This window comes from Bacillus sp. 22-7 (assembly GCF_010628845.1).
GTDB lineage: Bacteria > Bacillota > Bacilli > Bacillales > Cytobacillaceae > Cytobacillus > Cytobacillus firmus_B.
In genome coordinates, this window is record NZ_NJQY01000031.1 from 36,654 (window position 1) to 94,324 (window position 57,671).

At 43.5% G+C, this 57,671-nt stretch carries 53 protein-coding genes and 3 riboswitches; of the genes, 33 read left to right on the top strand and 20 right to left on the bottom strand.

The window, feature by feature from the left end:
• Positions 1 to 158 precede the first annotated feature (158 nt).
• The 4 genes from CE058_RS20210 (at position 159) to CE058_RS20225 (ending at position 8,847) form a co-directional block, all read left to right on the top strand.
• A complete protein-coding gene (locus CE058_RS20210; protein WP_163144839.1) occupies positions 159 to 1,361 on the top strand; it encodes an MFS transporter in 1,203 nt (400 codons plus the stop codon).
• 625 nt (positions 1,362 to 1,986) lie between these two features.
• A complete protein-coding gene (locus CE058_RS20215; RefSeq protein WP_163144840.1) occupies positions 1,987 to 4,734 on the top strand; it encodes a dynamin family protein in 2,748 nt (915 codons plus the stop codon).
• Positions 4,735 to 5,156: 422 nt separating this feature from the next.
• Entirely contained in the window at positions 5,157 to 7,952 is a 2,796-nt protein-coding gene (locus tag CE058_RS20220; protein WP_163144841.1) for an ATP-binding protein, read from the top strand.
• A gap of 67 nt (positions 7,953 to 8,019) precedes the next feature.
• The gene (locus CE058_RS20225) at positions 8,020 to 8,847 is read left to right on the top strand and encodes a CheR family methyltransferase (protein ID WP_204260560.1); all 828 of its coding nucleotides are present in this window, start codon (positions 8,020 to 8,022) and stop codon (positions 8,845 to 8,847) included.
• 70 nt (positions 8,848 to 8,917) lie between these two features.
• Here CE058_RS20225 and CE058_RS20230 read toward each other — a convergent pair whose 3' ends face one another.
• A complete protein-coding gene (locus tag CE058_RS20230; RefSeq protein ID WP_163144843.1) occupies positions 8,918 to 10,060 on the bottom strand; it encodes a PP2C family protein-serine/threonine phosphatase in 1,143 nt (380 codons plus the stop codon).
• Between the two features lie 335 nt (positions 10,061 to 10,395).
• Here CE058_RS20230 and CE058_RS20235 point away from each other — a divergent pair, with 335 nt between their 5' ends.
• The 5 genes from CE058_RS20235 (at position 10,396) to CE058_RS20255 (ending at position 15,527) form a co-directional block, all read left to right on the top strand.
• On the top strand, positions 10,396 to 11,760 hold the full coding sequence (locus CE058_RS20235) for an aspartate kinase (protein WP_163144844.1): 1,365 nt from the start codon (positions 10,396 to 10,398) through the stop codon (positions 11,758 to 11,760).
• A gap of 188 nt (positions 11,761 to 11,948) precedes the next feature.
• Entirely contained in the window at positions 11,949 to 12,587 is a 639-nt protein-coding gene (locus CE058_RS20240) for a glycosyltransferase (protein WP_163144845.1), read from the top strand.
• A 133-nt stretch (positions 12,588 to 12,720) separates the two neighbouring features.
• A complete protein-coding gene (locus CE058_RS20245; protein ID WP_163144846.1) occupies positions 12,721 to 13,908 on the top strand; it encodes an MFS transporter in 1,188 nt (395 codons plus the stop codon).
• Between the two features lie 167 nt (positions 13,909 to 14,075).
• Positions 14,076 to 14,176: riboswitch (glycine riboswitch) on the top strand.
• Between the two features lie 138 nt (positions 14,177 to 14,314).
• Positions 14,315 to 15,181 carry a formyltetrahydrofolate deformylase gene (gene purU, locus CE058_RS20250; protein WP_163144847.1) on the top strand — a complete coding sequence of 289 codons (867 nt, stop codon included), beginning with the start codon at positions 14,315 to 14,317 and terminating at the stop codon, positions 15,179 to 15,181.
• Positions 15,182 to 15,404: 223 nt separating this feature from the next.
• Positions 15,405 to 15,527 (top strand): FbpB family small basic protein, encoded by a 123-nt coding sequence (locus CE058_RS20255; protein ID WP_163144848.1) that lies wholly within the window; start codon positions 15,405 to 15,407, stop codon positions 15,525 to 15,527.
• A 238-nt stretch (positions 15,528 to 15,765) separates the two neighbouring features.
• Here the strand turns inward: CE058_RS20255 and CE058_RS20260 are convergent, their stop codons facing one another.
• Entirely contained in the window at positions 15,766 to 16,083 is a 318-nt protein-coding gene (locus CE058_RS20260; protein ID WP_163144849.1) for a hypothetical protein, read from the bottom strand.
• A 313-nt stretch (positions 16,084 to 16,396) separates the two neighbouring features.
• On the opposite strand from CE058_RS20260, the gene CE058_RS20265 reads away from it, so the two are divergent.
• From CE058_RS20265 to CE058_RS20285, 5 genes are all read left to right on the top strand, one after another.
• On the top strand, positions 16,397 to 18,151 hold the full coding sequence (locus CE058_RS20265; RefSeq protein ID WP_163144850.1) for an alkaline phosphatase D family protein: 1,755 nt from the start codon (positions 16,397 to 16,399) through the stop codon (positions 18,149 to 18,151).
• 15 nt (positions 18,152 to 18,166) lie between these two features.
• On the top strand, positions 18,167 to 18,373 hold the full coding sequence (locus CE058_RS20270) for a twin-arginine translocase TatA/TatE family subunit (RefSeq protein ID WP_061792687.1): 207 nt from the start codon (positions 18,167 to 18,169) through the stop codon (positions 18,371 to 18,373).
• Between the two features lie 173 nt (positions 18,374 to 18,546).
• Positions 18,547 to 19,542, top strand: coding sequence for a hypothetical protein (locus CE058_RS20275; protein ID WP_163144851.1), 996 nt, complete (start codon positions 18,547 to 18,549; stop codon positions 19,540 to 19,542).
• A 318-nt stretch (positions 19,543 to 19,860) separates the two neighbouring features.
• Positions 19,861 to 19,986, top strand: a complete 126-nt coding sequence (locus CE058_RS20280) for an FbpB family small basic protein (RefSeq protein ID WP_163144852.1) — start codon at positions 19,861 to 19,863, stop codon at positions 19,984 to 19,986.
• A gap of 14 nt (positions 19,987 to 20,000) precedes the next feature.
• Complete coding sequence (locus CE058_RS20285; protein WP_163144853.1) at positions 20,001 to 20,783, top strand: TerC family protein; 783 nt, start codon at positions 20,001 to 20,003, stop codon at positions 20,781 to 20,783.
• Between the two features lie 70 nt (positions 20,784 to 20,853).
• Here the strand turns inward: CE058_RS20285 and CE058_RS20290 are convergent, their stop codons facing one another.
• Entirely contained in the window at positions 20,854 to 21,381 is a 528-nt protein-coding gene (locus CE058_RS20290; protein WP_227889040.1) for a GNAT family N-acetyltransferase, read from the bottom strand.
• Between the two features lie 143 nt (positions 21,382 to 21,524).
• Between CE058_RS20290 and CE058_RS20295 the strand changes: the two genes are divergently transcribed.
• Positions 21,525 to 21,662: a hypothetical protein gene (locus CE058_RS20295; RefSeq protein WP_163144854.1), complete on the top strand. Its 138-nt coding sequence runs from the start codon at positions 21,525 to 21,527 to the stop codon at positions 21,660 to 21,662.
• A 131-nt stretch (positions 21,663 to 21,793) separates the two neighbouring features.
• Positions 21,794 to 22,642, top strand: a complete 849-nt coding sequence (locus CE058_RS20300; RefSeq protein ID WP_163144855.1) for a TVP38/TMEM64 family protein — start codon at positions 21,794 to 21,796, stop codon at positions 22,640 to 22,642.
• A 57-nt stretch (positions 22,643 to 22,699) separates the two neighbouring features.
• Here the strand turns inward: CE058_RS20300 and CE058_RS20305 are convergent, their stop codons facing one another.
• Positions 22,700 to 23,071 carry a PaaI family thioesterase gene (locus CE058_RS20305; protein ID WP_163144856.1) on the bottom strand — a complete coding sequence of 124 codons (372 nt, stop codon included), beginning with the start codon at positions 23,069 to 23,071 and terminating at the stop codon, positions 22,700 to 22,702.
• Positions 23,072 to 23,505: 434 nt separating this feature from the next.
• Between CE058_RS20305 and CE058_RS20310 the strand changes: the two genes are divergently transcribed.
• The 4 genes from CE058_RS20310 (at position 23,506) to tenA (ending at position 26,903) form a co-directional block, all read left to right on the top strand.
• Entirely contained in the window at positions 23,506 to 24,615 is a 1,110-nt protein-coding gene (locus CE058_RS20310; protein WP_163144857.1) for an alpha-hydroxy-acid oxidizing protein, read from the top strand.
• A gap of 104 nt (positions 24,616 to 24,719) precedes the next feature.
• Entirely contained in the window at positions 24,720 to 25,103 is a 384-nt protein-coding gene (locus tag CE058_RS20315; protein WP_163144858.1) for a DUF302 domain-containing protein, read from the top strand.
• Positions 25,104 to 25,172: 69 nt separating this feature from the next.
• Positions 25,173 to 25,288: riboswitch (TPP riboswitch) on the top strand.
• Positions 25,289 to 25,402: 114 nt separating this feature from the next.
• The gene (gene thiW / locus CE058_RS20320) at positions 25,403 to 25,891 is read left to right on the top strand and encodes an energy coupling factor transporter S component ThiW (protein ID WP_163144859.1); all 489 of its coding nucleotides are present in this window, start codon (positions 25,403 to 25,405) and stop codon (positions 25,889 to 25,891) included.
• Positions 25,892 to 26,051: 160 nt separating this feature from the next.
• A riboswitch (TPP riboswitch) is annotated at positions 26,052 to 26,153 on the top strand.
• Positions 26,154 to 26,213: 60 nt separating this feature from the next.
• A complete protein-coding gene (tenA, locus tag CE058_RS20325; RefSeq protein ID WP_163144860.1) occupies positions 26,214 to 26,903 on the top strand; it encodes a thiaminase II in 690 nt (229 codons plus the stop codon).
• Between the two features lie 120 nt (positions 26,904 to 27,023).
• Here the strand turns inward: tenA and CE058_RS20330 are convergent, their stop codons facing one another.
• A complete protein-coding gene (locus CE058_RS20330) occupies positions 27,024 to 27,731 on the bottom strand; it encodes a DUF1287 domain-containing protein (RefSeq protein WP_163144861.1) in 708 nt (235 codons plus the stop codon).
• A gap of 103 nt (positions 27,732 to 27,834) precedes the next feature.
• On the opposite strand from CE058_RS20330, the gene CE058_RS20335 reads away from it, so the two are divergent.
• Together CE058_RS20335 and CE058_RS20340 are read left to right on the top strand one after the other, a co-directional pair.
• Positions 27,835 to 28,668 carry a TIM barrel protein gene (locus CE058_RS20335; protein WP_163144862.1) on the top strand — a complete coding sequence of 278 codons (834 nt, stop codon included), beginning with the start codon at positions 27,835 to 27,837 and terminating at the stop codon, positions 28,666 to 28,668.
• Positions 28,669 to 28,790: 122 nt separating this feature from the next.
• A complete protein-coding gene (locus tag CE058_RS20340; RefSeq protein WP_163144863.1) occupies positions 28,791 to 29,627 on the top strand; it encodes a DUF6843 domain-containing protein in 837 nt (278 codons plus the stop codon).
• A gap of 57 nt (positions 29,628 to 29,684) precedes the next feature.
• Here CE058_RS20340 and CE058_RS20345 read toward each other — a convergent pair whose 3' ends face one another.
• From CE058_RS20345 to CE058_RS20380, 8 genes are all read right to left on the bottom strand, one after another.
• Positions 29,685 to 30,830 carry an MGDG synthase family glycosyltransferase gene (locus tag CE058_RS20345; protein WP_163144864.1) on the bottom strand — a complete coding sequence of 382 codons (1,146 nt, stop codon included), beginning with the start codon at positions 30,828 to 30,830 and terminating at the stop codon, positions 29,685 to 29,687.
• A 16-nt stretch (positions 30,831 to 30,846) separates the two neighbouring features.
• The gene (locus tag CE058_RS20350) at positions 30,847 to 31,434 is read right to left on the bottom strand and encodes a DedA family protein (RefSeq protein WP_163144865.1); all 588 of its coding nucleotides are present in this window, start codon (positions 31,432 to 31,434) and stop codon (positions 30,847 to 30,849) included.
• Positions 31,431 to 32,132, bottom strand: coding sequence for a polysaccharide deacetylase family protein (locus tag CE058_RS20355; RefSeq protein WP_163144866.1), 702 nt, complete (start codon positions 32,130 to 32,132; stop codon positions 31,431 to 31,433). The genes CE058_RS20350 and CE058_RS20355 overlap by 4 nt, the downstream gene beginning before the upstream one ends.
• 255 nt (positions 32,133 to 32,387) lie before the next feature.
• Entirely contained in the window at positions 32,388 to 33,209 is an 822-nt protein-coding gene (locus CE058_RS20360) for a manganese catalase (protein WP_163144867.1), read from the bottom strand.
• Between the two features lie 121 nt (positions 33,210 to 33,330).
• On the bottom strand, positions 33,331 to 34,338 hold the full coding sequence (locus CE058_RS20365; protein ID WP_163144868.1) for a FecCD family ABC transporter permease: 1,008 nt from the start codon (positions 34,336 to 34,338) through the stop codon (positions 33,331 to 33,333).
• Positions 34,335 to 35,345, bottom strand: a complete 1,011-nt coding sequence (locus CE058_RS20370) for a FecCD family ABC transporter permease (protein WP_163144869.1) — start codon at positions 35,343 to 35,345, stop codon at positions 34,335 to 34,337. The genes CE058_RS20365 and CE058_RS20370 overlap by 4 nt, the downstream gene beginning before the upstream one ends.
• Before the next feature lie 99 nt (positions 35,346 to 35,444).
• Complete coding sequence (locus CE058_RS20375) at positions 35,445 to 36,371, bottom strand: iron-hydroxamate ABC transporter substrate-binding protein (RefSeq protein ID WP_163144870.1); 927 nt, start codon at positions 36,369 to 36,371, stop codon at positions 35,445 to 35,447.
• Complete coding sequence (locus CE058_RS20380; RefSeq protein WP_163144871.1) at positions 36,322 to 37,167, bottom strand: ABC transporter ATP-binding protein; 846 nt, start codon at positions 37,165 to 37,167, stop codon at positions 36,322 to 36,324. The genes CE058_RS20375 and CE058_RS20380 overlap by 50 nt, the downstream gene beginning before the upstream one ends.
• Before the next feature lie 215 nt (positions 37,168 to 37,382).
• Between CE058_RS20380 and CE058_RS20385 the strand changes: the two genes are divergently transcribed.
• Positions 37,383 to 38,432 (top strand): NAD(P)/FAD-dependent oxidoreductase, encoded by a 1,050-nt coding sequence (locus CE058_RS20385; RefSeq protein ID WP_163144872.1) that lies wholly within the window; start codon positions 37,383 to 37,385, stop codon positions 38,430 to 38,432.
• Between the two features lie 177 nt (positions 38,433 to 38,609).
• Here CE058_RS20385 and CE058_RS20390 read toward each other — a convergent pair whose 3' ends face one another.
• Positions 38,610 to 39,824, bottom strand: a complete 1,215-nt coding sequence (locus CE058_RS20390; protein WP_163144873.1) for an MFS transporter — start codon at positions 39,822 to 39,824, stop codon at positions 38,610 to 38,612.
• Between the two features lie 144 nt (positions 39,825 to 39,968).
• On the opposite strand from CE058_RS20390, the gene CE058_RS20395 reads away from it, so the two are divergent.
• Positions 39,969 to 40,304 (top strand): antibiotic biosynthesis monooxygenase family protein, encoded by a 336-nt coding sequence (locus CE058_RS20395; RefSeq protein ID WP_163144874.1) that lies wholly within the window; start codon positions 39,969 to 39,971, stop codon positions 40,302 to 40,304.
• 51 nt (positions 40,305 to 40,355) lie between these two features.
• Here the strand turns inward: CE058_RS20395 and CE058_RS20400 are convergent, their stop codons facing one another.
• Together CE058_RS20400 and CE058_RS20405 are read right to left on the bottom strand one after the other, a co-directional pair.
• Positions 40,356 to 41,387 (bottom strand): FecCD family ABC transporter permease, encoded by a 1,032-nt coding sequence (locus CE058_RS20400; protein ID WP_163144875.1) that lies wholly within the window; start codon positions 41,385 to 41,387, stop codon positions 40,356 to 40,358.
• A complete protein-coding gene (locus CE058_RS20405) occupies positions 41,387 to 42,421 on the bottom strand; it encodes a FecCD family ABC transporter permease (protein ID WP_163144876.1) in 1,035 nt (344 codons plus the stop codon). Before CE058_RS20405 ends, CE058_RS20400 begins: the two co-directional genes overlap by 1 nt.
• Before the next feature lie 136 nt (positions 42,422 to 42,557).
• On the opposite strand from CE058_RS20405, the gene CE058_RS20410 reads away from it, so the two are divergent.
• The 8 genes from CE058_RS20410 (at position 42,558) to CE058_RS20445 (ending at position 52,206) form a co-directional block, all read left to right on the top strand.
• Positions 42,558 to 44,099 carry an AraC family transcriptional regulator gene (locus tag CE058_RS20410; RefSeq protein ID WP_227889037.1) on the top strand — a complete coding sequence of 514 codons (1,542 nt, stop codon included), beginning with the start codon at positions 42,558 to 42,560 and terminating at the stop codon, positions 44,097 to 44,099.
• A gap of 166 nt (positions 44,100 to 44,265) precedes the next feature.
• Positions 44,266 to 45,213, top strand: a complete 948-nt coding sequence (locus tag CE058_RS20415; RefSeq protein ID WP_061793031.1) for an ABC transporter substrate-binding protein — start codon at positions 44,266 to 44,268, stop codon at positions 45,211 to 45,213.
• Between the two features lie 148 nt (positions 45,214 to 45,361).
• Positions 45,362 to 47,188, top strand: a complete 1,827-nt coding sequence (locus CE058_RS20420; RefSeq protein ID WP_163144877.1) for an IucA/IucC family protein — start codon at positions 45,362 to 45,364, stop codon at positions 47,186 to 47,188.
• Positions 47,160 to 48,875 carry an IucA/IucC family protein gene (locus tag CE058_RS20425; protein WP_163144878.1) on the top strand — a complete coding sequence of 572 codons (1,716 nt, stop codon included), beginning with the start codon at positions 47,160 to 47,162 and terminating at the stop codon, positions 48,873 to 48,875. Before CE058_RS20420 ends, CE058_RS20425 begins: the two co-directional genes overlap by 29 nt.
• Positions 48,876 to 48,894: 19 nt before the next feature.
• Entirely contained in the window at positions 48,895 to 50,130 is a 1,236-nt protein-coding gene (locus tag CE058_RS20430; protein WP_163144879.1) for an AMP-binding protein, read from the top strand.
• Entirely contained in the window at positions 50,127 to 50,402 is a 276-nt protein-coding gene (gene asbD, locus CE058_RS20435; protein WP_163144880.1) for a petrobactin biosynthesis protein AsbD, read from the top strand. The genes CE058_RS20430 and asbD overlap by 4 nt, the downstream gene beginning before the upstream one ends.
• Positions 50,399 to 51,382 carry a DUF6005 family protein gene (locus CE058_RS20440; RefSeq protein ID WP_163144881.1) on the top strand — a complete coding sequence of 328 codons (984 nt, stop codon included), beginning with the start codon at positions 50,399 to 50,401 and terminating at the stop codon, positions 51,380 to 51,382. Before asbD ends, CE058_RS20440 begins: the two co-directional genes overlap by 4 nt.
• Positions 51,379 to 52,206, top strand: coding sequence for a sugar phosphate isomerase/epimerase family protein (locus CE058_RS20445; protein ID WP_163144882.1), 828 nt, complete (start codon positions 51,379 to 51,381; stop codon positions 52,204 to 52,206). The genes CE058_RS20440 and CE058_RS20445 overlap by 4 nt, the downstream gene beginning before the upstream one ends.
• Positions 52,207 to 52,317: 111 nt before the next feature.
• On the opposite strand, the gene CE058_RS20450 is transcribed toward CE058_RS20445, so the two are convergent.
• Both CE058_RS20450 and CE058_RS20455 read right to left on the bottom strand, forming a co-directional pair.
• Positions 52,318 to 52,542 carry a hypothetical protein gene (locus tag CE058_RS20450; RefSeq protein ID WP_163144883.1) on the bottom strand — a complete coding sequence of 75 codons (225 nt, stop codon included), beginning with the start codon at positions 52,540 to 52,542 and terminating at the stop codon, positions 52,318 to 52,320.
• 165 nt (positions 52,543 to 52,707) lie between these two features.
• Positions 52,708 to 54,441 carry an ABC transporter ATP-binding protein gene (locus CE058_RS20455; RefSeq protein WP_163144884.1) on the bottom strand — a complete coding sequence of 578 codons (1,734 nt, stop codon included), beginning with the start codon at positions 54,439 to 54,441 and terminating at the stop codon, positions 52,708 to 52,710.
• A gap of 125 nt (positions 54,442 to 54,566) precedes the next feature.
• Here CE058_RS20455 and CE058_RS20460 point away from each other — a divergent pair, with 125 nt between their 5' ends.
• A complete protein-coding gene (locus CE058_RS20460) occupies positions 54,567 to 55,184 on the top strand; it encodes a DUF3298 and DUF4163 domain-containing protein (protein ID WP_163144885.1) in 618 nt (205 codons plus the stop codon).
• Between the two features lie 345 nt (positions 55,185 to 55,529).
• On the opposite strand, the gene ahpF is transcribed toward CE058_RS20460, so the two are convergent.
• Positions 55,530 to 57,059: an alkyl hydroperoxide reductase subunit F gene (gene ahpF / locus CE058_RS20465; protein ID WP_163144886.1), complete on the bottom strand. Its 1,530-nt coding sequence runs from the start codon at positions 57,057 to 57,059 to the stop codon at positions 55,530 to 55,532.
• Between the two features lie 14 nt (positions 57,060 to 57,073).
• Positions 57,074 to 57,637, bottom strand: a complete 564-nt coding sequence (ahpC, locus tag CE058_RS20470) for an alkyl hydroperoxide reductase subunit C (RefSeq protein ID WP_009335870.1) — start codon at positions 57,635 to 57,637, stop codon at positions 57,074 to 57,076.
• Between the last annotated feature and the right edge of the window lie 34 nt (positions 57,638 to 57,671).

Below are 57,671 nucleotides of genomic sequence, written 5' to 3' on the forward strand. Positions count from 1 at the left end.
GGCCCGAAAAGAAGAACAAAGACTAAGAACGCCACGTCCTGTGGCAACGTCTTTGTGACCCACTTCCTGTGGGCCTCAACTAACAATCAGTGTGGGATAAGGAAAACCCCACTGATTGAAGTTTCACTTTATCATTTTCTTTAATAGATGAAAGGGGGATGCACTTGGAAAAGGCTGCAAAAGAGACTTTATGGACAAAGTCTTTCATTATGCTGATGGTTGGGAATTTGTTTGTTTTTATGTCGTTTCAGATGCTGATTCCAACATTGCCTCCATATATAAAGTCCATTGGGGCGACTGGTCTTGAAATTGGGCTGGTAACGGCACTGTTTTCGATTGGAGCCGTTTTGAGCAGGCCTTTCATCGGATTCATGCTGGAATATAAAGCAAGAAAGCAGCTGGTATTGATTGGGGCAGCAGCGCTTTTGGCAATAACCATTATTTATCCGCTTTCAAGCGTGGTGATGATTTTTCTGTTGTTCCGATTCATTCATGGCCTTGCATGGGGCTGGTCAACTACTGTGAATGGGACAGCGGCTGTAGACGTAGTGCCTAATTCCAGGCTCGGAGAGGGAATGGGTTACTATGGCCTGAGCGTTACGATTGGAATGATCATTGCTCCAAGTCTTGGAATCTATCTATATCAGATTACTTCCTTTACAAATCTTATTTTTATCTCAAGCGTACTAGGGGTGATTGCCATTGTGCTCCTGGCCATTGTCCGCTATGAAACGCCTGAGGCTGTTATGAAAACAAGGAAAGAAGATCTTAAATTCTCTTATCTGGGCTCTTTAGTTGAAAAATCCAGCTGGTTTCCTGCGTTCATCACAATACTTGTGACCTTTGGATATGGCTCCATCGTAACGTTCATCGTTATTTTTGGCGAAGAGCGGGGCATTGATCAGATATTCCTTTTCTACCTGTTTAATGCGATTATGGCATCGTTATCAAGGCCGGTTGCCGGAAAGTGGTTTGACCAGCGGGGGCCGATGGGGCTCGTGCTGCTGTGCACGTTCCTGACTTTCATAGGAATGTGGGTACTTTCCTTCGCTCATTCGAATTTGTTTATTATCATTAGCGGAATCTTGTTTGGAATTGGTTTTGGCTCATTGATTCCTACTCTGCAGTCCTGGACGTTATCAATGACACCATCCAACCGGCGCGGTGTGGCAAATGGAATGTTCTTCTCCTCCATCGACCTTGGCATTGGACTAAGCGGGCTTGTATTTGGGGTGCTTGCACAGTTTGTGGAAACGGCGGCGCTCTTCCAAATATCAAGTGTGTTCCTGATTCTGGGCATGGCTGTTACAGTCATCTATGGGAAACGGCGCCGGGCCGCCCGGCCGCAGCAAGCCTCATAATGAAGAATGAAAACTGGCAGGCAGGAATATATATTTCTGTCTGCCAGTTTTTATTTTGATTTGAGGTGGTATTAATAGAGAGAAGGTGATTCTAACTATTAAAAATATTACACAGGAATACAGCAATGTTTCAAAAATGATAGATAAATGAAATTTTTTGCAGAAAAATTTTTGCTACAATATAAGGATAAAGGATGAAAATTGGCGTATTATGCGTTTTTTTAAAAGATAAGAAGGTAAATCCTGAAGTTAGATTACTGTCTAGCTCCAGGCGCCATCGGCTCGAGGTCATAAGCTTGTCTTGTTTCCGCTCCTAGGGACTCGAGGTCATAAGCCGCTCCCTTCCAGAAGGAAAAAACACCTTCTTACAGGGACCGTCTTATGCTAGTCGTCCCTGGGCAGTCGCCTCAACATTTCTTTCAATCCGTCCAAAAGGTTAAAGAACAACCTTTCAGCCGGCTCGTCTTATGCTTGTCGCCGATAGGCGGGCGCCTTCCGCTTTTCTTATAAAGTATGCTGATAAAGCCCTATGAAATTAGGAAATCAGCATGCTGGATCAATAAAATTCTTTTAAAAGACGCCGCCTTTAGGCGGACTTTTAAAAATAGCACTGCGGGGGATCAAGATGACTTTAGAGAAGAAGCTAATCAGCAAAACCTTTTATAAGACCTTCATGGAATCTAATGAAAATGTGCATCCGATCAGGGTTTTGGGTGAACTGTATGTGGCTGAGCAGCAGAACGAGGTGCCTGATTTAACTAATATCCGCTTCGCCCAGGGTGAAGTCTATTTCCTTAACAAGGATTATGAAGCGGCCATTTTTAAATGGGAAAGCATTCCGAATGAATTGGGGCCGTGGGCTCAGAAAAATATGGCTGATGCCTATTTTGAATTAGATCTGCTTTCAAATGCAGAGGACTTTTATAAATCGATTGAAACAGATTCAGAGGTGTTAAAGACCGAAGTGCTTCTCCAGCTGTTTTCACTTTACATACAGCGAGGCAAGCTTGAATTGGCTGTTGAATCCATTAAAGAGGCGGTCCGGCTAAATCCGGATTATCCGGATGTGACCGATCTTGGACGAGGGTTCTTTGAAGAACACAGTGATTGGGGAAATGCAGTGGAGCTGGCTGTCAATGAAGCAATTAGGACGGAATCACTATCCTGGTTTGAAGTTCTTCATTCGTATGTGGAACAGGGGCGGACAGCAAAAATGGAGCCGAACTATTTCAGTGAGGCGCTTTCGGTGTTATACCGTGCAGATCAGGCTCACTTTGAAGGTTTATCAGCGGCTCTGTGGGTCAGCTACAAGAAATCTGACCTGTATTTCTCATGGCTGAAAGAATATAATCATCTTCTCCTGAATATGGAGCCGGGACGCTCACATACATGGAGCGTGCTTTCGGAGCTTTACAAAGAAACTTATCTTGAATTGATCAGCGGCAAGCAATTAATCCGGGATTTATCCCATCTGATTCCAAATCACATAACGAATTGGGTAAAGATAGCTGCCCCTTCTCATTATCTTGTTTCGGCATCGGCAGTGCTGGCATGGAGTGAAATATTTCCATCCAATATTGATTCTTCTGCTGTCACTGAAGCAGAAAGCCTTGTGAACCGTTCTGTACGTTATCAGGAAGGTCTGGAGGAAAGCTTTAAGCTTTTCGAAAATATCATGAAATGGGCAAAGGAAAAAGGTGTCCTGATGGGTGAGCGATTTGAATGGATGGTCCGTGAGCTCCTTGATTTGGATTCCGGCCACTTGCTGATTGCCGGTGCAGCATCAAATGGAAAATCATCTTTTGTGAACACTCTTCTCGGTGAAGAGCTGATGGGGGATTCAACCTCTGCTTCAGTGCTGTTCAAGGATAGTGATGAAGCGGAAATCCATGCTATTACGGACGAGGAGGTCAGAAGCATTTCTGATCTTGAGGATTTTAGGCAAAGTGCGGAGAAAAGCCAGCAGACGCTCATACGCTGCAAGATGCCATTCAACTTTTTACAGAATAATAGACTCGCTGTCATAGATACGCCGGGTCTTGCGGGGCAGAGCAAGTTCAGAAATGGTGTGTTCCAATACCTCCATTTCGCTGACAGCATGCTATTTGTCCTGAATGCGGATTCCCCTTTGACAGATAAAGAGCTGGATCTTGCTGTAAAAATGCGAGAGCAGGCTCCGGAACTGCCTATTCATTTCCTTCTCAGTAAAATGGATCGGATTCCGGACAGCCAGGATGCCATTGAGCTTCTTGACGAAACTCAGTCCCGTGTTCATACCTATTTCCCGAATGCAAAGGTGTTTGCTTTCTCCGCCTATTATGAAAGCGAAAGCCAGCTCAATGATTTAGCCGTCTTTATCAAGTCGATGATCGATGGACAGAACCGGAAAGAAGAGCGTACAGCAAAGGTTCTTTACTATATAAAAAAATCCGTCAAATTCCTGCTTGAAAAACGTGTTGAGATGGAAAACAGCTTGATTGATACGATTAAATGGAATGAAGAGATGGTGACAAAACTAAAGGGTGCCAAGAATCAGCTGATGGATATGGAAGAAGAGAAGGTCCGGACGATTAAAAGATCGTACAGCAAGATTAAAGATGAAATGAGAGCGGATCTTGAGAAGCAGATTCCGGAACTGCTTCGGAATTGTTCAGAAATGGTGACAGAAGACAGTGATTTTGGAAAAATCCATACTGAGCTTAATGATGAAATGAATAATCGGGTACATCAATATATTGAAGATACGGTTTTGCCGGAGTTTCATGTTTCCATACAGAATTGGATTGCGGAAAGTGAAGGAGAGTTCAGAAGCAGCCAGGCATATTTGGATGAAATCAGCCAAGGCTTCAATGAGCTATACGGCGAGGAGAAAATCGCGCTGGACTGCGATTTCAGAGTCCTGGATGACTGGCGACGCGACGCTGACCGGATGACGCGCGGGAGTGTTCAGCTTGAAAAGGCCAATATTCTAAACCGCTTTTCACCATCGCAGTTCCTGCTCAAGAGTGCAGGAAAACTGCTTGGGGCGATTCAGCAGAATAAAACCATGCTCCATAATAAATATAAACAGTTCATTGAGCATGAAGACTATAGCGAAATCGCAGAATTCATCACCGATAAATTCATGCAGCAATTCGAACTCTTCGAGAAATCGCTTGAGCGGGATATTAAGATGTTCTTCAAAAATCCGTTTGACGTATTGAATCATACAGTTGAAGAGACATATACGAACATTGCGGAAAATAAAGAAGCATTAAGCGATATGCGCAAAAATCCAGAGATTTACCAGGATCCTCTTACACTATTTGACCTGAAGCTCCGCCAGTTTGAATGGATGACTTCAGCAGGGGACAGAGTTAAGGAATATCGTTAAACATTGGGAAGGAGTAATCCTTCCTCTTTTTTATGTTCTTATGTTTTTCACTGAGTTGATTAGAGCGGAAGGTGCGAGATCCTCGAAAAATACTATCGCATTTTCTTCGTGCGTTGTTTATTAAAGGAAGCTTATTCAAAGTCCTGCGGGAGTAGCGGGACAGGACAGGTGAGACCCCGCAGACGCACAGCGTCGAGGAGGCTCACCGCCCGCACCGCGGGTTTGCTGAGTGCCTGCAGCGGAAATCAACGGGCTGAATACTTAGGCTAAAAACAATAATTTATATAAAAAAGGCGAAATACAGGTTTGACCTCTAACATATAAGGGTAAAGAAGCTGGTCTATTAAAACCTTAATCTCATAAAGCATGAACATGCAAAGAAAAATGATGAAGAAAAATCGGGGGAAAGAAGGAGAGAACAGGTGAGCTTTAAAAGAAAGCAAATGATGGGATTGGGCTTAACCGTATTTTTTTTGTTTATTCTAATGTTTGTCATTCTGTCTATGGTAAACGGAATGAAAGCAAACATGCTGGAAATTGTGGAGGATCGATACTATAAGGTAAATCAGGCTACAGAGATCAGACAGCTATTTTACCAGACAGACCAGCAGCTGCTAAGTGTGCTCACCGATAAAGACTCAAGCGATTTAGCCATGACGGCTGAATTGGTGAAAGCCAACCATGAGGGGATACAAACCCGAATATTTAATTTAGAACAAGAATTAAATAGACAAAAATCCAAATTGCTTTTAAAAGAAGTGGAGCAGGCATATGAATCATATGCCCAGATGCAAAACAGCTTCATTGGATTAATGAGTAATGGTGATATGGACTCTTTGGAAGCGCTATATAGAAGTGAGAGAGAAAACCGAAACGCACTGCTGAACAAGCTGGCTGAATTTAAAGAGTATCAGGAATCCCTTATGGCGGAATCGCTGAATGGTGCAAATGACACGTACAGCCAGTTAGTATCTACTTTGGTTGCTGCGGTTGCAATAGCAATTGTTTTAATCGTTGGAGTGACGGTTTGGGTGATCAGAAGCACAGGCAGAACCATCAGTTTAATTACAAAAGGGATTAAGGATATTGATTATCAGGATCTTTCTTCCATTTCAAGGCTGAATGTCGAATCCAATGACGAAATCGGCAATATTGCGAAAGCCTTTAATTCTATGGCTGATTCCCTTGAGAATTATTACGTGAAAGAACAGCGCTATTCGGCTGAAATCAGTGAGCAAAACTGGATCCAAAGCCAGTCTGCTGCATTAGTAAGCATCTATAGCCAGCATGTGACTATAGCCAATTTGGCAGATGATTTTATATCAAGGCTGGCACCTGCCGCCGGAGCTGATCTTGGAGTCATTTATGTGAAAGATGACAACGGAAGCAAACCTGTATTTAAGAAGCAGGCTGCGTATGCAGATGGAGCGGATGATGCAGGAAGAGACTTTTTCTATGAGGGGGAAGGTTTAGCAGGGCAAACTGTCAGGGATAAGAAAACAATCTTCCTCGAGGATGTTCCTGAGGATTACAAAGTCTTATCAACTGGTTTGGGAGATGTCAGGCCGAAAAGCATCATGATGGCTCCCGTTATGCTAAAGGACGAGGTAGTGGCAGTATTGGAACTGGCGAGTTTGAGGCCGTTCACTGAAGCTCAGATCAAACTATTGGAAAAAGTAATAGAAACATTAGGAATAGCCATTACGAATATTTCCGGAAGAATGGAGATTGAACGCTTACTGGCCGAATCCCAGGCACAGACAGAGGAACTCCAGGCACAGGCTGAAGAGCTGCAATCCCAGTCTGAGGAGCTGCAGGCGCAATCTGAAGAAATGCAGAGTCAATCCGAAGAGCTGCGTATGATTAATGAGCAGCTTGAAGAGCGCTCAAGAGATGCTGAAATGAAATCCGAAGAACTTCAGGCTGCCAAGGAAGAACTGGAGGAAAAAGCAAAACAGCTGGGTTTAAGCTCAAAATACAAATCAGAGTTCCTGGCAAATATGTCCCACGAGCTGCGCACGCCTCTTAACAGCATCCTGCTTTTATCAGAAATGCTGGCAGAAGACCCGGATCAAATCCTTACTGAGGAGCAGAAAGAGTTTTCCAAGGTTATACATACATCTGGACAGGATTTGCTTGCCCTCATTAACGATATTCTCGACCTTTCAAAAGTAGAGGTAGGGAAATTGGAAATCAGCTTTGAGGAAGTCAATATGGGAGAAATGTCGCAGCGTCTGAAACAGCATTTTACACAGGTGGCAAGGCATAAAAATCTTGAATTTACTGTAAGCTCTTCGGAAGAAGTTCCTTCTGTATTCAATACCGATGAGCAGCGTCTGCAGCAAATTGTGAAAAACCTCCTTTCAAATGCATTTAAGTTTACGGAAGAAGGTTCAGTAGCAGTCACGTTTGAAAAAGCTTCAAAAGGCGATTTCTTTGGCTTGCCGTTATCCAGCTATACAAATGACTGGCTGAAAATAACAGTGCTCGACACAGGTATTGGCATTCCGTCCGAGAAGCAGGAGCTGATTTTTGAAGCCTTCCAGCAGGCTGATGGCGCCACAATGAGGAAATATGGCGGAACGGGCCTGGGATTGTCCATCTCCAAGGAATTTGCCCAGCTGCTCGGCGGTATCTGCAAAGTGGAGAGTGAAGAAGGAAAAGGAAGCCGGTTTACACTCGTTATCCCGAATCTTCCAAACGGAATGCCTGAAATAGAGGCCGGTTCGCTGGCTTTCGAAGAAGCTGCTGTAACCGTTGATCCTGTTACACAAGTGTCTGAGGCAACTGAAGCACAAGATGCTAAAGAAGATACGGAAGCAGAGCATCAGCAGACAGGAACGGAGCTTAAAGACAAAACAGTCATTGTCGTAGATGATGACCACAGAAATATTTATGCACTGAAAAATGCTTTGAAAAAAGAAGGCATGAATGTCCTTACAGCAGAAAACGGGATGCAGTGCCTCGATTTGATAATGGGTACAGAACAGATCGATATTGTTCTGATGGATATTATGATGCCGCTTATGGATGGTTATGAAACCATGAAGAGGCTTCGCGGGCTGGACAGACACCAGGATGTTCCAATCATTGCCCTTACTGCCAAGGCAATGAAAGGCGATAGGGAAAAATGCATGGAAGCGGGTGCAACGGATTATATCAGCAAGCCTTTAAAACTGGACCAGCTGCTGTCTGTTATGAGAGTATGGCTTTCATAGTTGGCAAAGAGGAGTCCGGACAACATCCGGACACCGTCAACATCATTTTATTCTCGAAAGTTGAGGAATGAAGGAATTGAAAAAGGAAGAATTAGAAATAGAATTGCTTTTAAAGGCTATATACAGTTTATCCGGATATGATTTCCGGCAATATATGCGCTCGTCAATTGCCAGGAGAATTCAAGCTCGTCTTAGCAGGGATCGGCTGCCCAGCATAACAAGCCTCACAGAAAAGGTTATACATGAAGAGGGGTACCTGCAAAAGGTACTGAGCGATTTTTCAATCAATGTGACAGAAATGTTCCGGGACCCTTCTTTTTTTAAGGCTTTCCGGAATGAGGTTGTCCCGATGCTCAGAGAATTGCCGGAGATCAGAATTTGGCATGCAGGCTGTTCGACTGGGGAAGAAGCTTACTCCATGTCTATTTTGATGGAAGAAGAGGGGCTGGGAGAGCGAACGAAGATTTATGCCACAGACATCAATGAAAAGGTGCTTAAAAAAGCAGAGAGCGGAATAATCCCGCTGCAAAAAATGCAGCTCTATACAAAGAACTACATTATGGCAGGCGGAAAAAAATCCTTTTCTGAATACTATACAACCGATTGTGAAGCGGCTTATTTGAATGCATCCCTGCTTGATCGAATGGTTTTTGCTCAGCATAATCTGGTGACTGATGGCTCCTTTAATGAGTTTCATGTGATTATGTGCCGCAATGTGATGATCTATTTTAATACAGACCTGCAAAGCCACGTTTTTAATCTTTTTAATGAAAGCCTCAGCATGGGAGGGTTTCTGGGGCTTGGCAGCAAGGAAGCGCTGCGGATGGAATACCCTGTATTCGAAGAAATCAGCCTGCAGGAAAAGATATTCAGGAAGGTTTCTCATGTAAAATAAAAACAGAGTGCGGTCCCTGTTTTGGAGGGACTGCACTCTGTTTTTATGTAAGAAATATTATGTATTCATCCTAATCTGCCTGAATAAGAACAATACACATATCATCATCAGCGCTTGCCTGCTGCTGCTTAGTCAGTATCATATCGATTGGCTCTGCTGTTCTGGCTGCATTCCAGTGAAAGGATGCGAAGTGCTGAAGATACTCACATGGATTAAGATTATTCTGCTCTACCGCTTCTTCCACCCCGTCTGTAAACAAGAGCAGCTGAATGGACTCTGTATAGGGAATAGTTTCTTTTTGTATCGTAATATCTTCGAAAAAACCCACTGCACACATATTGCTTGATAAGCTGAACATTTCATCTTTGTCTACAAGTGCATATCCGGCTGGATGTCCGGCGTTTACATACTCGATTGTTTTGTCTTTTTTATTAAGAACGAGGTAAATAGCTGTAAAATAATATGGAATTCGCTGATTGCGCTGGTTTAGGGAATTCATCCACCGATTTAGTTCGTTCATGACGTATTCAGGATCACTGCATGTTCTGATGGCATCTCTGAGAACAGAAGAGATAAACATGCATACAAGGGAAGCTGAAATTCCGTGGCCCATCATATCCAGCTGTATGGCAGCATAGCGATGTTCATCTATCTGGTGCCAGTAATACATATCTCCTGCAAGTTTGTTGGCTGGCAGGTAGGAAGCCTTTAACAGTGTATGTTCGTGATAAATCGGTTCGCTCAGCATGCTGGTTTGTACCTGCATGGATAAATCCAATTCATTCCTGATTTTATTTTCCTGCTCCTTATGCCAGTCCTTCTCATATTTAAGCCTTAAGGCAGCACGAATGCGGGCAAGCAGTTCCGTCTTATTAATGGGCTTCATTACATAATCGGTCCCGCCCGCATCAAGAGCTTCTGCAACTTTATTTGAGTCCTCCAATGCAGTTACAAAAATCACCGGGATATCCTTCAAATGTGGAATCTGCTGAAGCCGGCGGCATGCTTCAATTCCATCCATCTCCGGCATCATTATATCCATCAGGATCACGTCTGCTTTTATATCAGCTGAAAAAGGTGAATATCCCTGGAGATGCTGAAACATATCCTTTGCAGAAGAAAACGTTAAATGTTCTTTATACCCGGCGCGTTTTAATATATGTTGAATAACAAATAAGTTGGCTTGATTATCGTCCACAACTAGGATTCCCATAGACTTTTTCCCTTCCCGTGTTTTACGATTTAATTCTTTCTATAAATATCCTTAACATATACCCTATTACTTGAGAGTGAAAACCACTAATTTGAACATTTTTGGCTTTATTTAATCCAAAAAATAAATACTAATTGTAAGCGTTTTCTTTTATTTTCTTAAAATAATATTATTTAACGGTGTATTCATAGAAAACAAGTAATAATACTATATCTGAATATTTTTATGTATTTTTATGATGAACATTTGTATTTATATGGTGGAATTTTCTCTTGATTTCTGTGAGGATAAGAGTAAAATAAAGATTAAATTTTCAGAGATTGGGAGATGTCAGGATGAAAGTGGTGAAGTTCGGAGGATCTTCTTTAGCATCCGGAAAGCAAATCGAGAAGGTATTCAATATTGTAAATGCTGATCCAGAGCGAAAGATCATTGTTGTCTCGGCTCCTGGAAAGCGATTCTCAGAGGATGACAAGGTTACTGATTTATTAATCGCATGTGCAGAGAAACGGATTCAGGGGGAAGAAGCAGATGATTTGGCTGAAGCTGTATTGGATCGGTATGGCCAAATCGCTGATGAATTAGAGCTTGGTCAGGAAATTAAAGATATCATCAGGGATGATCTTTTTACGAGGCTTTCCAGTGATACGCATAATCCTGAAGTTTTCATGGATTTGATCAAAGCGAGCGGTGAAGATAACAACGCTAAGCTTGTAGCAGCCTATTTTCAGCAGCAGGGAATAGAAGCAAGATATGTGAGCCCGAAGGAAGCGGGATTGCTTGTCAGTCCGGAGCCCGGCAACGCTCAGGTGCTTCCTGAAGCATATGACAAGCTGCTTGCATTAAGGGAGCAGGACGGGATCATCATCTTTCCGGGTTTCTTTGGATATAGCAGGGATGGCCAGGTCTTCACATTTTCAAGAAGCGGATCGGATGTGACAGGCTCCATCTTGGCCGGTGCAGCCAAGGCGGATTTATATGAAAACTTTACAGATGTGGATGCGGTCTATTCGGTAAATCCCTTTATTGTAGAAAGCCCTAAAGAAATCAAAGAGCTGACATACCGGGAAATGCGGGAGCTTTCTTATGCAGGCTTTACTGTCCTGCATGATGAAGCGCTTGTACCGGCATTTCGGGCCGGAATTCCTGTGCAAATAAAAAATACGAATAATCCGTCTGCTCCCGGCACCAGGATTGTGAACGAGCGGGATAACACGAACGGACCTGTGATCGGGATTGCCAGTGATCAGGGATTCTGCAGCATCTATGTCGGCAAATACTTAATGAACAGGGAAGTCGGCTTTGGGAGGAGGCTGCTGACCATTTTTGAAGAGAATGGCCTCAGCTATGAGCATACACCCTCAGGAATTGATGACATTTCCATTATCCTGCGGGAAAACCAATTTACTGATGGGATGGAGGAAGAAATTCTGAACCGCATACAGCATGAACTCCATGCAGATGAAGTGAAAATCCAGCACAGCCTTTCACTTATTATGGTGGTTGGAGAAGGGATGCGCCAGAACATCGGAACAATGGCCCGTGCCTCCAAAGCCCTCGCTAAAGCGAAAGTCAATATGGAAATGATCAATCAGGGCTCATCTGAAGTGAGCATGATGTTTGGCGTACAGGCAGCGGATGAGGTACGTGCGGTACAGGCGCTTTATAATGAGTTTTTTGCTGCGGTGGCAGTAGTGTGATCATTTATGCGAAGGTAAATATGTTTATACGAAAAGAGCCAAAGTAAATAGGCTTTATATGCAATCAATCAAACGTTTGATTGAAAAAGCTTGGGGCATTAGTCTCGAGCTTTATTTTTTTTGTATGAAAAATCTTAGGATAATCAAAATAAGAAGGAAACTTTTTCAATTAGGAAGGAGAAAAGGATATGAAGAAATTACTGATCATAGGAATAATGCTGCTCATGCCGCTGAATATGCTGGCAGCTCCGGGCAGTGCAGCTGCACAAAAACCGTGTCTTACTCAACCAGAGGTTAAGTTTGAAAACGAATTCCGAAGACTATGGATCGACCATGTATTATGGACAAGCAACTATATTACAAGTGCCACAACTGCAGGGGCGGAGGATCAGAAGCAGGTATTGGCGCGCCTGCTTAAAAATCAGGAGGACATAGGGAATTCCATTAAGCCTTATTACGGAGAAGCTGCAGGATCTAAGCTGACAGAACTGCTTAAAGAGCATATTGTCATTGCGGGTGATATTGTGGAGGCAGCAAAGAGCGGACAGGGTGCAAAGGTGAACCAGCTGAACAAAAAATGGTATCGCAATGCCGATGATATCGCTGCTTTTCTAAGCGGAGCCAATCCAAATCTGAAAGATGAAGATGTGAAAAAACTGCTTTATAAGCATTTGGAATTAGTAACAAATGATCTGACAGCAAGTCTTGTTAAGGATTGGGAAGCAAGAATTGTTTCGATTGATGAGGGAGTGTCGCATATTATTATGATGGCAGATGCCATTTCTGATGCGGTTGTGAAGCAATTCCCGAACAAATTTAAAGGGTGACTACAAGAGGCTTCAGCTTTGCTGGGGCTTCTCTTTTTTTTCCTTTGACAAAGCAGCATGTCTCATTATAAGCTATTTAGCGTGCCGAAAAAAATAATGTAAATTTTTCACATATAGAAGGAGGGGTATCCGTTTGTCAGGAGATCAAAAGAAAAAGATGATCATTTTGATGATCAATATGTTTATTGCAATCGGAAGCTTTGGTATTATCATTCCGATTTTGCCGGCTTATTTGGAATCCATTAATCAGGGAGGAACGGCAGCAGGCCTGATGATTGCCATTTTTGCGGGTGCCCAGCTGATTTTTTCTCCTATCGCGGGAAAATGGGCTGACCAGTACGGCCGCAGAAAGATGATTATTTACGGGTTAGCTGGTTTGACATTATCCATGCTTGTCTTTTATGCAGTAGATTCCATTTGGCTGCTTTACTTTTCACGTGTCATTGGAGGCATTGGAGCTGCCTTGCTGATTCCAGCTATTTTTGCGTACATTGCTGATATTACTACAATGGAGCAGCGTGCAAAAGGGAATGGTCTTGTCTCAGCTGCAATGTCACTTGGAATTGTGGTTGGACCTGGGATAGGCGGGTTTTTGGCAGACTTCGGCTTAAAAATGCCATTTCTGATTTCAGCGCTTGTATCTCTAGTGGCTGTTCTATTCTCCATTGTGCTCCTCGAAGAAAGCAGCACATTGCAGACAGTGCCGGGAGATATGCCTGAAGAGGAACCGATGGTCAAGAAACTGGCCATGTCCGTTAAGAAGCCTTATTTTATTCCGCTTATCATTACATTGGTGATGAGCTTTGGACTAATGGCGTATGAGTCAGTTCTTGGGCTCTACCTTGATAATGAATTTGCTGCTACTCCGCAGGAAATTGCCATTATGGTGACTTCGACAGGAGTCATTAGTGTTATTGTTCAATTATTTGTAGTCGATCGTGTGGTTAATAAATTCGGTGAAGGAAAGGTATTGAATATCTTTTTGGCTGTTGCAGCGTCAGGATTCCTTGTCTCACTGTTTGCAGGAAGCTATGCACTTTTCTTCGTTATATCGCTGATCATTTTCCTTGCAACTTCCATTCTTCGACCGGTTTTGACCACGCTAATTTCAAAAATGGCCGGTAATGAACAGGGGTTTGCGATGGGAATGAACAATGCTTATATGAGCATTGGAAACGTTCTGGGGCCAACGATTGCCGGTGTACTTTATGATGTACGGATAACCTATCCGTTTGTTCTTGGTTTGGCCTTATTGATCGTTACATTGTTTATCACGATTGCCTGGCAGAAAAAGGAGCCAAAACCAAAGGCAGCTGTGTAGAGAAAGGCTTGGAGACGTTGTCTTCAAGCTTTTTTACTTTTCTTTTTCACATAATAAATCAGCTTTAATGCCAGGCTGAAATTGTGGCAATTTTGTGAAAGAAACCTAGTTCGATTGACATAAGTTAAAAAATACATTATTCTGAAAATAACAAAAATATTGAGCGGATGACGGCTGCGGGAGAGAGCATACAGTAGCCACCGAAGGAGCAAGCTTCAAAAATACCCTTGAAGCCAATCTCTCAGGTAGACAGAACCTCAGTCGGACGCATCTCTGGAGAGCGCGCATGGACTTTGCGACACCAAAGGGGTCAAACTCTCAGGTAAAAGGACAGAGAAGGGGGATAAAGAAGCCGCCTTTTTTCTGTCCTTTTTATATGGATGGCAAGGCAGTTGGAGGAATCTATATGAATACAAATATTAACGCAAACCGGGCGACATTGCTGATATCCTGTCCAGAGAGACCGGGCATCATCTCCACAGTCTCTAACTTTCTGCTGGAGCATAACGCGAACATTGTGCATTTTGACCAGCACACAACCGATCCGCTGGCAGGCATCTTCTTCATGCGGATTGAATTCGATATGAATCATTTTGATGAGTCCTTTTCAAAACTGAAAGAGGATCTGCCTGAGATGGCCAAGGAATACTCTATGGAGTGGAAGCTGAGCGGCAAAGGCGAGCGCAAGCGGATGGCCATATTTGTTTCTAAAATGGATCACTGTCTGCTCGAGCTGCTGTGGCGCTGGAAATCGAAGGAGCTCGAAGTGGATATTCCCCTTGTGATCAGCAATCATCCTGACATGAGGGAAGTGGTGGAGGGTTTTGGAATACCATATCATCATATTCCGATTACGCCCGACACTAAATCGGAAGCTGAGCAAAAGGCAGTAGAGCTGCTGGATGGAAAAGCGGATTTCATTGTGCTTGCGAGATATATGCAGATTCTTTCACCGAGCTTTATTTCCAAATATCCAAACAGGATTATTAATATCCATCACAGCTTTCTGCCGGCCTTCGTGGGAGCCAATCCTTATGCACGGGCGTTTAACCGCGGGGTCAAGCTGATTGGGGCAACTGCCCATTATGTTACAAATGATTTGGATGAAGGGCCGATCATTGAGCAGGATGTCCAGCGGGTTAACCACCGGCACACTGCACAGGATCTCAAAATTGCCGGCAGGCATGTGGAGAGGCAGGTCCTTGCACAGGCAGTCGCCTGGCATGTGCAAGACAAAGTCATAGTGCATGGCAATAAGACGATTGTTTTTTAAGAGGACTTTCAATTTTCACAAGATTTGTTGCTTAATAAATATTATTTACTGAGTTAATTGGAGCGGAAGGTGCGAGACCACGCCCGCCCCGCGAAAGCGAGCAGCCTGGAGCAGAAATGAACGGACAACATTGAAAGGCAAAAAACAACAATTATACGAAAAGAGCTTCAATAAAGATCTTGCATCAAGAAGTTACCAACATCATGAAAGAAGGTGAGCAGAAATGAAAAAGAAAAAATTATCAATGCTTGAAATGATTAAAGTTAATAGAGAAGAACTTTTAAAAGATCGCCGTGAGCTTGAGAAGATTGAAAAAAAAATAGACGATAAATATGCAAAAGCATAGTAAGAAAGGAAACCCGGCCTGGGAATAAAACAGGCCGGGTTTTTTATGAAATAAAAACGCCCAGGGAGGGAATCCCTGGGCGCCAACTTCTTATTTTTGTCTAAAAAAATCTGTGAAAGCATGATACATTTCCATACCCTGATAAAAGAACAGGCTGGAAGCTGTTAATGAAAATAACCCAATCATTAAAAATCTAATCCACATTATGTCTTCCTCCTTTAATTGTTTGGTTGGACAATTAAGGAGCGTGAATGACATAATTCGCCTCGTAGAAAATTGGAGTATAAAATATCTTTCTCCTGCGGGCAATGTGCAGAGCACTATATACAAAAAGGATAACTGTCAGAATTGTAATGGATAAAGAGATGATATCCAAAGTAAAGATATGCTTTTTGGGATCATCTTTTAATAGGAAGCTCTCGGTAAAGTCCGAAACTGTTACCGCTTTGCTTTGGTCCATTGGAATGTCATTATAATGGACACCAGGATATTGGGTAATGAGAAAGGATAAAAACACAGACAGCAGTATAAGTGGCATTACCTGGCGTTTCCTCATTCCCTCACCCCTTTTCAAGATTATAACTATCATCATAACCACTATTTATAGATTAGTAAACTAAAAGATTTTGACAGGATTCGTTAATATTCTATGTATATATTGTAAAAATAGCTGGGACAAATGATACAGGGGAACAAAGGTATTTTGGCTGCAAGCCTAGATTACAGGTGAAAGAATAACCAAATCCTTACAAAAGACCTGATAAAATAGGCAGAGGTATAGTCATTCTCCTTTACACATCTTCATATTGCTTTAAAAAATGCCTCTTATAATCAAATGTGAATCCAGATTGAATTAAGAGGTGAAGAAAATGAACAATGAGAGATCGATTGATGATTTAATCAGGAAGTTTAATGAAGAAAATCTGAAAAGGGACATTGACCGCCGGAGCTTTCTATCTGGCGCAGGGAAAATAGCAGGTTTTTCGCTGGCGCTGGCTATGGCGCAATCATTAGGGGTGGGTAATCTAAAGGTTGATGCTGCTCCTAAGTTCAGCAAATACCCTTTCACGCTCGGTGTCGCATCAGGAGATCCTCTTTCTGACAGTGTGGTTTTATGGACAAGGCTAGCACCCGATCCACTTAATGGAGGCGGGATGCCAAATCATGCTGTACCGGTCAAATGGGAACTTGCTGCAGATGAATACTTCCGAAAAGTTGTTAAACACGGGACTGAAATTGCAGTGCCGGAATTGGCGCATTCTGTGCATGTGGAGGCAGAAGGCTTAATGCCAAACACTGTTTATTATTATCGTTTTAAAAGCGGCAATGAGCTTAGCCCAATCGGCAAAACAAAGACACTTCCGCCTGCGGGTGCCAAAGTATCAGGGTTATCATTTGCATTTGCTTCATGTCAGCAGTATGAACATGGACTTTTTACAGCCTATCAGCATATGGCAAAGGAAAATTTGGATTTTGTCATTCACCTTGGCGACTACATATATGAATATGGGCCAAATGAATATATTTCACCAACAGGAAATGTCCGCCATCATAGCGGGCAGGAAATTATCTCTCTAGAAGATTATCGGAATCGCCATGCTCAGTATAAATCTGATCAGCATCTTAGAGAAGCTCATGCTGCTTTCCCTTGGGTGGTCACTTGGGATGACCACGAAGTGGAAAATAACTATGCAGGAGGGATTCCGGAAAAAGGCCAGTCAGCTGAAGCATTTATTAAACGCAGGGCAGCAGCTTATCAGGCATACTATGAGCACATGCCACTCCGGTTATCTTCCATGCCAAATGGTGATGGTATGCAGTTGTATAGGGAGTTCAGCTATGGCAGCCTGGCGTCATTCCTTGTGCTTGATTCCCGGCAATATCGGGATGACCAGGCAAATGGTGATGGCAGCAAGCCGCATACACCGGAGTCGCTTGATCCAGCCCGGACTCTCCTTGGCAAAGAACAGGAACAGTGGGTTGAAAGCAATCTTAGTACCTCCCATGCTCATTGGAATGTGCTTGCACAGCAGGTGTTTTTTGTCCAGAGGAACTTCGGGACAAGTGCTTCGCCGAAGTTCAGCATGGATGCATGGGATGGATATCCTGCTGCCAGGGAGCGCCTGGCTGATTTCGCAGCTTCAAACAATATCGAAAATCTGATCGTCCTGACTGGAGATGTTCATGCAAGCTGGGCTTCCAATATTCTAACAGACTATGATGATCCAAATGCAAAGCTAATTGGGGCCGAATTTGTCGGAACCTCTATCACATCAGGAGGGAACGGATCAGATGTGAGAGCAGATACGGAAAAGACGCTTGCAGAGAATCCGCATATTAAGTTTTTTAATAATTATAGAGGCTATGTCCGCTGCCGGGTAACACCAGAGCAATGGCGTGCGGATTATCGGGTTCTTCCATTCGTAACAGAGCCAGGAGCGGATATTTCAACAAGAGCATCATTTGTTTTTGAAAAAGATCAGGCTGGATTGAAGCAGGTTTCGGCTTCTGCTGTCCCTCAGGGAGTTCGAATATCTGCCGAGGTTGAGGAAGACCGTCATCGTGCCCATAACCGGGCACATGAAAAGCAGCTTAAGAAAAAGCACGAAAAGGTATTACATTAATAGGACGGTGAGAAGATGATTTCTAACATTGGCATTCCAGGCTTAATTCTTGTTCTTGTCATTGCCTTGATCATATTTGGGCCATCCAAGCTTCCCGAAATTGGGAGGGCGTTTGGGCGGACATTAACTGAGTTTAAAAGCGCGGCAAAAGACATAGTGTCAGATGAGGGAATGAAAGAAGAGAAAAAGCCGGCACTTTCAGATTTGAAAAGAGAAAAGTAGGGAATAAAAATACAGGTGCAAATTAGCCTGTATTTTTATGTGTATTAATATGTGAATAATTTCACATAATGTTCATTTTTGAATAATCCATAACAACAAGAAGTATATTATATTAATACTGTACTAATATTGTTTAAATAATTTTAAATGCCACCAAGGAGGCATAACAAACCATGAAAAAAATATTTCAGTTATTATTAATAATAGGCTTAGTCATGACGCCTTTTTTTACAAGCGCTCATGTGAAATGGTTCACGAATGTGGCGCCTCATAAGGAAACCATTGAAAATATATTATCACCTTTATTCATGGGACTGGCCCTGGCGGCTGCGATTGTCCTTGCGCTATTGACATTGATTATCCCAAAGACTTCACAATGGGCTAAAGTCAAAAAGCTTGATGACTGGCTCTCAGGATTCCGCAAATACAGCAGATATATCCTGAAGTATGGAACTGCTGCGGCGTTAATAATCCAGGTAACGAACGGAACATTGTTTGCGCCTGAATTTCATTTAACCAGCACGATTGCTATGATATTAACGTGGGCTGCAATTGGCTTTCTGCTAATTCCTCATCATATTTCAACAAAGGCCGGGGCCGTTATTTTACTGGGGCTGTTTGTGTACGTTACCATGCAGAATGGCATTTTCCATATGCTTGATTATGGATATTATGTTGCCATTATTGGAGTCCTGATGGTCGGCAGCACGAAGCTCGAGAAGGTTGGATTTCCATTCTTATATTTGGGCACAGGTTTATCTTTATGCTGGGTGGCTGTCGAAAAATGGGTATATCCAAGCATGTCACTGGATATTGTGGCCAATCATGGAGTCCCTACATTCGGATTTGCACCTGCTGCATTCGTTGTTATGGCTGCATTCATTGAATTTGTGGTCGGTTACCTTCTTGTAGTAGGGATTCTTAACCGTGTAGTTGGCTTCGTCGTGACAGTTATTTTCATCACTACCACAATGCTGTTTGGCATGACAGAAGTGATCGGTCATTTTATGATTCATATTGTGCTGATTATTTTCATCATTGAAGGGGTGTCTTTCTATAACCCGCCGATCAAGCTGCACAAAACTAAGGCGGATCAATTTGTGTTTGTATTCCTGAACTTTATTTTCGTCCTTGCGACATTCATTTTAATTTATTACCGATTTGCATAAGCATTGACATTTTGATGAAAATAGAATATGATTTATTTAAATAGTTGAATAGTTTCTCCTAAAGGGGAGTAGCTTTTACAGCAGAGTCGTCATTTCGGAGTTAAGAGCTCCCGGCTTTGTTGGCAACCTTAACGTTGTTAGCAAGACCTTTGCCTGTTTCGGGTAAAGGTCTTTTTGTTTTTAAAACCTTTACCGCTTGCTGGTAGAGGTTTTTTTATTGCCTGATATAGCTTGGCAATGGAAATCCTCAATCGACATAACTGCAGGGAAACAGTGCGAAGCTTTCAATACTTAAAAAACAAAGGAAAGGAGATCAGGATGAAAAAAGCTAAAGTTTCATTTGCAGAATTAATTAAGAAAAACAAGGAAGAGATGCTGAGAGATCAAGTGTTGCTGGCTAAAATTGAAAAGCGTTTAGACGAAAAATACACAAAGGTTAAATAAGGGAGGGTGTTTAGATGGAATTATCATTAATACTTGAGTACGGATGGGTGCTGCTGCTGCTTGTGGCGCTGGAGGGTTTATTGGCTGCTGATAACGCGCTGGTGCTGGCGATTATGGTAAAGCATCTTCCGGAGGAGCAGAGGAAGAAGGCTTTATTCTACGGGTTGGCTGGAGCGTTTGTTTTCCGCTTTGGATCGTTATTTGCAATTTCTTATTTAGTTGACGTATGGCAGGTTCAAGCGATCGGAGCACTGTATCTTCTGTTCATCGCGGCCAATCATATATTAAGAAAGTTTCTTGTGAAAAAAGGCGAGGAAGAAGCAGAGATTACAAAATCAAAAAAGCAATCAGGCTTTTGGCTTACGGTTTTTAAAGTAGAGCTTGCTGATATTGCTTTCGCTGTAGACTCTATTCTGGCAGCAGTCGCCCTGGCTGTGGCTCTTCCGGATTCAGGACTTGGCCATGTAGGCGGACTTGACGGCGGAAAGTTCTTTGTCATCTTTGCAGGCGGTATGATCGGATTAATCATTATGCGTTTTGCTGCTAACCTATTTGTGGATCTGCTTCACAGGAGACCTGGACTTGAGGTTGCAGCATTTGGTATTGTCGGCTGGGTTGGTGTCAAACTGGCTGTCTACACAATGTCCCATCCGGCGCTGGCGATCCTGCCTGAAGGATTTGCCAAGTCGACGGAATGGAAAGCTACTTTCTACGTAGTCTTAATTGGAATAGCATTAGCTGGATGGTTTCTTTCCAAGGAAGTACAGGAAGTGCCAGCAGAGGAAAAAGCAAGTTGATCAAGCAGGGCGGAGGTTATCCGCCCTGTTTTTTTATGAGCACAATTCAATCAAACGTTTGATTGAATACTCATGAGCCGGAGCTAGCTTGCCATTCTTCTTTCAAAATGCCCATTTCTATTAAGCTCCAATAATCATTTTTAACTTTATTGGTCTGCCTGAGAAGTCCTTCTTTTTGGAAACCTGCCTGCTCGTAAATCTTAATAGCAGGCAGATTAAAATCGAAAACTCCGAGACCGATTCTATTTAATTTCAGCTCCTGGAAGGCTAAGTTCAGGATTTGATGAATCATTTCTGAAGCATATCCTTTCCCCCGTGCTTCAGGGCGGATGAAAACTTTGCCAATCCTCGCAGTTCCGTTGACACGGTCTACTCTGCCTAGGGAAATATGACCGACAATTTCATCGTTTGCCATAACTTTGAATATATAATCCGAGCTGGTATCCAGATTCGCAGAGCGTATATACTTAGCAAGCTGCACATGATCAAGCGGGAATTCGAAATGAGCACCGCTCCACTGAATCATTAATTCCGGTGTGCTGATCCAGCTGATGAGCAAATCGAAGTCTTCTTCTGTAAAAGGTTCTAATATTACCATGGGAATCTCCTTATTATTTATCATCTAATTGTGCTTTTTTTATCTATTTTACAGAGTTCAGGAAAAATCCTTCTAAGCTATGCGTGAAATAAAAGTAATGAGTACATATTAATTTAAAGAACCATAAGAAAGGAGCAAATAAATTGTCTAGAAAAGATGAGCAAAATAAGAAACAGACACAGGGCCCAAAAGAAGAAAGGGAGCTTGTCAATGAGTTTGGAAAATATAAAGGGGATCAGCCGGTTCCGCAGCCTAAGGATTATGATGAGATAGAGTATTAGAAAAAGCAGGATAATCCCTGCTTTTTTAAATCTAAGTCTCTGGCCTTAGATTATTTTAATGCTGAGGGAGCTTAATCCTTCTTGTATTTCTTTTTAAACTATAGGTAAGAAAAGCAAGAAGGGGAAAATGTATGAATGAAAAATTTGAAGTTAGTTTGCATGGTCTTATCATTTTAATATCATTTTATATGTTGTTTAATTTTTTTCCGACACTTTTGCCTGCTTACAAATGGGTTTTTATTACAGGTATGGCTGCCATATTAGTGATGGATTTTTACTTTATTTCTGCAGGCAGGTTATCCCGGTTAAAATACAGCAGACTGGCACTAATTTATATGTTCGGTCTGCTGTTAATCGTTTTTATTACCTTTTATTTAACCAAGATACTCGTTCTGACTGATGCGTATGGGCTAGAGAGTATACTGAGGGAATATGAAGCGGAGGGAAAGCTCATCTTTTTCCTGATTTGCTTTTTACAGCCCATCCTTTTGCCGCTTCCTGAAGCCGTCACACTGCCTGCAGGAAGTGCTGTTTTCGGTCCTGCTGCCGCTGCCTTTCTTGGATTCACAGGTACACTTTTGGGGATTATTGTTATGTTCTGGACTGCAAGGATAGGGGGATTAAAGCTTGTATCGAGGTTTATAAAGGAGCGGCATCTGGACAAATACCAAAAATACATGGAGAGAAATGAAAACTCCATACTAGTACTGCTGTTTGTTATTCCGATATTGCCGGATGAGATCATTTGTGTTGGAGCAGGAATGGGTGGTGTATCATTTAAAAAATTCCTGGGAATTGCTTCTATATCTAAAATAGCAACTTCCTTGCTGCTGGCTTACTCTCTTTCATTCGCCAATACACTATCTTTATCTGGCTTACAGCTTTTATTGGTTGTTTCAATGGCGATAGGAGTATTTTACAGTGTTTTTCACTTTTATAAAAGAAGAAAAGAAGCTATTAGGATTTTCCGTAAGCTTTAAATGGTTCCTCCTATCGCTGTCAGCGAAACTACTCAGGCAACGATAGGATTAATCACTCTAAATAGATGCGAAAATTCCCGATGCTTTGGCAACAACCTGATTCTGATCGTTATAAATCAGGCAATCTGTGTGGCTGAGTGTCCGTCCTCTTTTCACAAGGTGAGCATCGGCAACTAGATATTCCCCTGTCGCCCCCTTTAAGAAACTGACCTTCAAGTCAGCGGTCACCACGGACTGCTTCTGATTTTCATCCGGCTCGAAAATATTCCCCATTGCTACATCCGCAAGAGTGGAAATGATCCCTCCATGCACCAGTCCCGCGCTGTTAATAAAGAGCGGCTGGATGGGTAAAGTGACTTTCATTTTGCTTTCACTGATTCTTTCGTAATGAAATTTCAGAAATTCATCAAAAGGCTGTTTGATTAGCATTTGCTACACTCCAATTTCTTTAAGTTAGGCTGTTTTCGCAAAGTTTGTTGCTTTATATATTTAATTTGCTGAGTTGATTGGAGCGAAAGGTGCGAGATTCTCGAAAATGCATTCGCATTTTCTTCGTGCGGTGTTTACTCAATGGAAACTTGCGGGAGTAGCGTGACAGGAGAGACCCCGCAGACGCGCAGTGTCGAGGATGCTCACCGCCCGCCCTGTTCGCTGAGCATCCTGGAGCGGAAATCAACGGACAACATTGATAGGCAAAAAAACTTTTTATACGAAAAAAGCCTTAAGTTAAAATGGTTATTCCCGATTTTTTGTGAAATCCCTGCTAATTTGCAGAGAAAAGGCCCCAAAATTGTTACATAGTTTCTTAAAATCTAAAAAAGTGATATTATTTTCAATAAATTCAAAAAAAGGCGGGCTGGATGATGGCAAAAGTAGAGAATATTAGTTTCGCAGAAAACTTTCCTATTTCATTTAAGGAACTGGAAGAAGAAGCAGAGAAAGTAATGGGAGCAGGCGGATTTGGCTATGTTCAATCAGGAGCCGGCGGGGAAGAAACGCTGAAAAAGAATATCGAATCCTTTGCAAAATACTCAATAGTACCGAGGATGCTGAGAGATGTTTCAGTGCCGGATATAAGTGTGAAATTATGTGGAAAATCATATCCTTACCCGGTTTTCCTGGCACCGATTGGGATGCAGAGGCTTGAATATAATGAGGGAGAGCTGGCGTCTGCACGGGCAGCAGCTTCGTTTGGAGTTCCTTTTATCCAGAGCACAGTATCCAGTTATTCCATTGAAGAAATCGCAAAGGCAACAGGCTCAAGTCCAAAATGGTTCCAATTATATTGGTCCAATTATGAAGAAGTATCTTTCAGTATGGTTCGCCGTGCGGAAGAAGCGGGGTATGAGGCAATTGTGTTAACGGTTGATACGGTGATGATGGGATGGAGGGAAGCCGATTTAAGAAACAATTTTTCCCCGTTAAAGCTTGGCTATGGTAAAGCAAACTATGAAAGCGATCCAGTCTTTATGGCTTCTCTCCAGGACGGTGATGTCGTACAGGGAATCCTTGATAATATTCATCATCCAACATTAAGCTGGGAGCATATTGCCAGATTAAAAGAGAAAACCAGCCTGCCCATTTTATTAAAGGGCATTCTCCACCCTGAGGATGCCAGATTGGCAGTTGAAAGAGGGATAGACGGAATCATTGTCTCCAATCATGGCGGCAGACAGCTTGATGGAGTGATTGCGGCGATTGATGCGCTTGAACCGATTGCGAAGGAAGTAAAAGGAAGGATTCCAGTATTGTTTGACAGCGGCATTCGCCGAGGCTCAGATGTGGTTAAAGCTCTGGCACTGGGAGCTGACGCCGTTTGTCTGGGGCGGCCGTATGTGTACGGTTTGGCCATTGGCGGGCAGGAAGGAGTTGAAAAAGTACTTGCCAACTTTATAGAAGAAACAAAAGTGTCTCTCTCTCTTGCGGGGGTGGGGAGTTTAAAGGATATTGCTGGTCTGCGGTTAATTCGATAAAACTTTCTTTAAAAAAATCCTGGGTTGTTGACAGTTGAGACTGTGTTTAATAATATACCTGTAGGGGTACATAATTAATATGCCATACTAAAGGAGATGCAGTTATGTTCGATTACACAGCTGAAACCGAGAAATCAATTGAAGAAGCGATATCCTCACTGGAAGGAAGTCTGAAGGACGAAAAGTTCGGAGTTCTATGGCATTTTAATGTTCAGGAGAAGCTGCAGGAAAAAGGCTTGGAATATAACGAGGCATTCCATGTGTTAGAGGTATGTAATCCGAATGAAGCACATCGCGTTTTAACACAGAATAAAATGGCCGGCTACTTCCTGCCTTGTAAAATTGTCGTCTATGAAGACAAGGGCAAAACGAAAATTGGCATGCCTAAGCCGACAAGTATGATTGAGCTAATCAATGACGAATCTGTTCAAAGCTTCGCTGCAGAAATTGAAGAGCGCTTAATCCAGTGCATCAAAAAAAGTATATAACCTAAAAGAATGATGACAGTGCGGGAATAATTTGTTAAGCTTGAAACAGCTTATCAAATTAAATATCTATGTAACTACTAGGGGTGCCCCGAATGTGCGGGCTGAGAGGAAAGCGCTTATAGCTTTCCGACTCTTATGGACCTGATCTGGTTAATGCCAGCGGAGGGAAGTAGGATTTGACAATATGTCGATTCATATACTTAAACCAAGCCGGGTCCTTTGTGGGGATCCGGCTTTTTTGTATATATACTTCTCATCCAGATAAGCAATCAGGCTGCCCTTATAGAAAGGAGGTTTAGATGAACAGAACCCGATTGTTGACTACGATGGCACTATTTACGGCGATTGGGACACTGGGATCCCATTTGCTCTGGTTTCCGGCAGGTATAGCCAAGGCCTATCCGGTTCAGCATGCGGTAAATGTATTGGCTGCGGTGACTCTTGGACCCCTGCCGGCAGCAGCCGTCGCTTTTATGATTGCTTTGCTGCGTAATATGCTTGGATTCGGGACGCTGCTTGCGTTTCCAGGCGGCATGATCGGTGCGTTTTTGGCTGGTGTCCTTTATTTGAAATTCGGCCGGAAAATATGGGCTGCCGCTGGCGAGGTTTTGGGCACCGGTATAATCGGAGCATTGTTTGCCGTTCCATACGCAAAGTTTCTTATGGGCAGTGCAGCTGGTGCATTCTTCTTTGTGCCGCCGTTTCTGATCAGCAGCATTGCCGGTGCGGCGATAGGCTGGTTGGTGTTAGCGAAGGTTAAAGAGAAGAATTTGGTTCAGAACATGTGATGATTTTGGGCTGGAGAAGTAAGGTGAGTAAGTAGATTAGGAGAGAGCAGCATAACAATCAGGCTTAATGAGCGATTTTCAAAAGTTATAAGCGGAATCCCAAATTTAGGAACTAAAAACTACAAGTAAGAAAATCGGTAAAAAACAATAAATAACGTTAGAAAACTGCTAGGGGCGCTACGGCTGAGATAAGGAGCTTTTCCTTGGTCCCTTGGAACCTGATCTGGATAATGCCAGCGCAGGGAAGCAGTGAGGACCTCATTATATATCCTCATGCTTTTTCCCCGGCAGCTTCTGTATTTAATTAAGGAGGCTATTTTTTATGACTTTTTCAGAAATTCTGCGCAAGGAAAATGAAGATTTGTTTCAGCTGATATTTGAACATCCATTTGTTCAGGGGATCGGGAGAGGGGATGTGCCGAAAGAGGCGCTTGCTCATTACATTAAAGCGGACTTTGAGTATTTGAATGCGTTCATGCATATTTACGGAATTGCGATTTCAAAGTCAGCTGAACGTAAGGATATTGCATACTTTAACCAGCAGATAGAATTTGTATTGAACAGCGAAGTACACCCCCACCATAATTTTTGCCAGCAGATTGGGGTGGCTTACGAAGCATTGCAGGGATATCCGCTCCCGCCGACAGCCGATCATTATGTAAAGCATATGATGTATCATGCCCATACAGGCGGCATGGGTGAAATACTCGCTGCATTATTGCCTTGCCCATGGACTTATTGGGAAATTGGGCTTGAGCTCATGAAGCAATATGAGCCAGATGAGAACCATCCGTTTTATCCGTGGATTTCTTTTTATGCAAACCTTAGAGTCGAAGCTGTAACCATGAATATGAGAAACCGTTTGGATGAACTTGCTGAAGCGGCATCACCGGAGGAAAGGCAGCGGATGAAGGATGCTTTCCGAAAAAGCTGCCAGCTGGAGCTTGGCTTCTGGGAGATGGCTTTTACCTGCGAAGAGTGGCCAGCGGGCAATCCGGCAGCAGTCAGATAGAAAACGTAAGCGACTCGCTCACCCCCGACACCTCGAGGGGCAGGCTGCTTGCGCTAGAGAGTTATCGAAGTTCAATATTTTATACCTTCTTATTTAATAAGAAAAACGCCTGCATCTGCTTTATGGCAGTGCAGGCGTTTTTTCAAAATCCCATCTGTAGTGAGCGGTAATGGGAGTCTTAAAAGAAGATAGTTTTACTTCTGCCGCAAATGGGGTGGAGTTATGTATAACGTATGGAATGCCATCTTTAGTCCGTTTGTCAGATATGAAAGCCACATGGTCGAATTTAGGAGAAAGGAAAACCACAATATCACCCGGCTGCCATTGCTGAAGGTTCTTAACATCTCCTGGAATCAGTTCTGTTGTTAATGTCTTTGCGAACCGGCTAAAAAAGATATTCTGGTTAGGCACCCTTCTGAAATCAATGTTCGGATCAGGCTTGCCCTGTACTCTTGAATACAAGTCCGTATTTTCGGCGATATCCTGATCAATAAGATCCTTTATGGTTACATCAGCCCCTTGGAAACCTCTCCAAATCACGTCTGTACAGACACCTTCGCCATCGGGCGGATAGCCTCCCGCATAGTAGGCACTTTTATATGGCGTGCGCTGTTCCACTTCTTTTCTGGCTGTCTGGACCATATCAAGCGGATCAGCAATGCCGTTTTGATTTGAATCGGCCTGTGAGTAATCAGAGGGCACCTCCAGTTTCTTTGCAAAAGGATTTCCGAAATGAATGCCGATGGAATCCAGAATGATTCCACCCCGAAAAAAAAGAATGAAAAATAACAGTACTCCAATTATTGAAGTAAATACCTTTTTAACCATAAGTACACCTCACCTATTTTACTGAATAGACGGTATTATTTCCCAATAAGTTACATGAAGGTATGATAAGATTGTTATAACCATTCATAAGAGAGGGGATATAATGGTTCATAAAATAGGGGTATCAGGAAGCGTCATTTTGTCAGACAGCAAGCTGTTTCATAAACTTTTTAAACGTTATTTGCCGCATATTGAGATAGGGGAATTTCAAGATGAGGAATCCTTTCAAAGCTTTATTGAATTGCTGGGCAAAACAAACAAAAGCTTTGGTCTTCATTCGCCTCTTTTCCGGGGACAAAGCAAATACGATCTTCTGGAAGAGGTCAGTATGAATCCAGAGGAAGCCTGGATCCAGTTTGAGGCGGAAGTGGAAAGGATGTCCCGGCTTGGTGCTGAATACATATTGGTGCACTTTCCTTATTTTAAAAAGGAAGCAAGTGGGAATCCGGCAGAGATCATTGAGGAGGGACTCAAGAAACTCAGTGCTCTTCAGAAAAAATATGGGATTATGATCGTGTGTGAACCAAAATTAGGATTCAGGCAATCGCCAGCAGGAATCGATTATCTTGACAGTTTTCCTGTAGAGACATGGAAGAAATATGGCCTCAGCCTCTGTGTTGATATTGGGGATTATATATTAGCCACGGACGATAAGGCCATAAATTATATAGGAAAATGGGCCGAGTTTGTGAGAGTTGTTCATTTACATAATGTTGAATACCAGGGCGATAAATATATCTGGGTCCCTGTGCATCCATCTCATGAGAATGATGGCCGTCATCATAAAATAAAGAAACTGATGGATTTTCTGGCAAAGAAATGTGAGGATGTGTTTTTTGTCATGGAATATACACCACACACGAACCCTTCGGAAAAAATGGCAGAAGAAGGAGTTGAATGGGCAATAGAAGTCATTGAGGCCGGGTCTGTCAGGTAGGGGAGCAGGCCTCCCCACATTCCTTCTGCGCAAATTTATATAGGGAGTATGGGAATAGCCTTGTTTGTATGCTAGTATATATGTGAAATTAATCACAATGTAAAGGGAGGGAATTTATTTCAATGCTGGGATCAAAAATAAAAACGGCCCTGCAGGCTTCCATTCTTTTTACCTTTGGATTTTGGCTTCTCTTTTTCTTTTCAGAAGGGGAACTGTTTTCTTTTTTCCTGATCGTGGTTTTTTTGTACTGTTTATTCGGAAATGTTATATACGGCATTCCGGTTTCATTGCTTTCTGAGTTTCTAACCAGAAATCTGGCAGTATGGCGATTCCCGGCATCTGCATTTTTTCATACCTTTTTAGCTGCAGTGACTTATTTTATTATGGATGGGTTTGCTTATTATGCAGTAATTGCAGCGGTTCTTTTCTTTTTAGTTGACGAGTGGCGAAAGTGGGACCGTGAGATGCCAGGAGGCAGGAGAATTACCTTAAATACAGCCGGTTTTCTCATCGCCTGCCTGCTGCCGGCAGGGTTCTTTTGGATGCTGCAGCAGGCAGATCTGGAAGAAAAAACGCATGACCTTTATCTGATTCCAAAAGGGTATGCTGGTCAGGTGAGGATTGTTCATGAAATAGAGAATGCTCCTGCGCCTGAGACAGAAGGGGAGTATGATGTATTTCGGGTGAATGACAGGGGATATGCCATTACCTCTTTACCGCAAAGTGAAGGGTATATTGAAGACTTGTACTATTATGTGGATGACAAGGGAAAGCGTGAACCTATACCGGACAGCTGTATTTCACATGGCGGAGCAGGCGGTGTACAGGGAGATGGATATGACTATTCGTATACCTATTTTTCAGTTGGCTGTGAGGAAGACATAGCTGATCAGGGCATTGGCCCAGGTATTGAGGATATTCTTTATGAAGAAGGATTAATCAATCAAACGTTTGATTGAAAATGTAAGACAGCCTGGAGATTCCAGGCTGTTTATATATTTTAATGACCTGAAGGTTTACTTGATAGTTGGAACGGCTCTCAAGGAATGAACAGTGTCCGGCGTTTTTCTGCCCGTGCTTTTAATTGAAATGAAGATGGCATAGTCCAATGGGCAAGTGACTTTTTCCAGATAAGAATCAATGTGTTTTCTTAGACTAAGTATAGCTTCTTCGTTATTAAGCTGTTCAGTAATTTGCCTGTCGTAAATGACAGTCACCAGATTTTTTTCAAGCAAATAGTCCAAATTGATTTCCTCTTGTCCCGGAAGTGAGGTATGGACCAGAATCGGAAGTTTCTTTTGCAGTGCTTCACTAATTGTAACTCCGCCTGGTTTGGTCAAAATAGCATCCGCTTTATTATACAGCTGGTTCATTTCATTTGGGTTTTGAATATATCCAATGGGCTCGATCTGCTTTGAATCAAGTGCTTTGAGTGAGCTATACAATTCCTCATTATTTCCGCACAGGATCAGAAATCGAATATGCGGAACCTTTTGTATAGATTCGATAAAGTTACAGTTTACTAAGCCGCTGTTTCCTCCTGCAACCAGGATATGGCGTATCCGGTCATCTTTCTTAAATGGAACCGGGAGGTGATAGGCAGAATGAACCGGAATGCCCGTAACAAAAATATGATCATCGGGAATATGGTGTTTTTTAATAAGCTTTTCCTTTGCCTCATTATGAGGAACGAAATGAAAGTCAATTCCCCGTTTTCCCCATATATCATTTATAAAAAAATCCGTATAAACATTCACCGCAGTAATGTCCCGGTATCGTCCCTTTTGCTTTAGTGAACTGATGATCCCGGATGGAAAAGAATGAGTGCAAAATATTAAATCAGGATTTTCTTCATCAAGGAACTTCTGCATTTTTCTTTCAAAATAATAGGATAGAACCTGTAAATCGGGCTGCAATTTAAAGGGATGCTGTTTATACATAATGGTGTAATATAAGGCCCTGTAAAGGAAAGGGGCACCAAGGAATCCTTTTAAATATATGCCTGAGACCAGCTTTTCGAGCTTATCACTGCAATAGGAAAGAAAATCGACTGTTTTGATTTCTGCATCAGGATATTGGCTTTCAATATGGTCCTGAAGTGTTTTTGCAACTTTTGAGTGTCCCGTGGGGAATTGAAATAATGGGAGCAGGAGAACTTTCATAATACCCTCCTTTCTGTCACTTGAGTTTGTTTTTGGCATACTTAAAGAGCATGTAGATTACGAATACAGCTAATAATAAAACCCCGAGGTATGGCACGTATTCAGGATTAATATCAAAAAAGCTTCCTGCAAAGTATCCCGCAGCAATTATAGGGAGAACCCAGCTCAGGGAGCCTGCCGCAGAATATAGAAGATACTGATGAAAAGGAACTTGTGAAATGCCGGCAAGATAAGGGCTAATCTGACGTATTCCCGGCATATAAAAACCCGCAAATATCATAAAGCGATGATTTTCCATGTATTTTTTCTGTGCGGTATTCCATCTTTTTTCTGTGATCCCAATATATCTTCCATATTTTCTGAGAAAGGGAGTACCTGCTTTTTTACCGATCCAATAGGCTGAAAGCATTCCGAGCAGCACACCTGCTTCAGCGCACACAGCAGATTCGGCAAAGCTTAATCTGTGATTTCCAATTAGCACGCCAATCAGGAATAGTAGCGATTCTTCCGGAGCGGGAATGCCGACAATCCCGAAAAATAAAAATAAAAAGATGATCCAATACCCGTATGACGAAATAAATTCTATAATTGTTTCAGTACTCATGTGCGATGATATCCTTCTTTTAAAGAAACAAAATGGATCCCTTTTAGTGCTTCCTGCTGCAAATACTCGTCCAGATGGCTAATCATATGTTCAGGTGCACTGGAGTCGGCGCCAAGAGTTTCACCGCTGTCGTGGAGAAGAAAAATACGGCCAGGCACGGTTTCTTTTGCCAGCGACTCGGAAAGGGTGTTCCTTATATGCTTGATCTTCCAATCTTTGAAAATCCCCGACCACATAATAATCTTATAATTCCTTGCGATCCAAAGTGTGAATAAATTGAAGTGGCCCCATGGCGGACGGTAGAAATAGACGTCTTCATTAATTGTTTCTTCAATAATTTGTTTTGTTTGCTCCAGCTGTTTTTTTAATGATCCCGGTGAAAGGATCCAGCTTGAGATATGCCGGTAATGATGGATTCCAATTGTATGACCTTCCTCCTGCATTCTTTTAATCAGCAATGGGTGCTGGGCTGCTTTTTCCCCGACAACAAAAAAGGCTGCCTTTGCTTCATGCTTTTTTAAGACATCCAGGAGCCTCGCAGTATACTGGGGATCTGGGCCATCATCAAAGGTTAATGCAATGGAATTTGGCTGCGTTATATCCTTTACAATTCCCCAATTCAGAGATCGTATGAGTACAGTGGGCAACACTGCGTAACTAATAAATATAATCAGTGCGGCGGTAAAAAAATAAATCATGCAAACTAAATCCTTTCCAGCGGATGAATCACTTATTTTCATTCCCTTTTAATAGTGAGGGTAACCTTAATGTTCAGTGTGAATGTAAGGAAATTATTCCATTCATGATTTAAGGTGAGATGGTTTTATCATATAAAAAAATTGAAGGAAGTCAATGAAGATGTTGAATAAAAGAGGATAACCGGTACAATTCAATCAAACGTTTGATTGAAAGAATAAAACAGGCTGAATGCATCAGCCTGTTTTGAATGTATTTTAATCCATTGGCAATGTGTTATGAAGATTTGGAGGTGCAGGCTTAAGCATTGGCATGTCCCCTTCAGGCTTTGGATTGCTTACATATTTGTATTCTCCCTGGCCATCAAGAGCAGGGCCCTGCGCCCATCTGCCTGTGCTGCTTTCTTCGCCTGCTGATAGGTTGTAGAGTGTGTATGCGATATCTGTGCGTTCTTTTTCACGAGGGAAGGTGCTTGGGACGAGCAGGCCTTCTTTTTCTTCAAGCTCCGCAATTGCAGCAGCCCATTGGTTTTGGTGGTAGGCGTCTCTGGCAATCAGAACGGAAAGCAGATCTTTAATGCCCTTATCATCAGTCATTTCATAGAGACGGGCAGCCTGCAGGCGGCCCTGTGATTCTGCATTTAAGTTTGAACGGAAATCTGCTAATAAGTTTCCGCTGGCTGTAATATAAGTGCCCATCCAAGGGTTCCCTACACTGTCAGCCGGACGGGCACCAAGTCCGGAGACAATGGCATGCTGGGGATTCATTCCTCCCATGATCGCGCCAACGACTGGATCCTTCGCTGCTTCTTCCTGCTGATTAACAGGGGCATCGTCCATCAGTCTGGCAACCATTGTCGCGAGCATTTCCACATGTCCAATTTCCTCAGTTCCAATATCGAGGAGAAGATCACGATATTTTTCATTTCCGCGAGTGGCCCAGCCCTGAAACATGTATTGCATGGCAACGGTCATTTCACCATATTGGCCGCCAATCAATTCCTGAAGCTTTTTCGCAAAAACGGGATCCGGACGCTCCGGCTTTGCTTCAAATTGCAATTCCTTTACATGAAAAAACATCTAAATTCCTCCAATTCTATTAAACTGTTAAATGATGAGACTCTATATATTTGCCCAGTAATACCAGAAAAAAACATAAACAATAAAAAATGACGTGCAGCCCGGCACGTCATTTCTTATTTTATTTCTTTAATAATAGATACATAAAATATGGAGCTCCGATAATCGCAACCATTATTCCGGCTGGCAGGCCGTCAGGATCTGCCAGGTTCCGGCCGAGCGTGTCGGCAAATAATAGAAGCCAGCCTCCTAAAAGAATAGCGATCGGAATGAAAAGCTGATTACGAGGTCCGACAAGCGCTTTAGCCATGTGCGGAGCAATTAAGCCGATAAAGGCAATCCCGCCGGTTACAGAAACAGCAGAAGCTGCCAATGCAACGGCTGTAAGCAGAAGGATGATCCGTTCTTTTTCAATGGATACCCCTATGCCGATGGCGACAGGCTCACTTAAGCTTAATAGATTCAAACGGTTTGCCTTATATAAAGTGAATGGAATAAGCACTAGCAGCCAGGGGAGGAGTGCCCAGATGAAAGGCCAATCCGTTCCCCAGATATTCCCTGATAGCCATTTTGCTATGAAATCAACTTTCTCTCTTTCAGCTGAGGAAATCAGGACAATCATTACACCTGATAGCGCCATGGAAAACCCGACTCCGACAAGAACCATTTTTACTGGCTGAAGCCCCTCGTCTTTTTTATAGGAAAAAGCATAGATGAGGATAGCGGTAAGCAAAGCACCGAAAAATGCGCATAACGGCAGCATGTAGATGAAAGTGCCTGCTTCAATAGGGACGAACAGAAAGAAAACGGCGATCGCAACCCCTGCACCTGAATTTATGCCGATGATGCCTGGGTCCGCCAGGTCATTGCGTGTAATTCCCTGTAAAATCGCACCCGATAGTGCCAGTGCCATGCCGGCTAACACTGTGATAAATACCCTCGGCAGCCGTATGGAAAATAAGACAAACTCCTCTTTAAAAGTTCCCTGTCCCAGGATGGTCGGGATTAACCGGTCATATGAAAGGGAGGCATAGCCTAATCCCATTCCTATAACAATGGTAACAATAATAAGTACTGATAAAACGGCCATTAAAATTCGCTGTTTTTTAACTAATTCCGGCTGAATCATGAGAACGCCTTACCCCCTTTATGAACAATGAACAGGAAGAAAGGCAGCCCCATTACGGCAATGATGGCCGCAACAGGAGTTTCGTAAGGAGCATTGATAGTTCTCCCGAGTGTATCGGCAAGAAGCATAAATGACGCTCCTGTGAGAGCTGACATGGGAAGAATAAAACGATAATCTGTTCCGACTAAAGCACGGACGATATGAGGCACCATCAATCCGATAAATGCCATATTGCCGACCAGTGCCACAGCTGCCCCTGCAAGCAGGGTGACTAAGACAAACAGGATGACTTTAATCTGGGTTGTATTTTGTCCCAAGCCTACAGCCACTTCTTCATTTAAGCTTAGTATCGTAAGCTGCTTGGAAAGAAAAAGGGATACGAGTATGCCTGCTGAGATAACCGGGACAATTATTTGCAGCTGGGTCCAGGATGTGCCGACGAGCCCGCCTGCTGTCCACAGGCTGACATCTTTTGAAATCTTAAAATAGATGCCAGTCCCTTCAGCTATTGCAAAAAGGAAGGCAGAAACCGCGGCTCCGGCCAAAACGATTCGAATCGGAGAAAAGCCTCCTTTTTTCATGGCGCCAATGCCGAAAACCATCCCTGCACCGATAGCCGCACCGATGAAACAGGCGACCAGAATTCCAATGTAGTTTGCTGAAGGGATAAGAACAAGCGTTATGGCAAGTGCAGCATTTGCTCCGGCCGTCAATCCGAGCAGGCCTGGATCAGCAAGAGGGTTTCTTGTCATTCCCTGCATGATGGCGCCAGAGATGCTAAGTGCTGCTCCGACAAAAATGGCCGCAATTTCTCGGGGCAGACGTATTTCACGAATGATGGAGATTTTTTCTCCGGAAGCATTGGAGGTTAGTGCAAGCCAAACATCTCTGACCGTAACATCGGCTGCCCCAAACACACAGGCAGCTACAAACATGCCGGCAAAAAGGATGAAGCTTGCTGCAAGTTTATATATAAATGGAATGAAGGGTTGAGCTTCTTTAGTCATTGTACTTCCATCTTTCTTCGGGTTTATTTTGCCATTGGGGAACTGTCTTTTTAAATAGGAAAGAGGAATTCCTAAAAATTAAGAATCCCTCCTGCCGTATTAGTTGCCTAAAAATGATTCTTTAAAGAACTCCAGCTGCGCATCAAGTGTGATTGGATCACTGAAGGAAGCGCCATTGCCTTCCATTTCAAAGACACGATTATTTTTCACAGCAGGAATATTTTTGTACGTATCGGTTTCCTGGAATGAATGATCTGCATCAGAGTATTTGCTTATAACAATATAATCTCCTGCATATTCCGGAAGCACTTCAGCTGAAATGGCATAGTAGCCATCTTTTAAGGCCATTTCCTTAACCTTTTCAGGCATTTTTAAGTCCATTGCCTGATAGAGGATTTCAGTTCCGCGAGCCCAGTTATCGCCAAAAACATAAAGCTGTTTGTCGAAGATTTCAAATACAGAAACGGTTGCATCTTCGCCAATTTTTGCACGAATGTCTTCCCCGGCTGCTTCAGCGCGCTGTTTGAAGTCAGCTACCCATTTCTTTGCTTCTTCTTCTTTATTAAGCAGCTTGCCGATTTCCTCATGCTGAGAAAGGTAATCTAATTTACCCCATGTATACGTTACAGTTGGTGCAATTTCCTTAAGTTTATCGTAGTTTTTAACAGTAGATAAGGCAATAATCAAGTCTGGTTCCAGTTCAATTATTTTTTCAAGGTTATCTTCAGATACTTCTTCAGCATCCTTCAATTGTTCTTCAAAACGAGGATTATTTTTAGACCATGTATCCACTCCAACGATATTTACGCCTAATTGCATAACATTTCCTGTGAAGCCTGAAAGGAGGACAACTCTCTTAGGATCAGCTGGAACCTCAACCGGTCCAGTTTCAGATTCATAAGTGATCGTACCGGATTTTTCATCTTCCTTTGGTTCAGACGAGCTTGTATCTTTTTCTTCTGTATTGCCGCAGGCGCTAATTAGCAGAAGCAGCAAGATCGTAAATGGGATCAAAAGTTTCTTCATGTTGATTTTCTCCTTTTAGTAAATTATAAGTTATACACATTGGTTTGTTTGTGCGGGGATCGCGTCCAATGACTGCATCAATATTGAACACCTTCCTTAAAACATCCTGTGTAATGACTTCTTCATAGCTTCCTGATTTAACAATCTCACCATCTTTTAGAGCGACGATATGGTCGGCAAAACGGGCTGCCTGGTTTAAATCATGGAGGACCATTACAATGGTGTTCTCCTGTTCCTCGTTCAGCTTTTGAAGAAGTTCGAGAACTTCGAGCTGATGTGCCATATCTAAATAGGTGGTTGGTTCATCAAGGAAAATGATATCGGTTTCCTGTGCAAGTGCCATGGCGATCCACACTCTCTGGCGCTGGCCGCCTGACAGAGCGTCAACAGGGCGGAATTTAAATTCTTTGGTGCCTGTCACTTCAAGAGCCCAGTCGATGACTTCATAATCCTTTTTCGTCAATCTTCCGAATCCCTTTTGATAAGGGAAGCGTCCGTATGAGACGAGCTCGCCTACTGTTAAACCGCTTGCACTTTCAGGTGTTTGAGGCAGGATTGCCATCTTCCTGGCAAGGATTTTCGTATTTTCCTTTGAAATGTTCTCCCCATCTAAAATGACAGTGCCTGATTGATGGGAAATGATCCTGGTAATGGCTTTTAAAAGGGTTGATTTCCCACAGCCGTTTGGTCCAATAATTGTTGTGATTTTCTTATCGGGAATCTGGACGCTGAGATCTTTTACAATTAGTCGTTCGCTATACCCAATGTTCAAGCCATCTGTATATAGACGGACCATTATGTAACCTCCGTTTATGTAAGAATAAATTTTAAATAAGTGATAATGATTATCAGTGTCGGTTCTATTTTACTATAAGTCTATCTGTTTTTTCTGTCAATAGAATATAAAGGAAAACATCTAAGAAAAAAATTTAATTGTAAAAGAAGAAGAAAGGACGTATAGTTGAAGTGAGAATGATAATCAATAATAATTGGTTATAGGAGTGAACGGGAATGAAGCAGATGGAGATCTATGATGTAACGGTTATTGGAGGAGGCCCGGCTGGACTTTACTCCACTTTTTACAGCGGTTTAAGAGAAATGAAAACGAAACTGATTGAATTTCAGCCGCAGCTGGGCGGAAAGATCCATGTGTATCCCGAGAAAATGATTTGGGATGTCGGCGGGTTGACTCCTACTCCGGGAGCAAAGCTGATTGAACAGCTGGTCGAGCAGGGGCTGACCTTTAATCCGACGGTTGTGCTAAATGAAAAGGTGGAATCCATCAGTAAGAATGAAGAAGGATTTTTTGTTTTGAAAGGGTCTTCAGGGGAAGAGCATTTTTCAAAAACAGTGATTGTGGCCGTTGGCAGCGGTATTCTAAAGCCGCAAAAGCTGAAAATTGAAGGCGCAGAGCGTTTTGAGGTCTCCAATTTAAATTACACAGTCAAGTCTCTTGCGCATTTCAAGGATAAAACGGTTATTGTGTCAGGAGGAGGCAACTCCGCAGTAGACTGGGCAAATGAATTGGAGCCTGTTGCCAAGCAGATATACATCACTTGCAGACGGGATGCGTTAACTGGCCATGAAGCTCAGGTTTCACAGCTGATGAATAGTTCGGTGATCTGCATTAACCATACGTCCATCACCAAATTAATTGCCGGCGTAAATCACGAGGAAATTGAACAGGTGGAATTGACCAATAATGAAACGGGAGAGGTTTCATATCTTGCCATCGATGAAGTGGTGATTAATCATGGATATGAGCAGGATACGGAACTCTTGAAAAATAGCAATCTGAATATTAAAATGCTCGAAGATTTCTATATTGCAGGCAACGCAAACAGCGAGACGTCAGTTGAAGGGCTATATGCTGCCGGCGATATTCTTAAGCATGACGGCAAGCTTCATTTAATTGCGGGAGCCTTCCAGGATGCTGCGAATGCAGTAAATAAAGCGAAGCAGTACATTGAACCTGATGCAGCCGGGGCAGCGATGGTTTCATCACATAATGATGTTTTTAAAAAGCGGAACCGGGAATTGGTGAAGCAGCTGGTTCGCTAGGGTCAAAAAACTTAAGCGCACATAAATTTTTTTATCCGCACATAAAACCGGGTTATGCGCACAGAAAAAACCTTATCCGCACATAAAATTAGGCTATCCGCACATATACCGAAAAAAACGCCTGGAACTAAGGCAAAATAGCAGTAAAAAGCGGCTCACATAATGTGAGCCGCTTTTTTACGTACTGATCTCTTCTTTTATTTGTACTTCTGTCCGAATTTGCTTGAATTTAACAAAGAAAGCAGCTGTCATGACTAAGGATAGAATGCCAAAAATCACGACCATTATCTGAAGTCCGACGGCATCCAGCAGGAATCCTGTCAGCAGGAGCACAATTTGGAAAATAACACGATCGAGCATGTTTCGGAAGGAGAAGAATCTTCCGTGGAATTCCTTTGGCACCCTTGTTTGAAAAATGGTGGCTGCAGTTGGGAAGAAGCAGCCAACGGCAAATCCGAATACAAAGAAGGCCGCAATGGATAGAACGGGCACATCCGCAAAGTACAGAAGGAGCTGTGAGACGCCAATGACAAATGAGAAGAAAAATAAGATAGCATAAGGCGAACGCTTTTGGCTGATTTGCTTGACGATAAATGCGCCGAGCATGAAGCCGATTCCCTCTGCAGTATAAATTAACCCTTTAATGGACGAACTGTCCTGAAGCTCGCTGATGTTGATGACCATCAGGTTGAAACCGCCAAGAAACAGCAGTGGGACCAGCGTTAAGATCAGTGTCATGAAAACAATGGGGAGGCCTTTAATAATCGGGAAAACCTCCTTGAATCCTCCACTGTTTTTCGCAGACTCTTTTCCAGGGCCTTGCTGTTCCCTTTTTTCCTCGAAGTCCATAAACCAGGTTAATCCGAATAGAGCCAGGTAAGCGACCAGCGACCCGATATAAAGCATGGATAATGGCAGAATGACTAACAGAACACCAGCCAATGCTGTACCCAATATCCTCGAAAGGGTGGACACATTCATGTGCACACCATTCAGCTGCAGCAAATCTTTCTCGGCAACTACAAGTGGGATGGCTGCCTGCAGTGCAGGAAAGTAAAAGGCCGCTGACAATTGAATCATAACCAGGAACAGAACCATCCACCACACAGATCCCGTTTGAATAGCAATCAGCATAAAAATAACACTGATGGCCCTGACAAAACCTGCTCCGAGCATTACAGTTTTTTTATTCAGCTGGTCTGTAATTCTGCCGGCAAAGGGGCCGACTGCAATTCCTGCCAGCAGACCGGATGCAAGAATAAGTGATTTCAGGAAATCAGAAGGAACCCTTTCCTGCATAAACTCGAGGTTTCCTATAATGCCAAGCCAAAGGCCCACCCCTGCTATAAATTCACCAGTTAAAAGAATCCACACATTTTTATTTTTCCACATATAACGGCCTCACAATTTCAGTAAAATTTCGTTAATCTAAAGATACTATAAACTTACAAAATAATGAATCTATTTTTTAAAACAGTTGAAAATGAAAATCGTTATCAATTATAATAACAAAAAAGAACTGAGGAGGAAATAGGCATGTTTATTCAATTAAAGACAATTATGGTTAAAGAGGGCCATGGGGAAAAAATGGTGGAGCGCTTTGCGGGAGAAGGAATCATCGAAGAGCAGCCCGGTTTTCTTGATTTAAATGTATTAAAGAAAAAACAGCGCAGCGGAGAGGAAGAAATTATTGTTATGATCCGCTGGGAATCTGAAGAGGCATGGAAGGCTTGGGAAACAAGCGATGTACATCTTGCTGGCCATCGTGCGAACCGCGGGAAGCCAAAGCCTGAATTTATTATCGAAAGCCGTCAGGATGTATATCATGTGCTGGGGCAAAAAAAATACAGAGAGCCTGCTGAAATCAAATAAAGCTGAAATGCCCATTCATTAGGGATTGTTGAATGGGCATTTCTATTGAATTTAGACCCTCATCCCGGAACCTTTCCGGGTCAGCAGCATGAAGATCAGGTATGGTGCACCGATAACCGATATGACGATTCCGACGGGAATATCGGCTGGCGCCAGAAGATTTTTGCCGATCATGTCTGCCATGAGCACCAGAGCTGCTCCGATCAGTGCAGACAATGGCAGACTGCTGAAGTAATTGGGTCCGCACAGCCGCCGTGCCAGATGGGGAGCGAGCAGGCCAATAAAGGCGATTCCGCCGCCGACGGCCACACATGCTCCTGCAAGGGCAGCAGAAAGGCAAAGAAGCAAGCGGCGTTCGGACTCCACTTTTAAGCCAAGAGCAACCGGAACTTCCTGCTTAAACTGAAGAAGATTCATGGTCCTTGCTTTATAAAAGGCAGCCGGTATAAGAATCAAAATCCATGGAAGCAGTGCCCATACATAAGGCCACCCGGTTCCCCAGATGCTTCCTGTCAGCCAAATGGCTGCCTGCTGAAAATCCTTTGGATCCATTTTCAGCTGCAGAATCATCAGAAGAGCACCGCATAGAGCATTAAATCCGAGACCGACAAGGAGAAGCCGTTCCGGGTCTATTCCCCCTTTCCATGAGAAGCGGTAAATCAGAGCTGCTATGGCAAGAGCGCCGATAAAAGCAAAAACGGGCAGGAAAAAAGGTTCAGAGAGCAGGCTTCCTTTCTCCTGTCCGAAAAGATAGATCGAAAAAACGACAGCCAGTCCAGCGCCAGCATTAATTCCGAGAATGCCCGGGTCCGCGAGGGAGTTCCTCGAAAGTCCCTGAAGAATGCTGCCTGATAGAGAAAGCCCGGCACCAATCAGCATGGCAATGACCATTCTCGGCAATCTCAGCTGATATAAAACAAGCTCCTGCCTTGGGGTGCCGCTGCCGGCTAACGTGTTCAATATTTCAGAAAAACGGATGGGCATCACGCCAGTGGACAGGCTCAATATAAAGGTGGCCATGATTAAAAAGACAAAGGCTGCCAGCCAGGTTTTGGACTGTCTTAAAGCAAGCTTCCAATCCATTACATATACCCCCTTTTCCTTCGGGACAAATATAAGAAAAACGGAACGCCAATCAAGGCGGTCACTGCGCTGACAGGTGTCTCGAATGGAGGATTGATCATCCGTGCCCCTATATCGGCGAGTACGAGAAGAAGGGCGCCTGCAATGGCACTTAACGGAATGAGCCATCTGTAATCAGATCCGATGAGTATCCGGACTATATGGGGAACGACTAGGCCAATAAAGCCGATTGCGCCTGCAATGGAAACGGCTGCGCCAGATAGAAGAATAACAGCAATGAGCCCGATCCACCTGACTTTCTGCTGAGATTGGCCGAGACCTGCAGCCACTTCCTCCCCTAAAGCCAGTATAGTCAGAGAGCGGCTGATCCAGAGGGACAGCAGAATCCCAATGATAACAGCTGGAAGCAATATAAAAACATGCTGCCATTTGGTTCCGGATAGTCCTCCGGCAAACCAGAAGCTCAGGTCCTGCGCCACCTGGAAATATAGGGCGATACCCGTGGAAAGAGCGCTGAATAAAGTACTTAACGCAGCACCTGCAAGCGTCAGGGTCACAGGAGATATCCGCTCTTTTGAAATCATGGAAAAAGAGAGGACAAGCACGGCGCCGGCTGCAGAGCCTGCAAATGACCAGATCAGAAGAATCCAGTAGGATCCGCTTGAAACAAATGCAAGCGAAATGGCGATGGCAAGTCCGGCTCCATGGGTAATGCCGATGATTGAAGGATCTGCAAGCGGATTGCGTGTGATGCCCTGCATAATAGTGCCTGCAACAGCAAGAGCTGCCCCAATTAGGGCAGCAGCCAATGCCCGCGGGATTCGCACTTCCCTGATCAGCTGGTGTTCAATTTGGCCGGCTTGAAAAGAGACAAAAGAGTCCCAAACAACAGAAGGGGAGATCCATATGGCTCCAAGTCCAATTGAAGCGAGCAGGCAAAGAAAAACAAATACTAAGCCAATAAAGCCCCATTTAATAGATTTTAAGTGAACAGGCTGCAGGGATTCGTTTATGTCAGCAGCAGTTCTGGCCATGATGATCAGTCCTTTTCTATGTATTTTTTAAATGAAAATGAGAATCGTTATCGCCTTGTAAGATCGTTATTAATCTACTATCCTTCCACAGCATTTGTCAATTCATATTTCAGGAAAAAGAAGGGAGTGTCTAAATATGCTGCTGAAGAGCCATATGTTTGAAATTGAAGCATCCAACCTGCGTGAGGGTTTATCTCAGGGAATAAATGTAAAGCGCAGTCATTTTTTAATCCTTTACATATCATCGGGAAAGGGCACTTTGGTAAGCGGGAACCAGAGATTGAAGGCTGAGGAGGGCAAAAGCTATTTCCTTACGGATTCAGCAATCCTTACATCGTCTTCTTCATCTCTGCTTTCTGCTTATTTGCTTTCCTGGCCAAAAGAAGGCGATATGCTGAAAGACTTGTTAACCCGTCCGCTGGCTGACCAGGTCCCTGCAAAAATGGCCCCCCTCTGGGAAGAGATGAAGAAAAGCCGGCAGGAAAAATCAATTTCGGCCAAATGCAGATTTCTGTCCCTTCTCTGGGAGATGCTATCCATCCTGACAGACGCGGCAGACATAGACAGAATGGAAGAAGCGGAGGAACTGATCCGAAACAGCCTGTCCCGTCCATTCACCGTTACGGAATTAGCTGCTAAAGCAAATATGACCCCTGTTACATTTTCAAGGGCTTTCCGCAAAAGGACCGGTATGACCCCGAAAGAATTTTTAAATGCAGAACGAATGAAGACTGCCAAAAGATTGCTGCTCCAAAATAGAGGAATTACAGCTAAAGAAGTAGCCGTGCAAATAGGGCTGCAGGATGAATTTTATTTCAGCCGCCTTTTTAAAAGCAGAGAAGGGATGCCGCCAACTGTTTTCATGAAAAGGGCCAGTGAACGAATCGCTGTCGTAAGTCAGCTTTTTTTGCAGGACCACCTTATTTCACTCGGAATCCAGCCGGTTGCAGCTCCGTCCTACCCAACCGTCTATTCTGCGAGCAGCGGGGTTCCGAGCTATCTTCAAAAAGAGCTGGAAGGAACTAAATTGTTAAACGCAGAAAAACCATTTCAGCCGGATGATATTTTGCTGACCCATCCTGACCGCATTATTAAAACACCCTTACATCAATTTCAGCTTCAAAGCGTGCTGCTTTTAAAACAGAAGCAAGTCCATCATTTGCCTTTGAAGCAGGACTGGCGTCATTATCTCTATGAAATAGCATCGCTGGTCGGCTGTGAAAGCCGTGCCGAATGCATAGAAAAGGACATTCACGGTATGGAATGCAAAGTGCGGGATGAGCTTTGTCCATTAACCAAAAATGGCCGGTGGGCTGTCATTTGGATCCGTCCGGAAGAAATACGCCTTTACGGGAAGGGAAATCATGCCCTTCTCGAACTTCTTTTTCAAGGTCTTGGATTCCAGCCGCATCCAGATCTGCATGCGGAGGGTTATCGAAATGTAAGCCTGAAAGAGATTGCTGAATTGAACCCTGACAAGCTTCTCATTTTATGGAGTCATGAAAAGGATGTTTGGAGGACTGCCCATACTACAGATTGGAATAAAATCCGGGCTGTCCGGACTGGAGAGGTTTATTACCCTGAAAGCCATGAGTGGGATCCGTGGGGCCCGATTGGGAGGAAGAGGATGCTGGAAGAGTTTCCTTCAAGCATTCTTAAAGCCAAACTAAAAGCTTAAGGAATTAGAAGAAAATAATTTACGTGCAGCTGCAGACTTGCGGCTGTTTTTTTTATAACGTAAATTCATTTTGTTCATGGAGGAAGTTAAAATTGTCCATGTTCAGCAATGATGATAATGATTATCATTGAGAATGAAATTCATTATTGTTTTGGAGGAATGATCCATGAAAAAGTTTTTTGCTCCTTTGAGCGTTGTTTTTATGTTATTTTTACTTATTTTAACTGGCTGTGGAAAAGAAGAGGAAGCTTCTACAGAAGCGTCTGAAAAGAAGAAAGAAGAGAAAACAGAGGAAACAAGAACCGTTGAGCATTTGTACGGAAAAGCAGAAGTCCCTGCCGAACCGAAGAAAATCGTTCTGCTGTCTCATGTATCATGGGAAGGTTCACTTGTATCTGTTGGTGTAAAGCCTTATGCCGTGATGGCGTATGATAATGAGTTTCCTCCGCATTTAACAGAGGAGCTTGAAGGTGTGAAGGCCCTGCCTTATGCTGATGAAATTAACTCGGAAGAAATTTTGAAGCTGGATCCGGACCTGTTAATTATCAGTGACCGCTATAAGCCTTTATATGATCAGCTGTCTGAAACTATTCCAACTGTCGTTGTTGAAGTTGGCGGTGATTGGAAGGAAGACCATCTGAAGGTTGCCGAAGCTGCAGGAAAGCTTGATGAAGGAAAGAAAGTGATTGAGGATCTTGAGAAGGAAGCAGAAGATATCGGCAGCCGCGTAAGTGAAAAAATGGGCGATGAAACATTTATGGCAGTAGCAATTAACAAAAAAGATATTCGTGTATATGGACGTACAAACCATGCAACAAATTCGTTATTATTTGATGATTTGAAACTAACACCGGCAGAAAACCTTCCTGAGGATTTCGGTGAGAATATTTCGATTGAAGGATTAGCAAAGTATAATCCTGATCATATCCTCGATGTTTCTTATTTTAATAGTGGAGAGTTCTATGATTCTGTCACACAGGGCGAGGTTTGGAAAAGCCTGAAAGCTGTTCAGAACGGAAACGTACATACTCTTAAGACCACGTGGGGATATTGGGATCCGATTGAGCGCCAAAAAGGATTGAAAGAGATTGAATCCTTGCTCCTAAGTGAATAAAACATCTTAATAAGAGACTGGGACTTACGCATGTCCCTGTCTCTTCCATTACATTGATTTCTTTCATGGGAAGGAATCAAATTTTTTAACCATTATTGAGAATGGTTATCAATTACTAGGTCTAAAGACTCGGTGAAAGGATGGAATTATGCATCATTCAGCCAAACAAATTGCAGAAAATGCAACGTTTCAAGCTTTTATAAATAGTTACTTAAGAGAAGTAAATGGCGGACATTGGATGGATAGGGAGGAATGGGTGCAGGAGCAGCGGCCATCTATGACTCTATCAGGCAAATCAGTAGTGGAGATAGAACTTCCAGGTCAGTCTGCAGCATTTGCAGTGGAAGTGATTTACCAATCACTAACTGGAAGGCACTTGATCGGCGGTGCCTTTAAATACTGCAGCCAAAGACGGGAATGGATACAGCAGGACCGGCTTCCGATGATGATTGCTCTTATCCACGAACTGCATTTAATGGCTAAATCAAATGGCTGCCATGAGCTTGCATCCCATTTTGATGAGCTGGTGCTCAGGCTGATTGAGAGCTATCAGACAATGGCTTTGTATATTGAAGAAAGAATGAATGACGAAAATAGCCTGTATTCCGAAGAGATCACTTTCATTGAGGCCGAGCAGTCACTTTTGTTTGGACACTGGCTTCACCCTACACCGAAGAGCAGGCAGGGAATGGCTGGATGGCAGCATCCGCAGTATGCACCGGAGTTAAAGGGCCGTTTTCAGCTTCACTATTTCCTAGTAGACCGGGAGTTAGTCAGGGAAGCTTCAGCTAACCGGAATGGCGCAAGCGATATTATACTCCATTCATTAAAGAAATCGATTCCGCATTTTACTGTCCCGCATAACAACTGCCTCATTCCGATGCACCCTCTTCAGGCTCAATGGCTGCTTCAGCAGAATCATGTCAGAGGGGCGGTTGAAAAAAATCTAATAAAAGATCTTGGCCCAATGGGAGCCTATTATTCAGCTACCTCTTCCATCAGAACGGTTTACAGCCCGGAAAATGAATGGATGTTCAAATTTTCTGTTCCGGTAAAAATTACGAATTCATTAAGGACGAACCGCCTGCATGAACTAAAGGCAGGTACCGCTATGACGGAACTAATGGATAAGCTCCGCTTTACGGAAAAATATCCGTCATTTCGGATGGTTGATGATCCGGCTTATATAACAGCTGAATTGCCGGGGCATAAAGAGTCAGGGTTCGAGGTCATTATTCGGTCCAACCCTTTTCCAGAAGGAGCGGATAAGGGTATTAGTTCCATCGCTGCATTGGTTCAGGATCCACTGCCGGATGAACGCTCAAGACTGCAGCGGACAATTGAAAGGCTGGCACAAACAGAGAGAAGAGATCCGCAGGAAATCAGCATGGACTGGTTCGAAAAATACTGGAGATGCTCAATTGAGTCTCTGATCCGATTATATGATGAACATGGGCTTGCACTTGAGGCCCATCAGCAAAACAGCGTCCTGAATTTATCATCGGGATACCCGGAAGCTTACTACTACCGTGATAATCAAGGATATTATCTATCAAACGATTATAGGGAAAATTTATCCGGCCTTTTGCCGCAATTGACAGAATGCCCGGAACTATTTTATGAGGATGACCTCATTCAGGAACGCTTCACCTATTACCTGTTCATGAATCAGCTCTTTTCAGTGATTTGCCGATTTGGGCAGGACGGTCTCGTCAGTGAAGATCATTTGATCGAATGGTGCCGGAAACAGCTTTGCATACTTGAAAAAGAGCTGTCTGGACAGGGGAAAGCATTCCTCGGCCATATCCTGCACTCAGAGAAGCTTGCCTATAAAGCCAACCTGCTAACCCGTTTCCATGATGTGGATGAACTGCTGGCGAAGAACGAACAAGCCGTTTACACCTATATCCCAAATCCTTTTGCCATTGTGAAGAAGGAGGAGAACTATGCAGAAGCTGCATCCGCTGCCATCTAAGAAAGTTGAAAGAAGAGTCATCCGACAGTTACTGGAGGCCGTTCTTTTTGAAGGGCTGATGGATTATGAAAGAACAGCAAATCAGCCGGAAGAACCTTTAATGAGCTTCACCGTTTTCGGAAATCAGCGGACTTACTGCTGTGAGGGAAGGGTTGCTGCGTTTGACCGTGTGCGGCTAAAGGAGGACAGCATCTGTTCCGTGCAAAGCGATGGATCCTGTACGTCAACAAGCATAGAGGAGCTGGCAGAGGACCTTGTACCCGACCCGGAAAAAAGAAACAAGCTTATTCACGAGCTGCAGCAAACCATTCAGCTGAGTGAATGGAATGAAAAAAATCTCATGCCGTCTTTTTCAAGGAGAACATTCAGTTATGAGGAGCTGGAGTCTGAAGTTTGGGAAGGGCATCCCTATCATCCTTGTTTTAAGGCAAGGACTGGTTTCTCTCTTGAAGACCATGCTGCATTCGGTCCGGAAGCAGGCCAATCTTTTGCACTGCGATGGGCTGCAGTGAGTCGCGAGGATAGCCGAATGGCTCTCCCCGAGGGTGAGAAGGAATTCTGGGAAAAGGAGCTGGGTCCTCTCATGCTCGGACAGCTTCTGACCGAGCTGCATGAGCTGGGAAAAACTTTTGAAGAATACACCTTTCTGCCAATACATCCATGGCAGGTAAAGCATATTAAAGATGAATTGGAGCAAGGGGATGTCGTTCTGCTAAAAAGCAGCGGGGATTCTTATCGTGCAACCCAGTCGGTCCGGACGCTTTGGAACGTAACGAATCCAAAGAAGGCTCACATAAAACTATCCATGAATATGGTGAATACCTCATCGCTAAGAACCTTAGACACTCACGCCATCTGTGCTGCTCCCCATATTTCCAAATGGATAGCTGACACGGTGGAAGCTGATCCATTTTTAAAGGAAGAAGCTTCCTTGATTGTTTTGAAGGAGTATGCAGGGATTGCCCATCAGCCTATTGAGGAAAAAACAGAAGCAAAACTGGGAGCTATTTGGCGGGAAAGCGTTCGTCTCCACATGGAAGAGGATGAGGAGGCTGTACCTTTTACAGCACTTCCATTAATGGAGAGGGACGGTTCCCTATTTATAAATGACTGGCTTGTGCACTATGGAATAGAAAATTGGTTAAGAAGACTGATAGAAGTAAGTGTGGTGCCGGTCTGGCACTTGCTCGCCGCTCATGGAATAGCTGTGGAGGCACATGCCCAGAACATGATCCTCCTTCATAAAAACGGCTGGCCAACCCGTGTTGTTTTGAGGGATTTCCATGACAGCACAGAGTATCATCATGATTTTTTGGCAGAACCCAGCCGGATTCCTGACTTTGGAGAGATTCATAAGCAGTTTAAAAAAGGCGGGGAAGATGAGTTTTATTGGATGACTTCCATTGAAGCACTAAGAGAGCTTGTCATGGATACATTGTTTGTTTTTCATTTAACAGAACTGTCTTTTGCGCTTGAAGAGCAGTACGGCTACAGTGAGAGAAAATTTTGGAGGCTGGCTGGCGAGACGCTTGCCGGGCACATGAGCTGCTATCCAGAACTGATTTTCCGAAATTACCTTCTGCAGCATACAGCCCCTATGGTTTATGCCGAATCGCTGCTGAAAAGTAAGGTCCAAAAAGAAGAGGCTGGCGGTTTCCGCCATCTTGTCACGAACTCTTTAGCATAGAACCCAAAGGAGAATTGAGATGTTTTTTGTAAATGATCAGTACTATACGCTGGATGATCTTGAAAGACAATATACGGTATTTGAAAATATACCTCATTTAAAAGATTGCCGGAATAAGAGATTGGCTGTTTGTATGCCGGATGCTTTTCAATGGCTTGCACTCTGTTTATTTGTACGCAGTAAAGGAGGATCCATTGTCCCCCTCCATCCTTCTGTCCCGAAAGAAGGTGCCATCAGGATGGCAAATAAGGCGGGAAGCCATTTCCTGCTTTATGAAAATATCCACCTGCCGATCCACTTGTCACAGCAGATAAATGAGAAGGAAGGCGTTTTGGTGCAAATGAGTTCGGGTACGACTGGTGATCCTAAGTGCATTGAACGCACATGGGAATCGATTGAGAACGAGCTTGAAAGCTATGTCTCGGTTTTGCCGGCTGATAATCAGACTGCTTCAGTCGTTGCCTGCCCGACGACCCATTCTTATGGTTTAATCTGCGGTGTACTTGCATGCATAAAGCGTGGGGCAGAACCGGTCATTCTGACAAATATGAACCCTAAATATGTGCTGAAAAAGCTGAAAGAACATTCTAAGCATATTCTTTATGGGGCTCCTGCACTGCTGCATACTTTAACGCGCCTAATTAGGGATGGGCAGCGGTTTGATGCTGTCATGACATCAGGCACACTCATGCCTGCCGGCTGGATGGAAGCATTAAAGAAGGCTTCAAATCGAGTGCTTCAGCAATATGGCTGTTCTGAAGCAGGATGTGTGGCCATTCATCCGGATGTGAGCGACCCGCGTGAAATGGGCTATCCGCTTCCGCACGTTAACGTGGAGGCCGGAAGCGTCCAGCATCCTGGTGAAATCCTCATTCATGATTCGGAAAAAACAATCTATACAAAAGATCTTGGCTATATAGAAAATGGTGTTCTGTCATTTCTGGCCAGAATGGATGACACCATTAATGTGGCAGGCTTGAATGTTTATCCGCAGGAAGTAGAAGATGTTTTGATGGAAGAACCGAGAATCATAGAGGCTGTTGTCTATAAAAAAGTTCATCCGCTTTCAGGGGAAAGAGTTTGTGCGCAGTATGTCTGTTCTGAATTCATTGAGGAAGAGGAACTGAGAGAATGGTGCAGGGATTATCTTGCTCCATATCAGGTTCCGCTGGAATTTAAGAAAGTGGAGGAAATCGAAAAGCTTCCAAACGGTAAGGTCAGCCGGAAAAGACTGGGGGAAGGAGTGCTGACATGACAAGACAAGAAATCTTACAGGTAATCCATGACATTTTACAAGATCAATTAGAGCTTCCTTCCATGAAGGCTTTCCATGAAGATGCACGCTTAAATGAAGATTTATACATGGATTCCATTATGATTCTGCAGCTGATCCTTCATTTGGAAGTAGACATGGGATTTGATATTCCAGATGAAATGCTTGTGCCAAAAGATTTCCGGACAGTAGGAAGCCTGGCTGATTTTCTGGAGCGAAAGCAGGAGCCGGCTGCAGCGGAGGGATCCGTATGATTAAAGTGCATTGTTTTGTAAGCTGTGTGTGCGAAGCGGTCAAAAAGACAGAAGGCGCTGACCATCGCCCTTATTATTTCGGAGTATGGGATGCAGATTTTGATGTGCTGGAAAATGGAGTGTTAACGTATCATTCCAAACGGATCGACCATAATTTTTTTCACCAGTGGTATGAAATGCTTTATGGCATCAAGCTGCATAAATGGTACGACGAAAAGCAAAGCAAGCAGGAAAATATGAAGGTAATGCTGAGTTTGCTGGAAAATAAGAAGCCCCATGAATATGTCATGGTGATGCTCGATTTGTCAAAGCTTCCTGAGCGGGAAAATAAATTTCATCAAAGCCCTTTTCCCCATTACGTGATGCTGGAAAAGACGGAGAACGAAGAGGAATGGTTTATGTATGATCCGGACTTCCGCTGGGAAGGAGTGCTAGCTAAAGACCGGATCCTGGCTGCCATTGAGGATTCTTCAGCTGAAGGCGGCTATTTCTTTGATGCATCTGACATTATTATGCCAACTGCCGAAACGGTTGAAGCGTATTTTAACACATGCATCAAGCATGACTGCAATCCAATGACAGATGCTGTTGCAAAGATTATCGAGCTTCATGCTGCTGGAGAAGAAAAGTTTCCTCTGTCAGGGCTGACACTGGCTTTAAGGGAGTTGCCTGTTCTCGCCATACGGAAGTATGCCTATGAACATGCTTTTGCGTTTTTCTGGGAATCGCTTGGCTATGATGAAGAAGGATTTGAAGCCTGGTGTGATGAAATCGAAAAACTTGTGAAAGGGTATACAGCCATCCAATACCGGGCCATGAAGCTCGCTATGACTGGAAACAGGCGGTTAGTGGACGAAATTACTGCAAAGCTGGAAGAACAGAATATCCTGGAATTTAAAATAAAAAGGGGGCTGCAGGAGGGTTTTGAGGCTTGGTCTGAACTGCAGCAATCTCAAAACATGAAGGAGGTCATCCTATGAAACTTTCTCTTTGCACCATCTCATTCCGGCATCATCTCCAATCGATTGACCAAATTGCCCACTGGGCCCAGAATAATGGGTTCCAGGGGATTGAACTATGGGGTGTCCATGCAAAAAATCTGGCGGAAGATATCCATTATGGAAGTGAGTGGCTGAGCTCATATGATCTGGAGACAAGTATGCTGAGCGACTATTTGCCCCTGGATGCACCCCTTCCTGCACTAATGGCTGAAATGAACGCCCTATGTTCACTTGCGCATCGCTGGGGAACGGACAAAATACGGACATTTGCAGGGAACAAAGGCAGTGCGGATATCAGCAGATTAGAGCGGATTGAGCTTGTTTCGCGCATGAAGATGCTCTGTAAAATGGCTGAAGCCGAGGGAATGCAGCTGTTGGTCGAGACCCATCCGAATACTCTTACCGATAACCCATCTTCTGCACTTCAGCTTCTCGAGGAAACGGATCATGCGGCACTAAGGGTTAATTTTGATGTTCTGCACATATGGGAATCAGGAGTGGACCCTCTATTTGCTCTTAAGCAGCTGCAGCCCTATGTTTCGCATTTTCATTTCAAAAATATTGAATCACGAAGCAAGCTTGGCGTCTTTGCCCCTAATAATGTGTATGCAGCAGCCGGCAGCAGGGAAGGCATGGTTTCACTGTTTGAAGGAGCGGTGGACTATCGTCTGTTTCTAAGAGAAGCTTCTGAAATGATGGAAATGGACGCTTCATTGGAATGGTTCGGTCCAAATGTGAAAAGCATACTGGCAAAAGACAGCAGGGAGATTATGAAGCTTCTTCAGGTTGAAGAAGCAAGGTAAATGGACAGAAAAAAATCAATCAAACGTTTGATTGAAAGGGGATGGGCGCAGTACTGGTACGGGATAGAGAGTACTGGCTGCGTTTTTTTGATATGGGAGACATGTGAGGAATCAATGACTGCCGATTGCCTGTTCAATCGCAACCGCGGCAGAATCAATGGAAGGATACGTCCTTTTCTGTGAAGTTCCCGTATAAGTAACCTCAAATGAATGAGACTCTTTTATATAACGAACCACTAGAATCTGTGATTGATCTTTTGTAAACGTTTGGGTGATTTGGGAATCGCTGTAGTACTTTAACGTTTCAAGCATGTTTTTCGTATGACCTAATGGCATAGTCCGCAACCTCCTTCTTGGGTTGGTGTATCCTATGAAGATCCTAATTCCATTATAAGGAATTTAACCTCCTGTTTATATGGATAATTTGTCACATTTTATCACAAGATTTAGACTTTTAAGATCTGCAGCAGAAAGGCCAGTCTGCAATAGACTGGCCAATTCTTATGCAAGCTGCTGCTCGGCAAATTCCCTGTATAGCTCATGTGATTGAGTTAGTTCATAATGTGTGCCAATGCCTGTCACCCTGCCTTTTTCAATAAAGACAATTTGATCCGCATCGACAATTGTTGAAAGGCGGTGGGCGATGACGAAAGTTGTCCGGCCTTCCATTAAGCGGGTAAGCGCCTGCTGTACGATGCCTTCCGATTGGCTGTCGAGGCTTGCGGTAGCTTCGTCCATCATCAATATTTTTGGGTCGCGAAGGAATGCGCGAGCAATGGCAATCCTCTGCCTTTGTCCCCCGGAAAGCTTCACGCCCCGCTCACCCACTTCTGTATCAAGTCCTTTTGGAAAATTGGCAATGAATTGATCGGCATATGCCATTTTTGCCACTTCCCATAATTTTTCATCCGGTATGTTTTCTGGATTCTCCAATCCGTAGCATAAATTCTCACGGATCGTACCTGCCATCATTGCGCTTTCCTGTGAAACATAGCCGATTTGACTGCGCCAGGATTTAAGCGATATCTGCTGGATGGGTGTATGGCCAATTTTAATTCCACCTGCATCTGGCTCGTAAAATCGTTCAAGCAATCCAAACAGGGTGGTTTTTCCGCTTCCGCTTGGACCTGCCAATGCAATCATCTGGCCTGGCTGGGCTTCCAGAGAGATATTTTCCAGGACACTCTCTTCTGCACTATAGGAGAAAGAAACGTTTTGGATTGTAATCGGCTTGCTGCTGATATCCATCTCGATGCCGTCCTGTCCATCCTCCAATGACTCTTCTAAGATTTCTATGATCCGTTCTGTTGCGCCTTTTGCTTTTTGCAGCTGTGTAAAAAACATCGCAAATGAAGTGATCGGCATAATAATCTGGAACAAATACAGCAAAAAGGCTACAAGAGAACCCGTTGACATCGATCCGCTTGCCACACGCATGCCTCCATAGGCGATGATTATGACGATGACCACCATCATAATCAGGTACATCGTCGGGCCGATCATGGCAAAAATGCGGGCTTCCCGCAAACCGTAGCCAAGCAGCTTGTCGATGCCATCCAACCCTTTTTCTTCTTCATTTTGCTCTGCAGTAGAAGACTTCATTAAGCGGATTTCTCCGAGTGTCTGGGTTATATTTCCGGTAAAGATGGCCGTTTCATCTTGAAGGCCCCGGGATATTTTTGCCATCTTTCTGCCAAGCGGAATCATAATGGCCAGTGTAATAGGAACAGATGTGAGCATCAGCAGTGTCATTTTCCAGTCCATCACAAGCAGGATAATAATTGCACCGATAATACTGATAATCCCGGTAATGAACTGTGGAAAGTGGCTGGTAATCAGCTCCCTGACAATGCTGGTATCATTCACTACGCGGCTGACTGTCTGGCCGCTGGATTGCTGATCAAAATAACGGACCGGCAGCCTTATGAGCTTCATCCACATCCGATCCCGGAGCCGCGCCACCACTTTTTGGCCCACATAGCTCAGCAGGTAAATGGAAATCCCGCTGATAATTGCCTGGAGGATAAAGGCTGTCCCGATTCCGATGATGAGCGGAACGCTTAAAGATTCAACTGAGAAACCGTCCACCAGATTTTTGGTCAGCAGCGGAACCACCAGCCCGGTCAGGGTGGTTAAAATGCTCGCTGTTAAACCAATGATGAGCGCAGTCTTTGGAATTTTTGTTGAAAGAATGAGTGAAATGAATGGTTTAAGGGTGGCTTGCTTTTGCTTCATTTGGCGTGCTCCTGTCTCTTATATATCCTAATATTATATAACATTGAAACTTCCATTTCCTGTTATGCACCTTAACGCCTATCCGATGAATAGGATGTGTTAAAAAACAAAAAGGATGGATAGCCGTGGCAATCAACTTTCCAGTAGGCATCAAAACGATAACAATCAGCACCGGGCCCACCAAAGTCGTTTATTATCCCCGTGTATCAGGCATGCAAAATAAGCAGTTGCAGGAATTTATAAACAATACCATTCTCAGGCAAAACCAGCAGCTCATTAACGAACAGACAGGCAATATGGATACAACCGTTGTGGATTTGTATGGATATTATGAGATTAAAAATAATCAGCGGGATGTGCTGAGTTTGTCTTTGAGCAACTATGTGTATCATTACCATGCTGCCCATGGAATGACAGTTATAAAATCACTGACGTTTGATCTTCAGAAGGGGAAGCAGGCGGCACTTAAGGATTTATTCAAGCCGGGAAGCGACTATGTCAAACGGATTTCAGACTTGATTGCTGTACAAATCAAAGAGAGAGACATTCCGCTCCTGGTTGATTTTACTGCAATCAAGCCAGACCAGGATTTTTACATTGCAGACAAAGCGCTTGTTGTCTATTTCCAGCTATATGAAATCACGCCATACGCCTATGGATTCCCAATGTTTCCGATATCCGTTTATGATCTGCAGGATATTATTGATGAAAATGGGCCGCTGGGGAGGATGGCAGTGAATTAAATAAATGGAGGATGCTGCTTTAACAGTGTCCTTTTTATTTTACACCCCTATTGCAATGCGAAGTGATTTAGATAATGTCAAAAAGGCGGCAAATATGTACTTCATACACATGAGGAAGATGGTATATTAAAACGGTTTATTAATGTGTGGTTTAGTGGGCTGAAGGGGTAAGCGATAAGTATTGTATCAATCTTACAGACGAGTTCTTGCATAAAGAATACCTGATTTAATCAAACGTTTGATTGAAATAGATGAAAGTTGTTCTCAAATACAGTGGCCATTGGGAGTAAATATTGATAAAAAAACCGCTCCTGCCAAAAGCAGTAAGCGGTTTTAGGTTGAAAATTAATTTCGAATCAGATAGTCAAACGCACCAAGAGCTGCGGTAGCGCCGGATCCCATAGAAATAATGATCTGCTTATAGGCACTGTCAGTACAGTCTCCTGCAGCAAATACCCCAGGAATATTTGTGGCACCGCGCTTGTCCACCACGATTTCGCCGAAGCGGGTACGCTCGATCTGGTCGCCTAACCAATCTGTGTTAGGAACCAGGCCGATTTGGACGAACACACCTTGCAGTTCAACATGATGTGTTTGTTCTGTTTCACGATCCATGTATGAAATACCGTTAACTTTGTCAGTCCCGGTAATTTCAGTTGTCTGGGCATTTGTGACAACCGTTACGTTTGGAAGGCTGTTCAGACGTTCCTGCAGAACGGCATCTGCTTTCAATTCAGGATTGAATTCGATAACCGTTACATGGTTAACAATTCCTGCAAGGTCAATCGCTGCTTCAACACCGGAGTTGCCTCCGCCGATAACAGCTACATCTTTGCCTTCAAATAATGGTCCATCACAGTGAGGGCAGTAAGCGACCCCTTTGTTTTTGAACTCTGCTTCGCCAGGCACGTTGACGTTTCTCCAACGTGCACCAGTTGAAAGGATGACTGATTTGCTTTTCAAAACAGCACCGTTTTCAAGTTCGATTTCAACAAGGTCCTTCTTTTCAAGTCTCTTGGCACGCTGCAGATTCATGACGTCGATGCCATAATCTTTCACGTGTTCTTCAAGGCTTGCAACAAGCTTAGGTCCTTCTGTGTGCTTCACACTAATGAAGTTTTCGATGCCTAAAGTATCCATGACCTGGCCGCCAAAGCGTTCAGCAACGATGCCCGTGCGAATACCTTTGCGTGCTGCATAGATGGCAGCACTAGATCCAGCAGGGCCGCCGCCAATGACAAGCACATCATAAGGATCCTTATCTGCAAATTCTGATGCGTCAGGGCCTGTTCCCATTTTCGCCAGAATTTCTTCAAGGGACATACGGCCGCTGCCGAATGGTTCGCCATTTAAAAGAACTGTCGGCACTGCCATGATTTCTTTAGCATCTACTTCTTCTTTGTAAGCAGCACCATCAATCATAGTGTGTGAAATATTAGGGTTAAGAACACTCATGACGTTAAGAGCCTGTACTACATCAGGGCAGTTGTGGCAGCTTAAGCTGACATAAGTTTCAAAACGATATTCGCCTTCAATCTTCTTCACCTGGTCGATGACTTTCTGGTCAACCTTAGGTGCTCTTCCGCTAACTTGAAGCAGAGCAAGCACTAAGGAAGTAAATTCATGTCCAAGAGGAATGCCTGCAAAGGTAATGCCAGTATCTTCACCCGGTCGATTTACACTAAAGCTTGGCGTCCTTTGTAATTCAGTACGCTCAACTTTAATGTGAGAGGACATATTGGACAGCTCGTCTACTAAAGCCAGCATGTCGCTGGATACTTTGTCTGATCCAGCGCTGACTTTTAGAAGGATGTCGCCCTCCATCATCTGAAGATATTGAGCTAATTGTGCTTTAATATCTGCATCAAGTAACATGATTATCGTGCTCCTTAGATTTTACCTACTAGATCAAGGCTTGGCTTAAGTGTTTCAGATCCTTCTTTCCACTTAGCCGGGCAAACTTCACCTGGGTTGTTGCGTACATATTGAGCTGCTTTAAGCTTGCTTACAACCTGGCTTGCGTCACGGCCGATTCCGCCAGCGTTGATTTCAACAGTTTGGATGATGCCATCTGGATCGATGATGAATGTTCCGCGTTCTGCAAGTCCATCTTCTTCGTTAAGAACTTCGAAGTTGCGGGAAATTCTTTGGTTCGGGTCACCAATCATAACGTATTCAATCTTGTTGATTGTTTCTGAGTTATCGTGCCATGCTTTATGAGTGAAGTGAGTATCAGTTGATACAGAATAAACTTCTGCTCCCATATCTTTTAAAGTTGCATATTCATTTTGAAGGTCTTCTAATTCAGTAGGGCATACGAATGTGAAATCTGCAGGGTAGAAGCATACTACGCTCCACTTTCCTTTGAAGTTTTCTTCAGTAACATCGATGAAATCACCGTTATGGTAAGCTTTTGCTGCGAATGGTAGTACTTCTGAACCGATTAATGCCATGATTAAATTCCTCCTTAAAATGGTTGAGTGATAT

Coding starts and splice junctions, on each gene's coding strand:
- CE058_RS20210 (WP_163144839.1), top strand. CDS start 159: ATGCACTTGGAAAAGGCTGCAAAAGAGACTTTATGGACAAAGTCTTTC.
- CE058_RS20215 (WP_163144840.1), top strand. CDS start 1,987: ATGACTTTAGAGAAGAAGCTAATCAGCAAAACCTTTTATAAGACCTTC.
- CE058_RS20225 (WP_204260560.1), top strand. CDS start 8,020: ATGAAGGAATTGAAAAAGGAAGAATTAGAAATAGAATTGCTTTTAAAG.
- CE058_RS20230 (WP_163144843.1), bottom strand. CDS start 10,060: ATGGGAATCCTAGTTGTGGACGATAATCAAGCCAACTTATTTGTTATT.
- CE058_RS20235 (WP_163144844.1), top strand. CDS start 10,396: ATGAAAGTGGTGAAGTTCGGAGGATCTTCTTTAGCATCCGGAAAGCAA.
- CE058_RS20240 (WP_163144845.1), top strand. CDS start 11,949: ATGAAGAAATTACTGATCATAGGAATAATGCTGCTCATGCCGCTGAAT.
- purU (WP_163144847.1), top strand. CDS start 14,315: ATGAATACAAATATTAACGCAAACCGGGCGACATTGCTGATATCCTGT.
- CE058_RS20255 (WP_163144848.1), top strand. CDS start 15,405: ATGAAAAAGAAAAAATTATCAATGCTTGAAATGATTAAAGTTAATAGA.
- CE058_RS20260 (WP_163144849.1), bottom strand. CDS start 16,083: ATGAGGAAACGCCAGGTAATGCCACTTATACTGCTGTCTGTGTTTTTA.
- CE058_RS20265 (WP_163144850.1), top strand. CDS start 16,397: ATGAACAATGAGAGATCGATTGATGATTTAATCAGGAAGTTTAATGAA.
- CE058_RS20270 (WP_061792687.1), top strand. CDS start 18,167: ATGATTTCTAACATTGGCATTCCAGGCTTAATTCTTGTTCTTGTCATT.
- CE058_RS20275 (WP_163144851.1), top strand. CDS start 18,547: ATGAAAAAAATATTTCAGTTATTATTAATAATAGGCTTAGTCATGACG.
- CE058_RS20280 (WP_163144852.1), top strand. CDS start 19,861: ATGAAAAAAGCTAAAGTTTCATTTGCAGAATTAATTAAGAAAAACAAG.
- CE058_RS20285 (WP_163144853.1), top strand. CDS start 20,001: ATGGAATTATCATTAATACTTGAGTACGGATGGGTGCTGCTGCTGCTT.
- CE058_RS20290 (WP_227889040.1), bottom strand. CDS start 21,381: ATGGTAATATTAGAACCTTTTACAGAAGAAGACTTCGATTTGCTCATC.
- CE058_RS20300 (WP_163144855.1), top strand. CDS start 21,794: ATGAATGAAAAATTTGAAGTTAGTTTGCATGGTCTTATCATTTTAATA.
- CE058_RS20305 (WP_163144856.1), bottom strand. CDS start 23,071: ATGCTAATCAAACAGCCTTTTGATGAATTTCTGAAATTTCATTACGAA.
- CE058_RS20310 (WP_163144857.1), top strand. CDS start 23,506: ATGGCAAAAGTAGAGAATATTAGTTTCGCAGAAAACTTTCCTATTTCA.
- CE058_RS20315 (WP_163144858.1), top strand. CDS start 24,720: ATGTTCGATTACACAGCTGAAACCGAGAAATCAATTGAAGAAGCGATA.
- thiW (WP_163144859.1), top strand. CDS start 25,403: ATGAACAGAACCCGATTGTTGACTACGATGGCACTATTTACGGCGATT.
- tenA (WP_163144860.1), top strand. CDS start 26,214: ATGACTTTTTCAGAAATTCTGCGCAAGGAAAATGAAGATTTGTTTCAG.
- CE058_RS20330 (WP_163144861.1), bottom strand. CDS start 27,731: ATGGTTAAAAAGGTATTTACTTCAATAATTGGAGTACTGTTATTTTTC.
- CE058_RS20335 (WP_163144862.1), top strand. CDS start 27,835: ATGGTTCATAAAATAGGGGTATCAGGAAGCGTCATTTTGTCAGACAGC.
- CE058_RS20340 (WP_163144863.1), top strand. CDS start 28,791: ATGCTGGGATCAAAAATAAAAACGGCCCTGCAGGCTTCCATTCTTTTT.
- CE058_RS20345 (WP_163144864.1), bottom strand. CDS start 30,830: ATGAAAGTTCTCCTGCTCCCATTATTTCAATTCCCCACGGGACACTCA.
- CE058_RS20350 (WP_163144865.1), bottom strand. CDS start 31,434: ATGAGTACTGAAACAATTATAGAATTTATTTCGTCATACGGGTATTGG.
- CE058_RS20355 (WP_163144866.1), bottom strand. CDS start 32,132: ATGATTTATTTTTTTACCGCCGCACTGATTATATTTATTAGTTACGCA.
- CE058_RS20360 (WP_163144867.1), bottom strand. CDS start 33,209: ATGTTTTTTCATGTAAAGGAATTGCAATTTGAAGCAAAGCCGGAGCGT.
- CE058_RS20365 (WP_163144868.1), bottom strand. CDS start 34,338: ATGATTCAGCCGGAATTAGTTAAAAAACAGCGAATTTTAATGGCCGTT.
- CE058_RS20370 (WP_163144869.1), bottom strand. CDS start 35,345: ATGACTAAAGAAGCTCAACCCTTCATTCCATTTATATATAAACTTGCA.
- CE058_RS20375 (WP_163144870.1), bottom strand. CDS start 36,371: ATGAAGAAACTTTTGATCCCATTTACGATCTTGCTGCTTCTGCTAATT.
- CE058_RS20380 (WP_163144871.1), bottom strand. CDS start 37,167: ATGGTCCGTCTATATACAGATGGCTTGAACATTGGGTATAGCGAACGA.
- CE058_RS20385 (WP_163144872.1), top strand. CDS start 37,383: ATGAAGCAGATGGAGATCTATGATGTAACGGTTATTGGAGGAGGCCCG.
- CE058_RS20390 (WP_163144873.1), bottom strand. CDS start 39,824: ATGTGGAAAAATAAAAATGTGTGGATTCTTTTAACTGGTGAATTTATA.
- CE058_RS20395 (WP_163144874.1), top strand. CDS start 39,969: ATGTTTATTCAATTAAAGACAATTATGGTTAAAGAGGGCCATGGGGAA.
- CE058_RS20400 (WP_163144875.1), bottom strand. CDS start 41,387: ATGGATTGGAAGCTTGCTTTAAGACAGTCCAAAACCTGGCTGGCAGCC.
- CE058_RS20405 (WP_163144876.1), bottom strand. CDS start 42,421: ATGGCCAGAACTGCTGCTGACATAAACGAATCCCTGCAGCCTGTTCAC.
- CE058_RS20410 (WP_227889037.1), top strand. CDS start 42,558: ATGCTGCTGAAGAGCCATATGTTTGAAATTGAAGCATCCAACCTGCGT.
- CE058_RS20415 (WP_061793031.1), top strand. CDS start 44,266: ATGAAAAAGTTTTTTGCTCCTTTGAGCGTTGTTTTTATGTTATTTTTA.
- CE058_RS20420 (WP_163144877.1), top strand. CDS start 45,362: ATGCATCATTCAGCCAAACAAATTGCAGAAAATGCAACGTTTCAAGCT.
- CE058_RS20425 (WP_163144878.1), top strand. CDS start 47,160: ATGCAGAAGCTGCATCCGCTGCCATCTAAGAAAGTTGAAAGAAGAGTC.
- CE058_RS20430 (WP_163144879.1), top strand. CDS start 48,895: ATGTTTTTTGTAAATGATCAGTACTATACGCTGGATGATCTTGAAAGA.
- asbD (WP_163144880.1), top strand. CDS start 50,127: ATGACAAGACAAGAAATCTTACAGGTAATCCATGACATTTTACAAGAT.
- CE058_RS20440 (WP_163144881.1), top strand. CDS start 50,399: ATGATTAAAGTGCATTGTTTTGTAAGCTGTGTGTGCGAAGCGGTCAAA.
- CE058_RS20445 (WP_163144882.1), top strand. CDS start 51,379: ATGAAACTTTCTCTTTGCACCATCTCATTCCGGCATCATCTCCAATCG.
- CE058_RS20450 (WP_163144883.1), bottom strand. CDS start 52,542: ATGCCATTAGGTCATACGAAAAACATGCTTGAAACGTTAAAGTACTAC.
- CE058_RS20455 (WP_163144884.1), bottom strand. CDS start 54,441: ATGAAGCAAAAGCAAGCCACCCTTAAACCATTCATTTCACTCATTCTT.
- ahpF (WP_163144886.1), bottom strand. CDS start 57,059: ATGTTACTTGATGCAGATATTAAAGCACAATTAGCTCAATATCTTCAG.
- ahpC (WP_009335870.1), bottom strand. CDS start 57,637: ATGGCATTAATCGGTTCAGAAGTACTACCATTCGCAGCAAAAGCTTAC.